Source organism: Thalassospira mesophila (assembly GCF_002115755.1).
Classification (GTDB): domain Bacteria; phylum Pseudomonadota; class Alphaproteobacteria; order Rhodospirillales; family Thalassospiraceae; genus Thalassospira; species Thalassospira mesophila.
Map to the genome: position 1 here is coordinate 1 of NZ_JFKA01000016.1, position 57,671 is coordinate 57,671.

Annotated in this window: 52 protein-coding genes and 1 riboswitch (1 of these 53 running past the window's edge); of the genes, 28 read left to right on the top strand and 24 right to left on the bottom strand. The window is 52.8% G+C overall.

The features are described 5' to 3' along the window. Positions 1-117: 117 nt before the first annotated feature. Both TMES_RS20435 and TMES_RS20440 read left to right on the top strand, forming a co-directional pair. Positions 118-438, top strand: coding sequence for a hypothetical protein (locus tag TMES_RS20435; RefSeq protein ID WP_085586061.1), 321 nt, complete (start codon positions 118-120; stop codon positions 436-438). Between the two features lie 235 nt (positions 439-673). Further along, positions 674-3,373: a bifunctional acetate--CoA ligase family protein/GNAT family N-acetyltransferase gene (locus TMES_RS20440; protein ID WP_085586063.1), complete on the top strand. Its 2,700-nt coding sequence runs from the start codon at positions 674-676 to the stop codon at positions 3,371-3,373. 85 nt (positions 3,374-3,458) lie between these two features. Here TMES_RS20440 and TMES_RS20445 read toward each other — a convergent pair whose 3' ends face one another. Continuing rightward, positions 3,459-3,899 (bottom strand): MerR family transcriptional regulator, encoded by a 441-nt coding sequence (locus TMES_RS20445; protein ID WP_085586064.1) that lies wholly within the window; start codon positions 3,897-3,899, stop codon positions 3,459-3,461. A gap of 122 nt (positions 3,900-4,021) precedes the next feature. After that, entirely contained in the window at positions 4,022-5,506 is a 1,485-nt protein-coding gene (locus TMES_RS20450; protein WP_245835530.1) for a right-handed parallel beta-helix repeat-containing protein, read from the bottom strand. Between the two features lie 335 nt (positions 5,507-5,841). Between TMES_RS20450 and TMES_RS20455 the strand changes: the two genes are divergently transcribed. The 6 genes from TMES_RS20455 (at position 5,842) to TMES_RS20480 (ending at position 10,511) form a co-directional block, all read left to right on the top strand. After that, a complete protein-coding gene (locus TMES_RS20455; protein WP_245835531.1) occupies positions 5,842-6,645 on the top strand; it encodes a DUF4198 domain-containing protein in 804 nt (267 codons plus the stop codon). Between the two features lie 155 nt (positions 6,646-6,800). Next, positions 6,801-6,989, top strand: a riboswitch (cobalamin riboswitch). Between the two features lie 168 nt (positions 6,990-7,157). Continuing rightward, positions 7,158-7,781: a cobalt transporter CbiM gene (gene cbiM / locus TMES_RS20460; protein WP_085586068.1), complete on the top strand. Its 624-nt coding sequence runs from the start codon at positions 7,158-7,160 to the stop codon at positions 7,779-7,781. Between the two features lie 3 nt (positions 7,782-7,784). Next, positions 7,785-8,513, top strand: a complete 729-nt coding sequence (locus TMES_RS20465; protein WP_085586070.1) for a hypothetical protein — start codon at positions 7,785-7,787, stop codon at positions 8,511-8,513. Next, positions 8,474-9,292 carry a cobalt ECF transporter T component CbiQ gene (gene cbiQ, locus TMES_RS20470; RefSeq protein WP_158091283.1) on the top strand — a complete coding sequence of 273 codons (819 nt, stop codon included), beginning with the start codon at positions 8,474-8,476 and terminating at the stop codon, positions 9,290-9,292. The genes TMES_RS20465 and cbiQ overlap by 40 nt, the downstream gene beginning before the upstream one ends. Beyond that, positions 9,274-9,972 (top strand): energy-coupling factor ABC transporter ATP-binding protein, encoded by a 699-nt coding sequence (locus tag TMES_RS20475; RefSeq protein WP_085586074.1) that lies wholly within the window; start codon positions 9,274-9,276, stop codon positions 9,970-9,972. Before cbiQ ends, TMES_RS20475 begins: the two co-directional genes overlap by 19 nt. Continuing rightward, positions 9,969-10,511 carry a DUF924 family protein gene (locus TMES_RS20480; RefSeq protein WP_085586076.1) on the top strand — a complete coding sequence of 181 codons (543 nt, stop codon included), beginning with the start codon at positions 9,969-9,971 and terminating at the stop codon, positions 10,509-10,511. The genes TMES_RS20475 and TMES_RS20480 overlap by 4 nt, the downstream gene beginning before the upstream one ends. Positions 10,512-10,588: 77 nt before the next feature. Here the strand turns inward: TMES_RS20480 and TMES_RS20485 are convergent, their stop codons facing one another. After that, entirely contained in the window at positions 10,589-11,653 is a 1,065-nt protein-coding gene (locus tag TMES_RS20485; protein WP_085586078.1) for a glycosyl transferase family protein, read from the bottom strand. Positions 11,654-11,701: 48 nt separating this feature from the next. Continuing rightward, positions 11,702-12,475 (bottom strand): peroxide stress protein YaaA, encoded by a 774-nt coding sequence (yaaA, locus tag TMES_RS20490; protein ID WP_085586080.1) that lies wholly within the window; start codon positions 12,473-12,475, stop codon positions 11,702-11,704. A 155-nt stretch (positions 12,476-12,630) separates the two neighbouring features. Between yaaA and TMES_RS20495 the strand changes: the two genes are divergently transcribed. Continuing rightward, entirely contained in the window at positions 12,631-12,951 is a 321-nt protein-coding gene (locus TMES_RS20495) for a peptidylprolyl isomerase (RefSeq protein ID WP_085586082.1), read from the top strand. A gap of 53 nt (positions 12,952-13,004) precedes the next feature. Here TMES_RS20495 and TMES_RS20500 read toward each other — a convergent pair whose 3' ends face one another. The 3 genes from TMES_RS20500 to TMES_RS20510 all read right to left on the bottom strand — a co-directional run bounded on the left by TMES_RS20500 (position 13,005) and on the right by TMES_RS20510 (position 14,780). Beyond that, positions 13,005-13,358, bottom strand: a complete 354-nt coding sequence (locus TMES_RS20500; protein ID WP_245835532.1) for a DUF1491 family protein — start codon at positions 13,356-13,358, stop codon at positions 13,005-13,007. A gap of 1 nt (position 13,359) precedes the next feature. Further along, entirely contained in the window at positions 13,360-14,181 is an 822-nt protein-coding gene (locus tag TMES_RS20505) for a peptidoglycan DD-metalloendopeptidase family protein (protein ID WP_245835533.1), read from the bottom strand. Positions 14,182-14,291: 110 nt separating this feature from the next. Then, a complete protein-coding gene (locus TMES_RS20510; RefSeq protein WP_085586083.1) occupies positions 14,292-14,780 on the bottom strand; it encodes a hypothetical protein in 489 nt (162 codons plus the stop codon). A gap of 211 nt (positions 14,781-14,991) precedes the next feature. Between TMES_RS20510 and TMES_RS20515 the strand changes: the two genes are divergently transcribed. Further along, a complete protein-coding gene (locus tag TMES_RS20515; RefSeq protein ID WP_085586085.1) occupies positions 14,992-15,669 on the top strand; it encodes a DUF599 domain-containing protein in 678 nt (225 codons plus the stop codon). A gap of 64 nt (positions 15,670-15,733) precedes the next feature. Here TMES_RS20515 and TMES_RS20520 read toward each other — a convergent pair whose 3' ends face one another. Beyond that, entirely contained in the window at positions 15,734-16,930 is a 1,197-nt protein-coding gene (locus tag TMES_RS20520; protein WP_085586087.1) for an MFS transporter, read from the bottom strand. Positions 16,931-17,285: 355 nt separating this feature from the next. Between TMES_RS20520 and thrS the strand changes: the two genes are divergently transcribed. From thrS to msrA, 5 genes are all read left to right on the top strand, one after another. Beyond that, positions 17,286-19,217: a threonine--tRNA ligase gene (gene thrS / locus TMES_RS20525; protein WP_085586089.1), complete on the top strand. Its 1,932-nt coding sequence runs from the start codon at positions 17,286-17,288 to the stop codon at positions 19,215-19,217. 210 nt (positions 19,218-19,427) lie between these two features. Continuing rightward, positions 19,428-19,892, top strand: coding sequence for a tetratricopeptide repeat protein (locus tag TMES_RS20530; protein ID WP_085586091.1), 465 nt, complete (start codon positions 19,428-19,430; stop codon positions 19,890-19,892). A gap of 289 nt (positions 19,893-20,181) precedes the next feature. Then, the gene (locus tag TMES_RS20535) at positions 20,182-20,505 is read left to right on the top strand and encodes a hypothetical protein (protein ID WP_245835534.1); all 324 of its coding nucleotides are present in this window, start codon (positions 20,182-20,184) and stop codon (positions 20,503-20,505) included. Between the two features lie 109 nt (positions 20,506-20,614). Beyond that, a complete protein-coding gene (locus tag TMES_RS20540; protein WP_158091284.1) occupies positions 20,615-22,045 on the top strand; it encodes an SPOR domain-containing protein in 1,431 nt (476 codons plus the stop codon). Positions 22,046-22,681: 636 nt separating this feature from the next. Continuing rightward, positions 22,682-23,326: a peptide-methionine (S)-S-oxide reductase MsrA gene (msrA, locus tag TMES_RS20550; RefSeq protein WP_085586098.1), complete on the top strand. Its 645-nt coding sequence runs from the start codon at positions 22,682-22,684 to the stop codon at positions 23,324-23,326. 91 nt (positions 23,327-23,417) lie between these two features. On the opposite strand, the gene TMES_RS20555 is transcribed toward msrA, so the two are convergent. The 6 genes from TMES_RS20555 to moaB form a co-directional block, all read right to left on the bottom strand. After that, on the bottom strand, positions 23,418-24,179 hold the full coding sequence (locus TMES_RS20555; RefSeq protein WP_085586100.1) for an IclR family transcriptional regulator: 762 nt from the start codon (positions 24,177-24,179) through the stop codon (positions 23,418-23,420). 84 nt (positions 24,180-24,263) lie between these two features. Beyond that, on the bottom strand, positions 24,264-25,079 hold the full coding sequence (locus TMES_RS20560; protein ID WP_085586102.1) for a hypothetical protein: 816 nt from the start codon (positions 25,077-25,079) through the stop codon (positions 24,264-24,266). 178 nt (positions 25,080-25,257) lie between these two features. Further along, complete coding sequence (locus tag TMES_RS20565) at positions 25,258-26,400, bottom strand: DNA alkylation repair protein (RefSeq protein WP_085586104.1); 1,143 nt, start codon at positions 26,398-26,400, stop codon at positions 25,258-25,260. Positions 26,401-26,627: 227 nt separating this feature from the next. After that, complete coding sequence (locus tag TMES_RS20570; protein WP_085586179.1) at positions 26,628-27,719, bottom strand: methyl-accepting chemotaxis protein; 1,092 nt, start codon at positions 27,717-27,719, stop codon at positions 26,628-26,630. Positions 27,720-28,334: 615 nt separating this feature from the next. After that, entirely contained in the window at positions 28,335-29,105 is a 771-nt protein-coding gene (locus tag TMES_RS20575) for a sulfite exporter TauE/SafE family protein (RefSeq protein ID WP_085586106.1), read from the bottom strand. Positions 29,106-29,344: 239 nt separating this feature from the next. Beyond that, a complete protein-coding gene (moaB, locus tag TMES_RS20580) occupies positions 29,345-29,878 on the bottom strand; it encodes a molybdenum cofactor biosynthesis protein B (RefSeq protein ID WP_085586108.1) in 534 nt (177 codons plus the stop codon). Between the two features lie 440 nt (positions 29,879-30,318). On the opposite strand from moaB, the gene TMES_RS20585 reads away from it, so the two are divergent. The 6 genes from TMES_RS20585 to TMES_RS20610 all read left to right on the top strand — a co-directional run bounded on the left by TMES_RS20585 (position 30,319) and on the right by TMES_RS20610 (position 38,020). After that, entirely contained in the window at positions 30,319-32,271 is a 1,953-nt protein-coding gene (locus TMES_RS20585) for an acetoacetate--CoA ligase (RefSeq protein ID WP_085586110.1), read from the top strand. Positions 32,272-32,807: 536 nt separating this feature from the next. After that, positions 32,808-33,827, top strand: coding sequence for an amino acid ABC transporter substrate-binding protein (locus TMES_RS20590; protein WP_085586112.1), 1,020 nt, complete (start codon positions 32,808-32,810; stop codon positions 33,825-33,827). 112 nt (positions 33,828-33,939) lie between these two features. Beyond that, positions 33,940-35,136: an amino acid ABC transporter permease gene (locus tag TMES_RS20595; protein WP_085586114.1), complete on the top strand. Its 1,197-nt coding sequence runs from the start codon at positions 33,940-33,942 to the stop codon at positions 35,134-35,136. Between the two features lies 1 nt (position 35,137). Then, on the top strand, positions 35,138-36,241 hold the full coding sequence (locus TMES_RS20600) for an amino acid ABC transporter permease (RefSeq protein ID WP_085586116.1): 1,104 nt from the start codon (positions 35,138-35,140) through the stop codon (positions 36,239-36,241). Between the two features lie 18 nt (positions 36,242-36,259). Further along, positions 36,260-37,042, top strand: coding sequence for an amino acid ABC transporter ATP-binding protein (locus tag TMES_RS20605; protein WP_085586118.1), 783 nt, complete (start codon positions 36,260-36,262; stop codon positions 37,040-37,042). Between the two features lie 138 nt (positions 37,043-37,180). Next, positions 37,181-38,020 carry an ABC transporter ATP-binding protein gene (locus tag TMES_RS20610; RefSeq protein WP_085586120.1) on the top strand — a complete coding sequence of 280 codons (840 nt, stop codon included), beginning with the start codon at positions 37,181-37,183 and terminating at the stop codon, positions 38,018-38,020. Positions 38,021-38,095: 75 nt separating this feature from the next. Here the strand turns inward: TMES_RS20610 and TMES_RS20615 are convergent, their stop codons facing one another. The 3 genes from TMES_RS20615 to TMES_RS20625 all read right to left on the bottom strand — a co-directional run bounded on the left by TMES_RS20615 (position 38,096) and on the right by TMES_RS20625 (position 41,592). Next, positions 38,096-38,860 (bottom strand): DeoR/GlpR family DNA-binding transcription regulator, encoded by a 765-nt coding sequence (locus tag TMES_RS20615; RefSeq protein ID WP_085586122.1) that lies wholly within the window; start codon positions 38,858-38,860, stop codon positions 38,096-38,098. Between the two features lie 102 nt (positions 38,861-38,962). Continuing rightward, complete coding sequence (locus TMES_RS20620; protein ID WP_085586124.1) at positions 38,963-40,564, bottom strand: SLC13 family permease; 1,602 nt, start codon at positions 40,562-40,564, stop codon at positions 38,963-38,965. 104 nt (positions 40,565-40,668) lie between these two features. Next, positions 40,669-41,592 carry a LysR family transcriptional regulator gene (locus TMES_RS20625; protein WP_085586126.1) on the bottom strand — a complete coding sequence of 308 codons (924 nt, stop codon included), beginning with the start codon at positions 41,590-41,592 and terminating at the stop codon, positions 40,669-40,671. Positions 41,593-41,920: 328 nt separating this feature from the next. Between TMES_RS20625 and TMES_RS20630 the strand changes: the two genes are divergently transcribed. The 6 genes from TMES_RS20630 to TMES_RS20655 are packed head-to-tail and all read left to right on the top strand — an operon-like array spanning position 41,921 to position 48,135. Further along, positions 41,921-43,129: an ABC transporter substrate-binding protein gene (locus TMES_RS20630; protein WP_085586128.1), complete on the top strand. Its 1,209-nt coding sequence runs from the start codon at positions 41,921-41,923 to the stop codon at positions 43,127-43,129. Between the two features lie 37 nt (positions 43,130-43,166). After that, positions 43,167-43,937 carry an ABC transporter ATP-binding protein gene (locus tag TMES_RS20635; protein WP_085586130.1) on the top strand — a complete coding sequence of 257 codons (771 nt, stop codon included), beginning with the start codon at positions 43,167-43,169 and terminating at the stop codon, positions 43,935-43,937. Beyond that, a complete protein-coding gene (locus TMES_RS20640; protein WP_085586132.1) occupies positions 43,930-44,640 on the top strand; it encodes an ABC transporter ATP-binding protein in 711 nt (236 codons plus the stop codon). Before TMES_RS20635 ends, TMES_RS20640 begins: the two co-directional genes overlap by 8 nt. Before the next feature lie 11 nt (positions 44,641-44,651). Then, a complete protein-coding gene (locus tag TMES_RS20645; RefSeq protein ID WP_425444068.1) occupies positions 44,652-45,533 on the top strand; it encodes a branched-chain amino acid ABC transporter permease in 882 nt (293 codons plus the stop codon). A gap of 1 nt (position 45,534) precedes the next feature. Next, positions 45,535-46,521: a branched-chain amino acid ABC transporter permease gene (locus TMES_RS20650; RefSeq protein WP_143589759.1), complete on the top strand. Its 987-nt coding sequence runs from the start codon at positions 45,535-45,537 to the stop codon at positions 46,519-46,521. 12 nt (positions 46,522-46,533) lie between these two features. Then, entirely contained in the window at positions 46,534-48,135 is a 1,602-nt protein-coding gene (locus tag TMES_RS20655) for a GMC family oxidoreductase (protein WP_085586137.1), read from the top strand. A gap of 76 nt (positions 48,136-48,211) precedes the next feature. Here TMES_RS20655 and deoA read toward each other — a convergent pair whose 3' ends face one another. The 7 genes from deoA to TMES_RS20690 all read right to left on the bottom strand — a co-directional run bounded on the left by deoA (position 48,212) and on the right by TMES_RS20690 (position 55,630). Next, positions 48,212-49,558, bottom strand: a complete 1,347-nt coding sequence (gene deoA, locus TMES_RS20660; protein ID WP_085586139.1) for a thymidine phosphorylase — start codon at positions 49,556-49,558, stop codon at positions 48,212-48,214. Between the two features lie 88 nt (positions 49,559-49,646). Continuing rightward, positions 49,647-50,453 (bottom strand): purine-nucleoside phosphorylase, encoded by an 807-nt coding sequence (locus TMES_RS20665; protein ID WP_085586141.1) that lies wholly within the window; start codon positions 50,451-50,453, stop codon positions 49,647-49,649. Further along, complete coding sequence (gene cdd, locus TMES_RS20670; protein WP_085586143.1) at positions 50,450-50,887, bottom strand: cytidine deaminase; 438 nt, start codon at positions 50,885-50,887, stop codon at positions 50,450-50,452. Before cdd ends, TMES_RS20665 begins: the two co-directional genes overlap by 4 nt. A 42-nt stretch (positions 50,888-50,929) precedes the next feature. Further along, the gene (locus TMES_RS20675) at positions 50,930-51,901 is read right to left on the bottom strand and encodes an ABC transporter permease (RefSeq protein WP_085586145.1); all 972 of its coding nucleotides are present in this window, start codon (positions 51,899-51,901) and stop codon (positions 50,930-50,932) included. Then, positions 51,901-53,019: an ABC transporter permease gene (locus TMES_RS20680; RefSeq protein WP_085586147.1), complete on the bottom strand. Its 1,119-nt coding sequence runs from the start codon at positions 53,017-53,019 to the stop codon at positions 51,901-51,903. Before TMES_RS20680 ends, TMES_RS20675 begins: the two co-directional genes overlap by 1 nt. Then, a complete protein-coding gene (locus tag TMES_RS20685) occupies positions 53,016-54,608 on the bottom strand; it encodes an ABC transporter ATP-binding protein (protein WP_245835535.1) in 1,593 nt (530 codons plus the stop codon). The genes TMES_RS20680 and TMES_RS20685 overlap by 4 nt, the downstream gene beginning before the upstream one ends. A 26-nt stretch (positions 54,609-54,634) precedes the next feature. Further along, positions 54,635-55,630, bottom strand: a complete 996-nt coding sequence (locus tag TMES_RS20690) for a BMP family lipoprotein (protein WP_085586149.1) — start codon at positions 55,628-55,630, stop codon at positions 54,635-54,637. A 641-nt stretch (positions 55,631-56,271) separates the two neighbouring features. Here TMES_RS20690 and TMES_RS20695 point away from each other — a divergent pair. After that, positions 56,272-57,671 carry the 5' portion of a bifunctional metallophosphatase/5'-nucleotidase gene (locus TMES_RS20695; RefSeq protein WP_085586151.1) on the top strand. Its footprint extends 196 nt past the window's final position, so only the first 1,400 of its 1,596 coding nucleotides appear in the window; it begins with the start codon at positions 56,272-56,274; its stop codon lies beyond the right edge, outside the window.

The window sequence follows — 57,671 nt, forward strand, 5'->3', positions numbered from 1 at the left end:
CAGGTTCGAGTCCTGCTGCCGGAGCCAATTAAAAAGGGACCGAACGTTTTGTTCGGTCCCTTTTTCTTTTTGCAAGCCTTCCCTATCATGCGTTGCGACCACCAAAAGGAAACACCAATGAAAATTGCAAAAATTGAATTGCGCAAAGTTCAACTGGGCACACTTGGCGGGTCAAGCGATGGCTGGCTGATTGTCGGTGACAACGACGTTATTCACGGCACGGTCCATCCGATCGATGGCGATCTTTTCACCATTGCCTCGACCACCGATGAAAGAATACAGGCATTTGGTTGGTGCCCGATGTTTGACAGCCTTGAACATGTTCATAACGACGTCGCCATTGCCCTTGCGATGGGCGGTGCAGCAGAAGTTGAACAATGGCTTGAAGAATCCGAACGCCATGACCTGGATCACGCCCCTGACGGGCATTTGCACTAAAGCTGTTTGCATTCCAGCCTGTGTTACTTCACCCTGCTAAAGAACAATTTTTGTTCCAGAAATGTGAAGCCTGTCGCGGTTTTGATTCAGAACAAGGCAAATTGACGCCAGACGACATATTTTCCGCACCTGCGAAATACAGTTATTCTGATCGGGTCATTCTGAACCGAAAACAGGTCACATAGCGCACAGATTGGCGCGGCGTCCATTCAGACAGCAAAGCGGGAATTCGGTTATGAGCACAGTCAACCTAGAGCACCTCTTCAAGCCGTCGTCAGTCGCCGTTATTGGCGCGTCCAACCGCCCGCATTCGGTTGGGCAGGTCATCATGCGCAATTTGCTGGCTGGCGGCTTTGACGGGCCGATCATGCCGGTTAACCCGCGCAGCCAATCCATCGGCGGGGTTTTGGCTTATCCCGATGTTGAAAACCTTCCCGTGGTGCCGGAACTTGCCGTGATTTGCGTGCCGCCAGCGGCCGTTATCCCGGTAATGGAATGTCTGGACCGCAAAGGCTGCAAGGCCGCCATTGTGCTAACAGCGGGCCTGGGCTCCACACCGCATGATGAAACCCGCAGCGTCAAACAAATGATGCTGGAAATTGCCACACGCAACAAAATGCGCCTGTTAGGGCCAAACTGCCTGGGGCTGATGGTCCCGCCGATTGGCCTGAATGCCAGCTTCAGCCATCAAAGTGCCAGCAAGGGTAAAATCGCCTTTGTCTCGCAATCAGGTGCGCTTTGCACAGCAGTTCTGGACTGGGCCGCCGCACGCGGGGTCGGGTTTTCGCATTTCGTGTCGCTGGGCGAATGCGATGATGTCGATTTTGGCGACGTAATTGACTATCTGGGGTCTGATCCCGATACTCGCGCGATTATGCTGTATATCGAATCGATCCACGAACGCCGCAGCTTTATTTCCGCCGCCCGTGCCGCGTCACGCAACAAACCCATCCTGTGCATTAAATCTGGCCGTTTTGCCGAGGGTGCCGCCGCCGCCGCATCGCATACCGGCGCGCTGGCCGGGGCGGATGATGTATTTGATGCCGCCATCAAACGCGCTGGCGTTTTGCGGGTCTATACCATCGCCGAAATGTTCTCGGCGGCTGAAACCCTGTCGCGCATGCGACCGTTTCGCGGCGACAAACTGGGTATTATCACCAATGGTGGCGGGATTGGCGTTTTGGCCGTCGATGCCCTGATCGAACGCCACGGCCATCTTGCCCATCTTGAACAATCGACCATCGATAACCTTAACAGTGTGCTGCCCGATACATGGTCCCACGCCAACCCGGTTGATATTATTGGCGATGCGCCGGGCGAACGTTATGCCAAATCCATCGATATGGTCTTGGCCGACCCCAATATTGACAGCCTGCTGGTCATGCATGCCCCAACCGCCATTACCGACCCGGTCGAGGTGGCCCGCGGGGTGATTGAACAGGTTAAGACCAGCAAAAAGAACATTCTGACCAACTGGGTGGGCGAAGCCACCGTTGCCCCAGCCCGCGTGTTGTTTAACGAAGCCGGCCTTCCGACCTATAACACGCCCGAACAGGCGGTTGCCGCCTTTCAGCACATGGTGAATTATCGCAAATTACAGGATTTGCTGATGGAAACACCACCATCAGTGCCCCAGGACTTCACCCCGGAAATCGACAAGGCGCGCGGCATTATTCATTTGGCCATCCATTCCGGCCGCACCATGCTGACCGAACCCGAAGCCAAGGCCGTTCTGGATTGTTACGGGATTAACACAGTTAAAACCCTGTCGGTTGAAACTACCGAAGAAGCGGTTGCCACTGCTGAAAAAATCGGCTTCCCGATTGCCCTTAAAATTCTGTCAGATGATATCAGCCATAAATCCGATGTGGGCGGCGTTGTTTTGAACCTTGAAAGCGGCGAAGAAGTTCATCGTGCCGCGACCAAGATGCTTAAAAACATTGGCAAGCAGTTCCCCGATGCCCGTTTGCGCGGCTTTACCGTGCAGGAAATGGTCAAACGCCAGAACGCCCGTGAACTGATTGTCGGCATGACCACCGACCCGATTTTCGGCCCGGTGATTTTGTTTGGCCACGGCGGTGTGGAAGTGGAAGTAGTGCGCGACCGCGCCATGGCATTGCCGCCCCTTAACATGAAGCTGGCCCGCGAACTGGTTGAAGGCACACGCATTTATAACCTGTTAAAGGGCTATCGCGATGTGCCGCCGGTAAACCTGGAAGAGCTTTATATGACGCTGGTGCGCCTGTCGCAGTTGGTGGTGCATCTGGGTGAAGTGGTCGAGCTCGACATGAACCCGCTGTTGATTGACCAGAAAGGCGTGATCGCCCTTGATGCCCGCATCAAGGTGACGCCGAAAGTCGTAAGCGACGACAAACGACTGGCCATTCACCCTTACCCGCGCCATTTAAAACAGGAAATTGTGCTTGAAGACGGCACAAAATACATGCTCCGCCCGATCAAACCTGAAGATGAACCGGCACACTATGCATTCATGTCCAAGCTGACCCCGGAAGACATTCATTTCCGGTTCTTTGGCTCAGTGCGGGAATTGCCGCATTCGGAAATGGCCCGCCAGACCCAGCTGGATTACGACCGCGCCATGGCCTTTGTTGCCACCGTTCCTAACGGCACCTCGCAGGGCGATATTCACGGCATTGTGCAGGTGGCAATTGACCCGAACAATGAACATGCCGAATACGCTGTCATGGTGCGATCCGACATCAAGGGGCGCGGCCTTGGCCGGATCCTGATGGAAAAAATGATCGAATTTTGCCGTGCCAAGGGTGTAGCCACCTTTATTGGTCAGGTATTGCCCAATAACCGGCGCATGCTCACGCTGTGTGAAAAACTGGGCTTTACCCGCAAATATCTGGAAGACGAAGAAGTCTTCGAGGTAACCTTGCCGCTGGATCAGCCGACCAAACCGCACGCGTAACACCAAACCATTTCAAACAAACAATCCCCCGCCAAACGAAAGTCTGGCGGGGGATTTTATGTCAGGCCAACTCTCACGCGGCAGTTCAGGCACCAGCTTTCACTGGCATTTTTTTGCTGATTTCACGCAGTGATTCTTCCGGGTCCAGGCCCCGCTTGCGCAAGGCATCGGCGGCTTCGGATTCTATTTTGCGAAGTTCGCCCAATGTTGTTTGTACGTCGTCAAGCTGCTGTTCCAGCTCGGTAATGCGTTTGCGCCCGACCAGCATCAAATGTGCCAATTGTTCCGCATGGCTGCGGTCGGCATCATAAAGGTCGATATATTCCTTGATATCTTCCAGTGTGAAGCCTAGTCGTTTGCCCCGCAAAACCAGAACCAGCCGTGCGCGATCACGATAATTATATACGCGCGTCGCCCCTGCCCGTTGCGGCGACAGCAACCCCTTGGTCTCGTAAAAACGGATAGCCCGGGGCGTGATTTCAAACTCGTCGGCAAGTTCTGTAATGCTGTAAAGCTTATCGTTCATCTGTTCTTCTTATGCTTAAGACACCCAATCACCAGCATCACCCCACACCAACGTCAAAGTCAATAAATTTACGCTAACGTTAGCAGCAAACCCGAAGGCATCGAATTGACGCGAATGCCGTCCTAGTCGTCACAATCGTCATTCTCCAAACACTGCCGAAGATATTCACGGTCAATCGGGCGATATTTGGGGCCGTCAAACAGGCCGTTCCCGTCGATTGCCCCTGGCATCAACCCGTTGGCCGAATGCCAAACCGTGCCATCGGGCATGCCAACGGCCAGCGGTTGGGCAAAGGGTTCAGCCTTGCCGGGCACCAGTGCAAGATCACCGCAAATGCCCGCCCGAAAAACCTCGCCGCTTACCGGTGTACCGCCCAGATAAACGCCGGGATAATTGTCAAATATTTCGGGGAATGTCGGGTGGTTGCAGATATCGCCGTCAAACGACACATTGTCAGCAGCCGATAAAACCAGATCTTCGCCCAGAAACGGTTGATCCGGCGTCATTAATCCCGGGGGCAATTGGCTGCTATCGGCATAACCAATGGCATTGCGACGGTGGCGCCAGTTTCGCGTGGTGCCCTTTTTTACATATTGCTGGCGCAGATAAAAACTGTTGTGAAAACATTCAAACGGTAATGTCGGCAAGGCATCGGGGTCTTTGCCAAATTTGAAAACAGCCCCGCCATTATTGTCGTCACCTTCGGGGCCCGGCCGCGAATCAAACCAGCCGCGATTGCCAAAATAATACCAGAATCCACCCTGCGCGCCATCTTGGGAAAACCATTTATGGCAGTTGTAAAGCTGGTTATAGGTCACCCACCAGTTCACGGCCACGGTTTCAGGTTCCACCGGGTTGTCGCGCACAAATGAAAACCGGTTATTGCTGATCACGACATTGCAATTGAACTGACCCAACGGTGCATCCTGATTTTCATCAGACAGGTCCAGCCGGATCGCATTGTAACAATGGCGAATATCGTTGCCGCGAATAACCACATCCCCGGCAATATTGTTGCTGCCAAAAAACGCACCATTCAAATAACGATAGGGTGCCTTTTCGCCCGGTACCAGTTCACCGTCATGGACCATCGCCCAGTTGATATAGCGCCACAGGCTGTCGTCTTGCACCCAGTCGCACCGAACAATGGTTAAATGCCGACAGGCAGGGCCATCCGCATAAAAGGCATAAGTTCCGCCCACAATCTGCATGTCCTTGAAGGTCAGATGGTGGCTGTTTTCCATGTAAACGGCACTGGGCCAGCATCGTTCTATCCGGATGTTATCCAGGCGGATATGGCACCGGTTCACCATGCGAAATGCGGCATAACGCGCCGCGCCGGGGCTGGTGGCCGAAACCTCCGGGTCTGGCGGGCGACGCCCGTCAATGATCGCGCCATGCTCCCCGCGAATAATGATTGGTTCGGCCGCGGTGCCGTCGCGCGGCATGTCGATGGCTTCGGGCAGGAAATAGTTCCCCGGCAACAAACGGATCAAATCGCCCGGCTGGCTGCCCTCGATGGCGGCGCGCAATGTTTTCGTATCGCGCCATTCGCTATCCACCCAGTGATGCCCGCCATCGGGCGTCACATAAATCATCCGCAACATTGTCGCTCCCCTGATCCCGTCAATTGCTGTTGGCAAATTTCATGCAGGCTTAACCGGTTTGAGTCAAAACACTCACCCGAATGCTACCCGACAACCTACCAAACCCTACCACCTGCGCCTCATGCGGGAAACCACAACAACATCTACCCGGCACCGATAAACGCCGCATTCAAAGGGTAAAATTTCGGCAACAATACAGTCAATTACATAGCGCGATAAAATTTCATACGATTTTTTATTTTTTATGATAAAAGTGATTTCAGTCACTTGACGAAACATTCTGATAAAATTAGCGTCTGCTGTCCACGCGATCTCCCCACATCAGAAAGGGTAAAATGATGCAATTCCTTAAACCGTCGGTATGCCTGACATTCGCAACCAGCGTTGCTGTTTTTTCCTGTCTGTCAGGGGCGGCGCAGGCCCATTTTCAGGAATTGATCCCCAACACCAATGTGGTGGATCAGAACACGGGCAAGGACGTGCATTTTGATATGGTTTTCACCCATCCCACAGATATGGGGCCAACAATGGAAATGGCGCAGCCGGTTCAATTTGGCATGCAGGTCAACGGTCAGAAAACCGACCTTCTGGACCAGTTGACCCGCAACGATGTCGCGGGCAAACAGGCCTATCAGGCGGATGTTATTTTACCACGACCCGCCGGGTATGTTTTTTACGTTGAACCCAAACCCTATTACGAACCGGCCGAAGGAAAATACATCGTCCAATACACCAAAACCGTGATTGATGCCTTCGGCGATGGCAGCGATTGGGACCAGATGGTCGGCTTTCCCGTCGAAATCGAACCTTTGTCGCGCCCCTATGGCCTGTGGGCCGGCAACAGCTTTCGCGGCATTGTCAAACATAACGGCGAACCGGTTCCCTTTGCCGAAATCGAAGTGGAATTTCGCAATGACGGCAGCGTTAAATTGCCCAATGGCAGCTTTTCCACCCAGATCATCAAGGCCGATGCCAATGGCACATTTTCCTACACCACGCCCTGGGCTGGCTGGTGGGTATTTGCAGCCCTGATCGAGGATGGCACCCTGCCCAGCCCCGATGGCAAAGTGAATGCACCGGTTGAACGCGGGGGTGTTTTGTGGATTAAAACCGATGATCCCATCGGCGCGAACAAATAAGCATCCCTTTTCATGCAATCAAAATTCATGACGCAATAATTGACGAATAAACCATTTAAAAACAATATATTGTCAGATTATCTTGCGTCATACATTTTTATAAAAAATATGAAAAACAGCGTGGTGGCGCTTGACTTTTACCGTCTTTCGCCGCTACGCTGTTGCTTGATCAAGGTGATCCGGGTTCGCCCGGATAAAAGGGAATACGGTGCCGTAATTTTACCCATGCCGTAGCTGCCCCCGCAACTGTAAGCGACCAGAATTTTCAATGGCCACTGGAGCATTCCGGGAAGGCGAAAATTGTTATCGCAAGCCAGGAAACCTGCCTTGATCGTCGAAGCTGTATCGGGCGGGGTGTACCGGTGGAACGGCGCGATTACGGCAGGGAACCAGTGTAACTCATCCTCGCCGTGTCGATCCTTTCCGCCGTTATGGCACCTTTCCCCCCGATATTTGCGCGATGATAAACCCGTCTGGTCATAATTGCGGCCAGCGCAGTAAAGGGCGACCCGATGCATATTGTGGATGGTGTTTTGTCAACCGAGGTCGTGGTTGCGGGTGCAGTCATTGCAGTGGCTGGCATTGCCTTTGGTTTACGACAGGTCTCCATCGAAAACATGCCGCGTATTGCATTGCTCAGTGCTGTTTTTTTCGTCGCTTCCCTCATTCATGTGCCCATCGGCCCCACCAGCATTCATCTGATCATGAACGGTTTGCTGGGGCTGATCCTGGGCTGGGCGGCGGTTCCGGCGGTGTTTATTGCCCTGCTGTTACAGGCTGTTTTCTTCGGGTTTGGCGGCATCACGGTTCTGGGGGTTAATACCGTCAATATGGCCCTGCCCGCGATTGTTGTGTGGCTGGTCTTTGGGCCAATACTTGCCCGCACAGAGGGCCGCACCATGATGATTACGGCGTTCCTTGCCGGGTCTTTCGCCATTATGCTCAGTGCGGTTATGGTTGGGGTGTCGCTAGCCCTGAGCGGGCAGGAATTTATCGCAACTGCACGGCTGGTTTTTGTCACCAATATTCCAATCATGGTTGTTGAAGGTTTCCTGACAGCAGCGGCCTTTGGCCTGATCAAAAAGGTTCGCCCGGCCCTTTTGCTCTCAATCCCGACCACCAGCATGGCGACCTGATTTATGACCGCGACATTCGCTGTGCATCCTCGCCGCCTGCAAACCCGCCTGCGCCAAAGCGCCCTTATGGCGCTGGTGCTTGCCGTGCTGACGATTGTCATGCTCGCCCTGCCCGGTGCCGCCAAGGCACACAGTTTTCATGTTTTTGCACTGGGGGATGGCAATATCATTGAAGGTTATGCCTATTTCGGCGGTGGCGCACGCCCGCAACATGCAAAGCTGTCGGTCGAAAACGGTGCTGGCAAAATGTTGCTGCAGGGCGAAACCAACGCCAATGGCGAATTTCGTTTTCAGGTGGATCATCTCGATGATTATGTCATTCGCGCCAATACCGGCGACGGCCATGCCGCATCTTATTTGCTTAAATCATCCGAGCTTTCGGACGCTTTGCCAAAGGCGTCCAGCAACGTGGCCGAAATTGTTGTTGCCCTTAACCCGGCTGACAGGTCTTCGGACACCGTAGCCTCCTTTTCTACGGCTCCCGACACGTCCGCATCCGGATCGGGTGAAAATGCGGCCTCACAACGCATTTCGATAACGCCAGAACAGCTTTCGCAGCTGGTAAGCCACGCCGTTGCCAAGCAGGTAAACCCGCTACGCGAACAGATTGTGGCTTATGAAGACAAGGTTCGTTTTTCCGATATCGTCGGCGGGCTTGGCATTATCATTGGTATTTTTGGCGTGATTGCCTGGTGGCAAGCGCGCCAGAAAATATCGAACAAGCCGCAATGAGCCGCCATATCGTCCTGTCACCCGCCAGCCAGAATACAGCAACCGGGATGATTGGCCCTGTCGACCCGCGTTTTCGCATTATCTGCACCATCATCTTCGCCGTTTTTGTTGTTTCCGCCGCAAGCTGGCAGGCCGTTGTGGCGACTATCGTTGCTGCCGCAGTCATGGTGGCACTGTCGCTGCCTGAATGGCGCAAAACACTGCGCCGGGTGCTGGCGATGGACGGGTTTATTTTTGCAACCCTGCTGTTGCTGCCCTTTACCTATCCCGGCGATACGGTTTTTACCCTGTGGGGCCACGCCGCATCACAACAAGGCATTAACCAGGCGATCATGATCGGCCTGAAGGCCAATGCCGTTATTTTCATGGTGATGGCATTTCTGGGGGCGCTGGGCAGTACAGATTTGGGGCGTGGCATGATGGGCCTGTATATGCCGACCAAGCTGACAACATTGCTGATGTTTACCGTGCGCTATATCGACGTGTTGCATCATGAATATTTACGTTTGCGCCAGGCAATGCGTGCCCGCGCCTTTCATTTGCGCAGCAACCGGCATAGCTGGAAAATGATGGGGTATCTGGTGGGAATGTTGCTGGTGCGTGCGCATGACCGGTCCGAACGCATTGTATGGGCGATGAAATGCCGCGGCTTTCACGGGCATTTTCATTTCACCCACCTGTCGCACCCGGTAAAAGCCGATTACATATTTTTGCTGGTTATGGCGGTGCTGCTGGCTGCCCTGATCACGCTGGAGGTTCTATGTCCGCCCCTGCTCTGATTGTGCTGCGCGACATCTGTTTTTCATTTTCGCCGACAAAGCCTGTGCTAAACCACGCCAGTTTCGTACTGGCACCGGGCGAAAAAATTGCCCTGACCGGACCAAACGGAGCCGGGAAAACCACGCTGCTTCATATCATGATGGGGTTACAAACCCCACAAACCGGTACCATCGAAATCTTGCAAAAAACCTGCAAAACCGAAAAGGATTTCAGTGCCATTCGCGGCAAGGTCGGCTTGCTGTTTCAGGATTCCGACGATCAGCTTTTCTGCCCCACCGTGATCGAGGATGTTGCTTTTGGCCCGTTAAATCTGGGCTATAACGATGCGCAAGCGCTTGAAATTTCGTATAAAACCTTGGCTGATCTTGGCTTGTCAGGTTTTGAAAACCGCATCACCCACCAGTTATCGGGTGGGGAAAAACGGCTGGTGGCGCTGGCAACGGTGCTGGCGATGGCACCCGATATCCTGTTGCTTGACGAGCCCACCAACGGACTGGACCAAACGGTTGAAAGCCGGTTGACCGACATTTTGCAAGCCCTGCCCCAGGCGATGGTGATTATTTCACATAACCGGTCGTTCCTTGATCAGGTTGCAACCCGCAAGGTGACGCTGCACAATGGCGACCTGATTTCCGGGGATGAAACAATCAAAAACACCATAGCAGGGAAAACATCATGACTCCGGACGCAATTTTAAATTTCTGGTTCACCGAACTGACCCCCAAACAGTGGTTCGAAAAAGATACCGCGCTGGACCACCACATTAACGAACGTTTTGCCGATTTTCATGCGGCAGCGCGGGTTGGCGAGCTTTTTCACTGGCGCGAAACAGCACGCGGGCGCTTGGCCGAAATCATCGTTCTCGACCAGTTTTCCCGCAATATGTTCCGCGACCGGGCCGAGGCCTTTGCCTGCGATACACTCGCGCTGGTTCTGGCACAGGAAGCTATCTTGCAAAAAGCGGATGAAGATTTGAAAACCGCATCAGAAAAGCTATTCCTGTATATGCCCTATATGCATTCGGAATCAGAAACCATCCATGACATCGCCCTGACATTGTTTGATCAACCGGGGCTGGAAAACAATCTGGATTTTGAAAAGCGTCACAAACAGATCATTGACCGTTTTGGCCGTTACCCGCATCGCAACGACATATTGGGACGGCCATCAACCCCGGAAGAAATTGTGTTTTTGCAACAACCGGGCTCGTCGTTTTAATAAAAAAGCAGGTGTGCGCGCAAAATCGCAACACCTGCTTTCATTTATCAGAATAACCGGGGGCGGGGCGCGCAGACTTAACGCTGACGTTTGATTTTGCGGTTTGCCCACCATCCTTCGACCAGACTTTCGGCTTCGTCGATATAATCGGCCCTGCCCGCCAGATAAGCCGCCATGGCAGCACTGCCCTTGATCTTGGCAATGGCATCTATATCTTCGATCTCGCCGCGCCACACGCCCATAAAATGCTCCATTTTCGCAGGGGGGGCATCATCTTCGGGCTTTTCGCTGCGCGCCAGTGCCGCAGGCCACCGCAAATCGCTGAGAACGCCATTATCAAGCAAACGTAAATCAACATGCTTGTACGGGGTGCGCTCTGCCTCGCCGCCGCCACCCTTAATCACGCCAATGCGCGGCAATGCCAGCAATTTGCCGGTTTCGCGGTGCACATCAAGAAAGGCCGGGTGAAACACCCCTAAAAACGCCGCCTTGGCCTGTAACGGGTTTAACAACCGCAACAGGGTATTCACCGGGCTGCGCAAGCCCAAAAGCGGGCGCAGGCCGATCAGCTCTTGCAATTTCGGGTGAATATGGCGCAGGGGCAAATAGGCAATCCCGTGTCTTTCAATATCTGATCGGGCTTCTTCGGCGGACATTGCGATGGGCAACTTTAATGCCTTGAACGCGGCTTCGGTGCCAACCCCTTTGATCAGATGCGAATTATAGCCATGCATCAGGACCGGCACCTTGTTTTGCGCCAGCAACAACGCCGATAGCACAAACCAGGGCAAGCCCCGTGTACGCCCCGCCGCATAAGACGGCCAGTCCAGCATCGGATGGCAGGCCGCAGGCACATCGCTTTCATCAGGCTCCAGACGCGCAATGGTGCGCACTGCCTCGATCATACCGGCCAGTTCGTCCGGGGTTTCCCCGCGATAGCGCAACATCAAAAGATACGCGCCCAACTGGATCGGATCGACCTCGTCGCGCAGAACCATGGAAAAGGCATCGAAGGCCTCGTCCCGTGTCAGGCTGCGAGAACGGCCCGGTCCGCGAAAAAACTGCCGCAAATAACCCGAAAACGGGTGGGCTTCGGGCATATGGTTTTCGTCGTCGGGCTGCTCTAGATGATCGTCGCTCATCTGGTCGCTCACTTCGTTTGTGGATGGAGTGTGAAAACGGGCACTACCCTATTCGTGGGTGCGCGTAAAGACCCAGTCATTTCCCTGCGTCAGATCGTCGCGGTAAACATACCCGTCCATATCAAAGGATTTCAGGTCTTCAGGGGCCTCGATACGATTTTTTATCATAAAGCGCGACATCATGCCACGGGCGCGCTTGGCCGAAAACCCGATAACCTTTGCCGTGTTGCCCTTGATCTCTTTAAACACCGGCGTAATGACCGGTCCTTCGATCAGCTTGGTCTTAACGGCCTTAAAATACTCGTTCGAGGCCAGATTGACCAATGTTCTGTTGTGATGGTTTTTGGTGATCTCGTTTATATGACGGGCAATTTTTTCGCCCCAGAATTCATACAAATTTTTGCCACGCTCGTTTTCAAGCCGACTGCCCATTTCCAGACGATAAGCCTGCATCAGATCGCGCGGCTTTAAAATGCCATACAGACCCGACAGCATGCGAAAATGGTTTTCTGCCCAGTCCAGATCATCCGATGTCAGGTTATCGGCATCGAGTCCGACATAGGTGTCGCCGCGAAAGGCATAAACAGCCGCTTTGGCGTTATCACGGGTGAAAGGTGTTGAAAAATGCGCGAAACGCTGCACGTTCAATTCCGCCAGGTCTTCGCTAATGTGCATCAAATTCATCAAGTCGCGGCGTGTTTTTTTCTGCGCAACCTGAACCAGTTCAACGGCATCATCGAGGAACACCGGCTGAGTAACAGGCATCTCCGGTGCCGGTGTTTCAAAATCCAGTTTCTTGGCCGGGGAAACAACAGCAAGCATTTGTGAGCCTCTTCTCTTTCATCACAGGTCATTTTGTCGTAACAAGCCACAAGGCTTATGGGAAAGTGTGATTTATAGCAATTCCCATATTTTCGAAATTTTGCAGATTTCCGGCCATTTGCACCAATATGGCGGCCGGATCGAAAGGAAAAATCATGAGTGAACAAGTTCGCGCTTCGCACATTTTGCTGATGTATGCCGGTTCGGCACGCTCGACCGCATCGCGCAGCAAAGAAGAAGCCCTGACCCAGATCCAGGATCTGAAAACCCAGGTCAATGACGGCGCCGATTTTGCCGAACTGGCCAAAGCCAATTCCGATTGCCCGTCCGGCCAGCAGGGCGGCGACCTTGGCACTTTCGGTCGTGGCATGATGGTTCCCGAATTTGACCAGGCCGCTTTCAACATGGAAGTTGGCACTGTATCGGACGTCGTCGAAACCGATTTCGGCTATCATATCTTGCAGCGCACCGCCTGATCTTGCGCGCTTAAAATCAAAGGCCTGCAATCACTTGCAGGCCTTTTTTATGTCTAAAACTCAACAATTGGCGCGTCAAGTTCATAAGCCGATTTGTGGTCTTCGATTTCCACCACCCAGACATCGCGGTCAAACGAAACCTGCTTGCGGCAATATTCATCGCACTGCATTTCGGTTTCGCGCCCGCCATCACCGCCACCGGCCACCTGCATCCAGCCCAGGTCACCGTCCATCGTCGTCACACGGGAATAAACAAAACAGCCATTGGCGAAATGGTTCAGCTTAACCAGAACAGCCCCGGCATCCTCGTTTCCCTTATGAACAACCATCGCTGTAATGCTCTGGGCCTGGCAAATCGCAATTTGCCCCCGCACCCAAATTCCTGCTTTCAGCCGTGGTTGCATCATTTCAAATACCGTCCCGGCTGGCAGTGACATCTTCGGGCATTTGCAAAATCAGATTGGCATTGGGGCAAATGGCTTCCCACACATCCCATTGCGAGGGTTTGGCGGCACCAAAATAATCGCCGCTTTTGCCCAGCAGATCAAAAATGATTTGAAAATGCAGATGCGGTATCCAGTCACCATTGATCGGATAATCGCCAAACCGGCACAGTTCGTCGCCTTTGGCAAACGCCTTGCCAACCACGAGGCCATCCAGCGAATCGCGGCTTAAATGGCCGTATAACGTCCAAAATGTAATTCCCGGCGCCGGGTTATGTTCCATGATGATGGTCGGGCCGTAATCCAGCGGTAAATTATTATCGGCAAAACTGTGAACCACGCCGTCAAGCGGCATAAAAACCGGGGTTCCGGCCGCCAAAAACAGATCAATGCCCAAATGCTGGCTTCGGGCTTCGCCACCGTTTTTAAATTGCGGCGACTGATAACAAATGCGGTCTTCGCGATAACGCCCAACCCCGACCGGCGCGTTGGCAGCAGCCATCTGGGCAAACATCAGGTCCGTTTGGCGGGCCGGGTCGCTGGTGCCGCCAATTACAACGTCGCCATTGCGGCTGAAATCATACACAATCTTGCGACATGTTTTCAGATCATGGTTCAGAACGGATGCGAAATCTGGCTGATGATCGATAATCCAGCGCATCAGGGCCGCGGCCTTGGGCATCGGATCCTCACCATTGGCATGGCGCGCCAGATACGTGGCAAGGCGCTGTTCACCCTGTGCCACATCGTCACCGTCCATGATGGAAACCGCAATATCAGGGGTCACAACAAAGCTCCGCAAAAGACAAAAGGCAGCATGCTGTTACATGCTGCCTTTGTGCGTAGTCAATTTATCGAAATTGCGCAAGCAACGGCTCAACGCCCACGAATGATCTTTTACCAGTCGGCGACTTCATATTCACACGAAACGTCATCATCGTCTGTGTCGGTCAGCGCAACGGTCAAACGGCGCATCTGCGGGTTAAAACGCTTGATAAAGTTCAGCAACAACAATGATTCTTCGCTCAGCTCGCCCGCGTCTTCATCATCGTCATCAAGTTCGCACAGCTCGACCAGTTCCAAAAACAAGGCCGCAAGCGCGCGTTTCACATCTTCGCCGCCTTTAAGTCCCCCGGTCAGTTCGCCAAGCGGGCGCAAATCAACATCAAGCTGACGCAGGGTCTTGCTCATCTGGTCGATTTCGTCTTCGTTAAGCACCATTTCGGCGGCAACCATATGTGTGCCAACTTCATTGATGTTCATATACCCAACGAATTCAAACACATCTTCTGTGCTACGACCCTCATCGATCAGGGTTTCGGTCTGGGCTTCAAACTCGGCCAATTCGAGATCGTCACCGTCAAGGTCGTTATCATGGTCGCTCATGGGACTTTAACTCCGTTAAATTTGCGCCGCTGATACTCTTAATCTGGCCAGAAAACAACCCATCGGCCAATTATTTCACCAAATCTTCGTCGCAAGGGCAATGCCAATAATATAAATGGAACCGCACATTACCGCGAGTAGAAACACCGCAGCCATTGCGGCGAAGCAATGCTATAAATACTGCGCAAAAATCAGGGGATCATAAATAACAATGGCAACGACAACATTGCATGACGGACTGGCCCTGATCTGGGCGCTGTGCTGGTGGATTGGCTATACATTTTATGCCGATAGCAGTGCCCGGCGACGTAAAAGCATTTCAGCCCTGATGGCCCGCAACCGTCATCGCTGGATGGAACAAATGTTGCAGCGAAACCTGCGCATGATTGATACCGCCATTGCCGGAAATCTTATCACGGCGATCAGCTTCTTCTCATCGACCACTATTTTGGTGCTGGTCGGTCTGGGGGCGTTGCTGGGCTACAGCAAAGAAGGCATCGAACTGATTTCCGCCCTGCCCTATGCCGCCGCATCGTCAGTTTTGCTGTGGAATTGCAAAGTTGTTTTTCTGATGCTGATTTTTGTCTATGCCTTTTTTAAATTCACCTGGGCCTTTCGCCTGTCGAACTATTGTTCGATCCTGATCGGCGCCACCCCCGACCCGTCGCACAGCAAAGGTGCCAACGTTGCCGCCCAGGCCGCCCGGATGAGCATGATGTCGGCCCATAACTTTAACCGGGGCATTCGGGCCTATTTTTTCGCCCTGTCGGCCCTGGCGTGGTTTTATCACCCGGTTGCGTTCATCATTGCGTCAAGCTGGGTCACGATTGTTTTGTACAATCGCGAATTTCGGTCGCATGCACTGGAAATTTTATCTGGCCGACCATAACCGGCAATTCGGGTTACCAGCACAGAAAACAGACCGCCATATTAGCAATATGACGGCCTTTATCTTAGGCGACCTTCTGCTTGGCTTTGCGCTTGTACAACCCGTAAGTGGCGACAATCAAAATCACCAGCCCCACCGGCAATGCCGCCGACATCAGCAAAACAGACCAGCCCGCCCCGGCATAAATCGACCCGGCCGACAGCGACGCAACCGCGACCGTACCAAACACCACAAATTCATTGATTGCCTGAATACGCGCCTGTTCCGATGGACGATAGTTTTCGGTTAACAACGATGTCGCCCCGACAAACATGAAGTTCCAGCCGATACCAAGCAAAATCAGCGCTGGCCAGAAATTCGTAATCAGATCAATGCCGGAAAGCCCGACCACCAAACAAACCAGCGTAATCACCGCACCAACCTGAATAATGGCCAACGTGCCAAATCGACGAATAAGATTACCGGTCACAAAGCCCGGCGCATACATGCCGACCACATGCCACTGAATGATAAAGGCGGCATCCCCAAAGGCGTAATTGCAATCCAGAATGGCCAAGGGCGTTGCCGTCATCACAAAGCTCATGACGGCATAGCCAAGGGCCGCCCCAATGATCGCAACGACAACACCAGGGACCCGCAAAATTTCGCCAAGGGGGCGTGCCGGTTCGGCGTGGACTTTTTTGTGGGTTTCGGGCAGGCGCAACTGCGAAATTGCCAGCATCAACAACAGTTGCAAGCCAAACAGGGCCGCAAAAGTGCCCATGAACGGAACCGTGTCGATCCAGTTACGGGCATGACTGGCGAGGTTGGGCCCAATAAACGCCGCCAACACCCCGCCCAGCATTGTTAGTGAAATGGCGCGGGAGCGAAATTCAGGCGGGGCGGCCTCGGCCGCAGCAAACCGGTATTGCATGGCAATGGCATTGGCCGAGCCTATAAACGCCCCCGCCCCGCACATCAGCCAGAAATTACCCCAATAAACCGCGCCAATACCGCAAAAAGCCCCGCACATGCCAATCATGCAGCCCACAGAAAAACCAATACGGCGACCGTATTTTTTCATCATAAAGGCAGATGGTGCTGTTGTGATCAGCATCGCAATCATGGTTGCCGATACAGGAAGGGTCGACAGCGATTTATCGGGTGCCAATGAATAACCAATCACCGCGGCAACCGTAAAAAGAAGCGACATTGCGCTGGCCGAAAGGGCAACGCACAGGCTTAGAACAATGACATTGCGTCTGACTTCGGGGCTGGTCATGGTGGCAGTTCCCTGATTGGCGTGGTGGCGCCTTGTGATTATTATTGGATGAATTGTTGATATTTCGGCCAGTTCCGGGTTGCCCGCAGGCAATTGCCTGTTATATTTGACCCGCAACAAACGGGAAAGCATCAATGCACGGCATGGCCGACAAAAAATTGATGACAATAGAAATGCCTGCGCGCCAAAATGGCGATGCAGCGTTTTTTGCTGCCCCGAAAGTCGCTTTTTTAAAAGAGCGAACTTGACCCCATCCCAAAATTCGTTTTCTTGTGCAGACTTCCCGTTATAACAGCGGGTATAAGGTGTGCGCCTTGATTATTTCGCCCGCATAATAAGCAGAGTTGAGCAGAACATGATTGCCCTTACGCTTCCGGACGGCGCCGTACGTGAATTTGACGGTCCTGTTTCGGGTTTCGATGTTGCAAAAAGCATCAGCAGTTCCCTGGCAAAGAAATCCTTTGCCATTATCGTTAACGGTGAAGTCCGCGACCTTGGCCGCGTGATCGATACTGATGCAACCATCGAGATCGTCACCAAGGGGCATGATGAAGTTTTGCCGCTGATCCGTCATGACTGCGCCCATGTGATGGCCGAAGCCGTGCAGGAACTTTATCCTGACACGCAGGTCACGATCGGGCCGTCGATTGAAAACGGTTTCTATTACGACTTTGCCCGCAAAACGCCCTTCACGCCCGATGATCTGGTCAAGATCGAAAAGCGGATGAAGGAAATTGTCGATCGTAATGAAAAGATCGAACGCGAAGTTTGGGATCGTAACGACGCTATCAAGTTTTTCCTTGATAAAGGCGAAGATTACAAAGCCGAAATCATTCGCGATTTGCCGGAAACCGAAACCATCACCTGCTATCGCCAGGGCAATTTCATTGACCTGTGCCGGGGGCCGCACGCGCCGTCAACCGGCAAAATCGGCAAAGCATTTAAACTGATGAAACTTGCCGGTGCCTATTGGCGCGGTAATTCAGACAATGAAATGCTGCAACGCATTTACGGCACCTGCTGGGAAACGCAGGAACAGCTTGATGCCTATCTTCACATGCTTGAAGAAGCCGAAAAGCGCGACCATCGCCGCCTTGGCCGCGAAATGGACCTGTTCCATATGCAGGAAGAAGCCCAAGGGTCGGTTTTCTGGCATGACAAGGGCTGGAAACTGTATCGCAAGGTGGAAAACTACATTCGCGGACGCCTTGATAATGCCGGGTATCAGGAAGTGCGCACGCCGCAGCTGGTAGACCGGGTATTATGGGAAAAATCGGGTCACTGGGAAAAGTTTCGTGAAAACATGTTCACGACGGCCCCCGATAGCGACGAAAAGGTTCTGGCCCTTAAACCCATGAATTGCCCCTGCCATGTGCAGATTTTCCGCATGGGCAGCAAGTCTTACCGCGATCTGCCGTTGCGCATGGCTGAATTTGGCTGTTGTCACCGCAACGAACCTTCGGGCGGGTTGCACGGCATTATGCGGGTCCGCCAGTTCATTCAGGATGACGCGCATATTTTCTGCACCGAAGACCAGATCGTTTCTGAAACCAAGATTTTCTGCGACCTTCTGAAATCGGTTTACAAGGATTTCGGCTTTACCGATATCGTTGTCAAATTCTCGGACCGCCCGGAAGTGCGTGCCGGATCAGACGAAATCTGGGACAAGGCGGAAAATGCGCTGCGCGAAGCATCGGAAGAAGCGGGCCTGAAACTGGAAATCAATCCCGGTGAAGGGGCATTTTATGGCCCGAAACTGGAATTTGTTTTGCGCGATGCCATTGGCCGTGACTGGCAGTGTGGCACGCTTCAGGCCGACTTTGTTTTGCCCGAACGCCTTGATGCCTCCTACATGGGTGAAGACGGCGAAAAATACCGTCCTGTCATGTTGCACCGGGCCATTCTGGGGTCGCTCGAACGCTTTATCGGCATCCTGATTGAAAACTATGCTGGTCGCCTGCCGCTGTGGCTGTCACCGGTTCATGCGGTTATTTGCACCATTACCAATGAAGCAGATGATTACGCACATGAAGTTAAAAAAGCCCTTGCAGCCAAGGGATTGACTGTTGATCTTGATCTTCGCAATGAAAAGATCAGCTATAAGGTTCGCGAACATAGCCACGCCAAAATCCCGCTGATTTTAGCCCTTGGTAAACGCGAAGCCGAAGAAAAAACCGCCTCGGTCCGTCGTCTTGGTTTCCAACACCAAAAAACGGTGCCAATTGATGAACTGGTTGAAAACATGGTGCGTGAAATTCAGGACCGTGTGATCGAAGCTGATTTTTAAGGCCATTGCCAGATCATTAGAAAAGTGAAGACAGGCTCGCCATCATCCGGCGGGCCTTTCTTTTGTTCTGCCTTCACTGTATTCTCACATACACGTTACATCTGGTGTACGAGCTGTGACACACCGGTTGCAGGACAACGGCTATATTGGATACGGAAGTTGCCTTTCGCCCCCTTGTAAGCCCTCCCCCTTTTAAAAAACGAGCTCCCGATGAACAGTCAGTCACTTGCCAAACTTGCAAAAATCACTGCCATTGCCGGTGCCATTTGCCTCTACAGCAATGCCGGTTTTGCCGCCGGCTTTTTCAGCAGTTCAAACGACGATGCCGCGACCGATTTGCCCGCCGTGGTCGAACTTATTGATGCCGGTAAATATTCCGATGCCATCGACAGTCTGCAAAAAATGAAAAAAGCCGATCCCGAAAACGCTGATGTTTTGAATTATCTGGCCTATAGCCAACGCAAGTCGGGTGACTTGAAAGCGGCTGAAAGCAACTATGACAAAGCCTTGAAAATCAATCCCGACCATCCCGGTGCGCTGGAATATCAGGGTGAGCTTTACATTCAAACTGGCCGGGTTGAACTGGCAAAGCAAAATCTGGCCCATCTCAAAGATGTATGCGGCACAGATTGCGAACAATATGAAGATTTGAATAAAGCCCTTGCCGGAATGTGATTTCGTGCCGATATAACATTAGCAACAGAACAGCCTTGTCACCCTTCCGCAACCACCGGATTGCGGAAGGGTTGCTTTGCCAAATAGGTCGATCATGGGCCGAACAAATGACAACAATCCCGAATTGTTGTAAATTCAGCCTTGTATATATACATTGGTATAGATATACTTTTACTTAAGGACGGGTCATTTTAGGATCTGTTTCTATTTGAATTAGTGAGTATCGATGTCTGGTAGCCCGCTGCGTAAAACATATACTGTTATGGTTACCCGAACGACTGGCGTTCAGATGGAACTGGAAACAGCCACCGAATATGCCGCCGCAATCGCAGCAGCCAAAAATGCCTTGGCAAACAGCAATAATGTCGAGGCACGCGTGGTGGAAAACAAATACGACGATACAACACGCCGCGAGAAAAAGCAGGTTATTAAAATCCTGAACCAAAGCAACCTTGCTTCTTCGGCAGGCGGCGCGCGTGCATCGGGAAGCGGGCAAACGGTCATTCCACCCGAAGTTGTCTCACGAACAACGCGGGCAGTCGTTAATATTTGTCTGGCGGTTACTGTCCTGATTTTACTGGGCGGTGTCGCCTTTCAGCTTATTAACAGATAGTCACATTTCCACGCCTGATCCTGCAACTCAACCTTGACAGTTCCCCTCTCTACGACATGATATACGCTGGGAAAAGATTTAAACAACAATCCAGCAAATGTGGGGAATCATGGCGAAATTCAGCTTTTCATTGAGGAACGCAACCTTTCGCCCTGCGATGCGTGCGGCACTGATAACCCTGCCCGCCCTGGCCCTTTTGTCGGGCTGCGCAACAGACAAACAAACCACCCCGCTCGCCCAGCCTGAAGCCACGGTCAACATCCCCGAAAGTCCTGATCAGCCCACAGCCTTTGCAAATTTCAGTACGGATCAGCAAATGGCGGCCTGCGCGCTGTTTATTGACCCAGCAACCAAAGTCCCCGGTCATGCGACAAACACGGCGATCACGCCATCGGCCACCAACATTGCCATTGGGCCCGACCCGGAAACCGACCTTCGGCGGGCCGTGGAACTGGAACTGGCAGGCCATCCGGCGCAGGCCCGCAAGCTTTATTTGTGGTTAACGGCGGCAAACCCCGGCAGCACCTTCACCATGCCGTGCGGCAATGGAATTAATCTTTCCAGTAAAATTTCGCGCCTTGCCCAGCAACGGCTGGCAGCGATCGACAATTTAAACCCCGACCTTGCCCAGTCCCGCGAAATTGACGAGAAAGTTGAGCTGGCAAAGGTTGCCCCGGGGCCGACCTTGCCCAACCCGCCCAAGGTTAAACGCAATACCGACTTTTACCTGACGGCAGGACCGGTTGATGTCGCACCGGAAGATGCCACCCCGCCCGGCCCGGCCTTTGCCATTGAAGTCAGCCCGAACACAGAAGCCCTGGCGCGGGTAACACCGCCCAAACAGCCCGTCAGCCTTGATCGTGAAAAAGCGGTAGATATTACCGCCGTCACCACGACACGACCGGTCGATATGGACACGGATACAGATATCATCGAATTAACCGGGGGCATTGGTGCGGCCAGTGTGCGCAATTCGGCCTTGCAAACCACCAGCACCCCGACCGAAGAGGGTGATCTGCAATCGATGCCGCCTGCCCCCCACAAAAGCAATAGCGGCTCGAACGACGACACCGCATCTGTCGCAATCAATGCCGAAAAACAAACCGCAAAAATAGCCCAAAAGGCCCGTATGGCAACGGCGGATGCGCAGGCCCCGACCAAGACGCGCCCCGTGCCAGTGGAACAACCCTTATCGACCACTATGGTGCAAACAGGTAACCGTCAGGGGCCGCCAATGACAGCGGCACCCGCTTCGGGGAATCCCGGTGTTCAACCCTATTACGCCCTGCAACTGGCGGCCTATCGCAGCCGGGAAATGGCCGAAACAAGCTGGATCAAAATCCGGAAAAAATCAAACGGCCTGCTTGATGGTATTGCCCACGAGGTGCGCCCCTTTGCAATCAAGGATAACGGGCTTTATTTTCGTCTGTTGACCGGGCACTTTGATGAAAAGGCAATCGCCAACAAGGTTTGCGCCGGTTTCAAGGAAAACCACCTTGACTGCATTGTCCGTCATGTTGATCCCGCTGTGGATAAATAAACGACCATAATCAATACCTGCACTATGTGCAGACACACCAAAACCTGGCCCTGCCGATTGTGAAAATTGGCGGGGCCAGCTTTTTAAGTGGCGCGAAGCAGAATTATAAAAGCAGTGATCGGGTATTTTTTTGTCGCATACGACGGATAATCGGCCCGGGATCGGTTTTGCGCAAATAGATTGAAATCCATCGTGGTGTGAGGCGTAACGCCCTTTCCAGATATTGGCTGCGCTGTAAAAATTTCCATCTGCCATGCTGTATAAGCCGCCGGGCCCGTTTGGACCCACTGGCCAGCATCGGGATGGCGATGGCAATAAAAACCATGCCGAAAAACGGGGGCGGCAAGGGCAAGAACACCACACCGATCAGCAGCGAGACAAGGCCCCCGCCAACCAACCAGAACGACCGTAAAAACCGCATCATTGTGTCTTTCAGGGATGTGCAACCAGGCGGACAACCGATCCTTCATCGTTGAAAAAGACGATGGCAGCAACCTGCGCCGTGGCGGCATTATGTCGCCTTGATCGCCGCGATTAAAAAGAAACTATCAAGACAATTTGATGGATCACTGATTGCAACAGTTCAAAACATAGCTACATTGCGGGTAACAATTTTTATCAATCTTGCAGGTTGCCATGTTTACTTCTGTTCCCCCTGAGAAAAGCCGCCTTCCTGACCGTGCAAACGCCCTGCCGGGCCGGGCCGAAGCATTGCCGGTTCCCGATATTCACGCGGTTAACGGCAACCCGCTAAAGGCCCCGTTCCCGGAACATCTCGAAACCGCAATATTTGGTATGGGATGTTTTTGGGGTGCTGAACGTTTGTTCTGGCAGCATCCTGGCATTTACAGCACGGCGGCTGGTTATGCCGGTGGTCTCACGCCAAACCCGACCTATCGCGAAGTTTGCAGCGGCATGACCGGCCACGCAGAAGTTGTTCTGGTGGTGTTTGATCCGGCAATTGTCTCGTATGAAAACCTGCTTAAACTGTTTTGGGAAAGCCATAATCCGACCCAGGGCATGCGCCAGGGCAATGATATTGGCACCCAGTATCGCTCGGTGATTTATACCACATCGGAAAGTCAGCAAGAGGCAGCCCTTCTTTCTCGCGACGACTATCTCGCCGCCTTAAAAGATGCCGGAATGGCCGCGATCACCACCGAAATCGATACCGCACCGACCTTTTATTATGCCGAAGATTTCCACCAGCAATATCTTTATAAAAACCCCGATGGATATTGCGGACTGGGCGGCACCGGCGTTACCTGTCCTGGACGTTAAACCCGGCCCTTTTGTCACATAAACCGGCCAAACGGCCCGCCAGAACCAGCGGGCCGTCTTCACATCAAAAGGCTGAAATCAGGCGACAGTTTCAAACCGGCTTACCGCCATATTCGCGGCTTAAATCAGCACAAACACGGCGAACCAGGGCGCCGAACACGGCAATTCGTTCCTGGGGAATACGCGCCGCCGGCCCCGACAACGAAAGTGCCGCGATCGGAATACCACTTTCATCGCGAACAACCCCGGCAACGCAGCGCAAACCAACCGCGTGCTCTTCATCATCAAGAACCCAGCCTTGCTTGCGCGCCCCATCAAGGTCGAGCTTCAAACTTTTCGCTGTTGTGCGGGTATGTTCTGTCATCTGGGGTAAGCCATGTTGCGCGATAACAGCGTCAACATCCTTGGCGGGCAAAAAGGCCAATAAAGCCTTCCCCACCCCGGAGCAATGCATCAGCGCGCGGCGCCCCGGTGTGACCAGCGCACGCATCATTTTGCGGCATTCCACCTGCGAGAGAAAAATCACCTCGCCACCATCGGCCACTGCCAGATTAACCGTTTCCCCGCTTTCTTCCATCAGGGCGCGCATATAAGGCCGGGCAATCTGGTTTAGATTACGATTTTTGGTAAAGGAATTACCGACACTGAATGCCTGCACCCCGATTGACCACAGGGTTCGTTCCCCGTCAAAGGTGACATAGCGCTCGTGCTGCATCGTTGTTAACAAACGATGGGCCGTCGACGGGGGCAATTTCACACGCTGGGATATTTCGGTCAGGGTCATGCCGTCATCGCTGTCGGCAAGGGTGTTTAGAATACTAAGCGCCCGCACCAGCGACTGAACCTGCTGCATTTTGGTGTTCCTCCCGAACTGTCTGTGCGTTCTTGTATCTGGCCACACCAGCAAAACAACACATTCGGGAAATCTGTATATTTATCAGCCGCCCGCGCGCGCAATTGCCTTGCTGCGCCACCAAACGACGCTGGAATAACCCGCAAGATAAAGCGTTGCTGCCGCAAAAGCGAGAAGCGTTCCCACCCCGACCCCAAATAACGGGTAGGTATAGCTGACGGAAACAATATAAATCAGCAATGCGCCCATGCCGCGCGGAAAATTGCGAATAACGGTGTGAACCGGCCCGATGCCATAAGAACAATGCAAAATCAGAATCATCGGAAACAAGGTTACCGGAAAACCGGCAAACAGGCCGGACCAGCGCGGCCCGATAACAGCGGCTGCCCCGCTGATGGCAACCACGATCAGGGCGGCGGTCGCTGCCCGCACAGCAACAATTTTACGGGTTATTCGCAAGCGCTGGGAAATGCCAACATTCTCGATCGAGCGAAACAGAAAAATCGCCACAACCATGGCAACAATCAAGGCCAGACTGGCACTTAACACTGTAAAGCTGACCATCTGGCTAAGCCACGAGACGAACACAAACACCAAAAAAGATGCCAATGAGGATAGCGGCACTTGAATGACAAGCGCTTGGCGGCACAGCAACCGGGACACAACATAGTATGCATATAAAAATGCCAGCGTCGCAATCAGTCCCGGCAAGGCATAAACCGCACTTTCACCGGCAAAATGAACGCCCTGCTCTATCGCAATGAAAAACAGCAAAATTGCCGTTCCCAACGGATAACCCGACAAAACCCCGGCAACACGCGGCCCGGCCCGTTCTGCCAGCATCGACAGCCCCAACACGACAATAATTGAAACCGCCAGTTTGGCAAAAAACAGCCCCATACCCACCTGCCCGATACGACACACCACAACAACAAAACAAATCGTTGTCGAATTGTTGCAATTTTATCAATATCACGCCAGTTCTTTTTTAGAACGACTTGCATATTGCATGACGCTTTACCAAGCCTGCCTAACCATTTGAAAAATCCTGGCACAAATTGTTATGTCGAAATGCCGTTCAGATATGTAAATCAAAGGCACCTTGGGCAACCGGGCGTCCATTGATCATAATTTCAATGCCATGTATGCCCGCATAATACTGTCGGGTGGTGATGGCACGAACCGGGTGTCGACGCGACAGGACAAGCGCCTCGCCTTTTTTCAAACGTAGCTTTTTCCATTTGAAGACCTTGGGCGACTGCGTGCCGTTGGCTTTGCGATGATGGATCACGTAATCGATCACCAAATCGCGCGCTGATGGTTCCTGGCTGGTGATTTGCACGGAAAAATCTACAAACCCGCCCAGCGACACCACAGAATTTTCCACCGACAATTCCGATGCCGTCACATTGACCGGCCCAAAACCCAATGCCGCCAAGGTTGGGCTGTGTCCCTGTTTGATCAGGCTGCGGCACGCATGTTGAATAATGCGCTTGCGCGTGGCGATATCATCTTGCAACCAGTCCTGCGCAATGCTGGCGACCAGATCAGGATGATCCTTGGAAATATCGTTAAGGTTATTGGCAACAGATCGCCGCACATATTCAGCCCGATCATCACGCAGTGCGGTTAATAATGGCACCACAGGTGACGGATCGCGCACAAAACCGGGCAGACGCATCCCCCATGGCAACCGCGGGCGTGTTCCCTCCGATACCAGACGTCGCACATGCACATTGGGGTCGCTCACCCAGCCCTGCAAAATATCCATGACCTGATCACAATGGTTAATTAAAAACGGCCGAATGGCAAATTCCGCTGTAAACCGTTGCGTCATCTCATAAAGACAAGCCATTGATATTTCGACATGGTGCTGGCCGTGACGGGCAACATAATCAGCCATCGGCATAATCGCCCACCCGCGAATGCCCGGCCCGGAGGCACCCTGTTTTTCATCGGTAATATCATTGATACCGCCGTCTAACGCCGGGGCCAAACTTGCTGTCATAATTGCTTCCGCGTCGGAAAAACTGTTGGGCAGACATAACGACAGGGCATCACAAACCTGATTGCTGCGCTGTTTAAGCTCAAGCCGGTCCAGGTTGTGACAAGCCGCTGCAATAAACTTCTCACGCTCAAATTTCGGGTAATGCAGGGCGATATCGTTAGCCATTTGTGCCACCAGACCGGGCGTAAACAGATCTTTCAACGGTGTTCCCATGCAGGCCCCCTGGCAATGCGGTGATATGAATGCTGTTCATACCCGCCTTTGCCCGCAATCGCCAATGGCCGATGGCCCGCCTCCTGACACTACCTGACAGCAGATAGCGGGCGGTACTGCGTTATCTTTGAAAACACAGGGTAATTAAAATAGCAAACCCCGGCCCGGCAACGCACAAATGCTTGCCCGGTCGGGGTTCCTAAACAATCAGGTTGATAATATTGCGCTTATCCTGCCAGCGTCTCCAAACGCTGCTCTCGCGATCCGGTGCGAACTTTGGCGATCTGGCCTTGAACCGGTCTTAGGGCGTTTCGCGGTTTTTGTACAATCACGCCGCGCCACCCCAGTCCTTCATATGTTTCATAACCAGGTGTTAAGGCAAAACTGACAATGCTGCCATCTTCAAGCAGGTACGAATCTTTGTCTTTGCTGCCCAGTTGCAACGCAAAGCGTTCCGTCCGGTTTGAAACCCCGTCCGACGAGGCAATGACATTATAATTGCGATCCACAATCATAACGCGGGTGCGCGGGGCTTCTTCTTCGGCAAAGCCAATCGAATTGATAACGGAATCTGACTGACTTTCCCAATCAAAGAAAATGCCCATCGCCCCAATTATTTTGCCATCGGCCTCGCCATCTGCCCGTACAGCTGTGGCGTATGTTGCCGTTGCTCGCCCGCCCAGATGCTCGTTTCGCTCGATATCGGCAACGGCATATTCGGTGCCATCGCCAGTCGCCATTGCCTGGCGAAACCAGGCCTCCCCGCTAACATCCAGGCCCCGAACACGGTATTTATCCGGGCGACCATTGGCAATGACACGGCCGGAACAATCCGCCACCCATAAATCAAGATAAACCGTATAGGAATCCAGAATAACGCCCAGCCGTTTCGATGCCCAACGCCCTGCTTTTTCATCATCGGGGTCGGCACAACCATCAACAACGGCACTATCGGTTGCCCACCAGCGCACATCACATGATCGCTCATACAGATTTCGATCAATCAGTTCGATGACATATAATGCCAGATCCGACAGCCGCGCCCCGCGCACCATTTGTGCTGTACTGCGCAAATCGCGGGCTTCGCTTGCAAACAGGTTTTGCAATTCGTTGGCAATCGATGTGACCTGCTGCGATATGATATTAACTTCATTGGCCACCACGGCGAACCCTCGTCCGGCTTCGCCTGCACGCGATGCTTCAATCAACGCGTTCAAGGCCAGTATCTTTGCCGCCTTGGTCACGTTTTGAATTTCGTTAACTTTCGCCGTTGTCAGTTCCGACATTTTTGTGGCCGCATTCAAAATTCTCTCAGGCATGTTATCCCCCATTTTTTTTGAAGTTCCTGATAAGGGAATGCTGAGCCGACCTTGTTGTGCGCACACGCAATATTTTTGGCTGCATGGCACAACCTCTCCAAAAATATTCAACCTTTACAGCTCGTTAGTCAGCTGTTGCTAAGGACACAAAAACTTGTGCCAAAATGTCACAGACAAAACACCGAAACTACGTAATACCAATTACAGCACATTATTATACAAAAATCGATACATCTATATACTAACGTATCCATATACATTCACAAATTGAATTTGATATTCGAAAATATACAACATAGTTTTTTAGTATTTATCAGAGTCGCATCGCCAATCAGGCGATAGATTTTAGATGTTTATGCTAAATTTTGGTATTTTTAAGCAGTAAATGCTAAACAACCCTAGGGAACCACGTTTATCGCAACAATATTGCGAATAACCAGCAGAACCTGCCGTTCCCATAGCGTACAAAGTGGTATTATTCTGCAATAAATTCGAAACATAACATTTGTGAAACACACCGCGCCAAATCGAAGAACAGCACACAAAAAAAACCTGCACGATTGTCACATCTGTGCAGGGTTAAGCCTTTGAAAGATATCTCTGAAATGCCGCCGCCTAAACCACACCGTAGTGGCTCAGCCCGTCGAAAAGCAGTTTCAGCCCGGTGACAAACAAAAGCACGTAGCACACCCGATAAAATAGCGCCTGATCAACCTTGTCATGTGCCCACAGCCCCAACCATGTGCCGGCAATGGCGACGGGGGCCATAACCAGTGCGGTTTCCAGATTGGCCCCGTTAAACTGGCCAAGCAGGGTATAGGGGATCAATTTCACATAGTTCACGACAATAAAAAACATCACCGTCGTGCCGACATAAACCGTTTTATCCAACCGTTGCGGCAACAAAAAAACCGAAACGGGCGGACCGCCAGAATGGGCAACGAAACTGGTAAACCCCGAAATCGTGCCCCAGAAAGTCCCCGGAAGCCAGCGCGCGGGCTTTGGCTGCCCGCCGGAATTCTTGCGGCGGAACCAGCGGTCCATGGTGAAACCGATTGCAATTATTGCGATCAACAGCTTCACCGCCTCCTCGCTTAGATAATTGAACGACAGCGACCCCGCCAGTATGCCCAGCAAGGCAGCCGGGATCAGGATCAGCATATTGCGTCGGTCCCAGTTTTTGCGATAGGCCCAGACACTGGCCAGATCCATCAGGCATAAAATCGGCAGCATAATGGCCGCTGCGGCCTGGGGCGACACGGCCAGCGCCATCAAAGGCACCGAAATAATTCCAAGTCCGCCGCCAAAGCCGCTTTTCGATACCCCGGCAATTAAAACCGCCGGGACCGCCACAAGATAGAAAAAAGGATCGCTAATTATTTCCATTAAACATTTCCGATAACAGTAGCCCACAGCACGGCTTTAAGCCGCCACCCGTTGCCTTTGCCCCGCGCGTGACAGGCCAGAAACCAGCGAACGCAAAAGGTTACGTCCCCTGCCCGTGCCGATACGATATTCAGCACTTACCGCGCAGCGTGCAAAACCACAGTCTGTAACATGGAATATGCGGGCGGCATGTGAACGGCCCCGGCGCAATGACCGATACGACCATGCTCAAAAGCGGGTTATTTTTCCAGAAGACGTGGCATCAGTTCGACAAAATTGCAGGGCCGGTGGCGAAAATCGAGCTGATACAGCAAGATATCGTCCCATGCGTCTTTGCAGGCCCCGTTCGATCCGGGCAACGCAAACATATATGTGCCCTGCGCAACCCCGGCCACAGCCCGTGACTGAACCGTCGATGTGCCAATTTTGGCATAAGACAGCCAGCGAAACAGTTCGCCGAAACCGGGAATTTCTTTTTCGTAAACCGCCTGATGCGCCTCGGTCGTGACGTCGCGGCCTGTCACACCGGTGCCCCCGGTTGAGATAACAACGTCAATATCTGGATCATTGCACCATGCACGCAACTGCGTAATCAGATCGGGTAAATCATCCCGCAAAATCAGGCGATCAACCACTTTATGACCGGCGTCTTGCGCCCGTTTAACCAGAATGTCGCCCGATGTATCATTTTCAAGACTGCGGGTGTCACTCACCGTTAGAATAGCAATATTAACCGGCTTGAACGGCAGGGAAGGATCAATTTTTCCAGGCATTGTCAGTCTCCGAAACCCGTTTTAATTTGCGACAGATTACCGCGCCCGGCCTGCTGTGCAAGCTATTCATCGATAAAGATTTTCACACGATGCGTTCGCGATACTTCGACAGCATTTCGTTTTCAGCCGGCTTTGCGCACATGCTCTGACAATCAGGCCTGGGCCATGCCGGTTTTGCCTATGATAATTTAGCAAAATTATCTGATTTTACCGAATACTATCAACATAATAACCAGAATACATCCTCCAGAACATGGGTTCTGAAATGTGGCAAAAGCAATAAACAACGGCGCTGCAATGTCAGTTTTCTTGCCGCGCAACATATTTCGACGTAAAAAGTGGTAGGGAGGTACCGATTTAACGAACCACAATGATCAAATAACGGCATCCCCAAAGCCATAACAATAGTGACGCAAGAACAGGAAACAGAGGTATCGACGATGACGGACATCCTATGGCAACCCGGCCCGGAACGCGTAAAAAACGCCAATGTTACCCGTTTTCGCGAATGGATAAATGGCCGCAACAACTTGCAGCTAAACGACTTCGTCGAACTGTACGACTGGTCGGTGCGCGAGATGGAAAAATTTTGGCCCGAACTGATTGAATATGCCGGGCTAAAGGCCGAAAGCTGGGGCGATGTTGTTCTGGAAAATCCGCATCAGATGCCAGGCGCGCAGTTTTTTCCCAAGGCACGGCTGAACTTTGCCCAAAACCTGCTGCGCCGGGATGATCAGGGCGACGCGCTGGTTTTCTGGGGCGAAGACAAGGTCAAAACACGCATGTCATGGTGCGACCTTAATATTGCGGTATCACGTTTTTCACAGGCATTGCGCGCACAGGGCATTAAAAAAGGCGATCGCGTTTGTGGCTATATGCCCAACATGCCCGAAACCATCGTCGCCATGCTTGCCACGGCCGCAATCGGGGCAACATGGTCATCAGCCTCGCCCGATTTTGGCGTTCAGGGGGTTGAAGACCGGTTTGGCCAGATCGAACCGAAAGTCATGATCACGGTCGATGGCTATTATTATAATGGCAAAAGCCACGATATCCGCGCCAAGGTAAAGGATGTCGTTGATCGCATCCCCAGCCTTGAAGCCGTGGTTATTGTGACCTATGCCTTTGATGGCGAAAACAACACCGGTATTCGCAATGCGGTATCTTATGGTGAATTCACAGGGCGGTATGATGCCGAAAAAATCGAATTCGAACAGGTCGAATTTAACCACCCGCTTTATGTGATGTTTTCGTCGGGCACGACAGGCAAACCCAAATGCATCATCCACGGGACCGGCGGTACCTTGTTAAAGCAGGTGTCCGAACATTTGATGCATTGCGATGTTTTACCCGGTGATCGCGTATTTTACTTTACGACCTGCGGCTGGATGATGTGGAACTGGCTGGTCGGTGGCCTTGCGGCCGAGGCAACCTTGCTGCTTTATGATGGCTCGCCGTTCTATCCCAATGGCAACATCCTGTTTGATTATGCCGATGCCGAGGGCATGACCCTGTTTGGGACGTCGGCCAAATATATCGACGCCCTTGCCAAGGCCGAGCTTAAACCGATCCAGACCCATAATCTGTCAAGTGTGCGTGCAATGACATCGACCGGGTCGCCGCTTGCCCCGGAAAGCTTTGACTATGTCTATAAGGACATCAAACACGACATTCATCTGGCATCCATTTCGGGCGGCACAGACATCATGGGATGTTTTGTGCTGGCATCGCCCGTACTGCCGGTAAAACGCGGTGTCATTCAAACCCGCGCGCTTGGCGTTGCGGTCAATGTCTATGATGACAATGCCAAACCGGTCCTTAACCAGAAGGGTGAACTGGTTTGTACCGCCCCCTTCCCGTCCATGCCGGTTGGCTTCTGGAACGACCCCGACGGCAGCCGCTACCACGACGCCTATTTCGACCGCTTTCCTAATATCTGGTGCCATGGCGATTATGTCGAACTTGATGACGATGGCGGCATGATCATTTATGGCCGGTCGGATGCCACCTTAAACCCCGGCGGGGTTCGCATCGGTACGGCAGAAATTTATCGCCAGGTCGAGCTTTTACCCGAAATACAAGAATCAATTGTCATTGGTCAGGAATGGGACAATGACGTTCGCGTGGTTCTGTTTGTTGTGCTCAAGCCTGGCAATAGTCTGGACGACGCCTTGTGTGATCGCATTCGCCAGCAGATCCGCAACAATTGCACGCCCCGGCATGTCCCGGCCAAAATCGTTGCGGTAGATGACATCCCCCGTACCAAGTCGGGGAAAATTACCGAACTTGCCGTGCGCGATGTTGTCCATGGTCGTAAGGTAAAGAATCAGGAAGCACTGGCAAACCCCGAAGCACTGGACCTCTATGCCGATCTGGACATGCTAAAAAACTAATTCTCGCAGCGCAGCAAATTAGATCCATTCCCCCGGCATTCATATTGCATGCCGGGGTTTTCTTTTTGCTAAATCCTTGTCATCGGGCACATCAGGTGGCCCGTGTTTCAATGATCAGGGCAACGTTCCGATTCCGCATCGCAGCGTCGGTTATTTTTTAATCAGAGGCCGTTTTTGCCATTTATTTACTCAGATCGTCGGCGTCTTAAAAAAAAATGGCGCGAAAATGGCAAGCGAACCTGTCCAAAAAGACAGGAATTCAATCCTTTGATATAAAACGGTTTTATTTCGAAACCTTATGATTTTTCATTTTTGAAAACTAATAAGATTGCGCAAATATCACATTTTCATCCCGAAAATTTCACACTGATTTTGCCGGGAAATATTTTTCATACTTGACATATACGGCCCTAAAATCCCTTAATTTGGCTGTCCTCCACAAAAGGACAGAACAGATATGTCGTTTTGGCATATCTGGGGTGGCATAGAAGTTACCAAAGCCATTAAGAATGCTTTGCTAATGAGGGAGCTAATAAATGAAAATGAAAACGATCCTGGCCGCTGGCGCAATGTCTGTTGCTGCCATTGCCGCAAACAACGCCCATGCGGGCGCTGCACTTGACGGCATCAAGGCCAAAGGTTTCGTTCAGTGTGGCGTGAATACCGGCTTGCCGGGTTTCTCTGCCGCAAATGCGGAAGGCAAATGGGAAGGCCTTGACGTTGATGTTTGCCGCGCCGTGGCAGCAGCACTTCTGGGTGATGCCGAAAAAGTTCAGTACACCCCGATGACCGCAGCGCAGCGTTTCACCGCTCTGCAGTCGGGTGAAATCGACATTCTGTCGCGTAACACCACCTGGACGCTGACCCGCGATGCAAAGCTGGGCCTGACGTTTGGCGGTGTTAACTATTATGACGGTCAGGGTTTCCTGGTCCCCAAAGCCCTTGGCGTTTCGCATGCCACCGAGCTTGACGGCGCAACGGTTTGCGTTGAACCGGGCACCACCACCGAACTTAACCTGGCCGATTACTTCCGCGCCAAGGGCATGAGCTTCGAGCCGGTTGTTATTGAAAACATCAACGAAACCACTGCTGCTTTCTTTGCAGGTCGTTGCGATGTTTACACCACCGATGCTTCGGGTCTTGCATCTGTTCGCCAGACCATGGCACCGAACCCGGATGATTACGTGATCCTTCCGGAAATCATTTCCAAAGAACCGCTTGGGCCGGCTGTCGCACAGGGCGACGATCAGTGGGCTGATCTGGTTCGCTGGTCATTGATGGCGATGGTTGAAGCCGAAGAACTCGGTGTCAACAGCGGCAATGTTGACGATATGAAAAAGAGCGAAAACCCTGCAATCCAGCGTCTGCTGGGTGTGTCTCCGGGCATGGGTGAAGCCCTTGGTGTTGACGAAGAATGGGCATACCGCATCATCAAACAGGTTGGTAACTATGGCGAAAGCTATAAGTCCAACGTAACTGCAAAGCTGGGCCTCGAACGTGGTCTGAACGCTTTGTGGACTGACGGTGGTCTGCAGTACGCTATTCCGGTCCGTTAATCGTTCCGGCCTTCGTAAACGAAATTAGCTCCGCCCACTGGCCGTTCTTGCCGGGGCGGAGCTTTTCGTTACAGCATCTGCATATTGGATACAATCTACACCTGAGGGACAGATGAGTAAGACTCAAAAGGCCCCGGGGGGTGTCCGTTCCAAAGGCCTGACCGATTACCTGAATGACGAAAACGTCCGCGCCGTAATTTATCAGATCGTCGCGATTGCCCTCGTCATATTGGCAGGCTGGTACCTGGTTTCCAACACACTGGCAAACCTGGAACGGCAAAACATCTCAACCGGTTATGGCTTCCTTAATCTGGAAGCATCGTTCGGGATCAGCGAAAGCATGATCGACTATACGCCTCAAAGCAATTATGCAACGGCGCTGATGGTTGGCTTTCTCAACACCGTCAAGGTGGCATTTCTCGGCATCATTTTATGCACCATCATTGGCACGATCTTTGGTGTTGCACGTCTTTCCTCGAACTGGATTGTCCGCAAACTTGCGACCGTCTATGTCGAGACCTTCCGGAACATTCCGGTCCTGTTGCAGCTTTTCTTCTGGTACGCAATTATTCCCAACGCCTTTCCGGCCGCCCGAAATGCGTTTCAGCCCCTGCCCGACGTCCTGCTGACAAATCGCGGGATGTATATCCCCGTTCCTGTCGCCGATAATGCTTATGACTTTATGGGTATTGCCGCCATCATCGCGTTCATCGTGATCTATTTTATCAATAAATGGGCCACCAAACGTCTTGATGCGACCGGCCAGCCTTTTCCGATTGTGTGGGCCAGCCTGGGCATTTTCTTTGGCCTTGTCCTGATCGCCTATCTGATTGGCGGCGCACCGACAGCCATGGATATCCCGGCACTTAAAGGCTTTAACATTCAGGGCGGCTATAATATTTCGCCCGAATTTATGTCGGTTCTGATCGGGCTGACAATTTACACGTCAACCTATGTTGCCGAAGTTGTCCGTTCCGGTATTCAGGCTGTCCCCACCGGGCAGTGGGAAGCCGCCGAAAGCCTTGGGCTCAAGCGCTCTATTGCCTTGCGGAAAATCATTTTGCCGCAGTCAATGCGTGTTGCGATCCCGCCGCTGACCAACCAGTATCTGAACCTGACCAAAAACAGCTCGCTTGCTGTCGCGGTTGGTTATCCCGATCTGGTGTCGGTTTCAAATACCACCATGAACCAGACCGGTCAGGCGATCGAGGCGATCTCGATCTATATGGCAGTCTATCTGGGGCTTAGCTTGACAACATCGCTGTTCATGAACTGGTTCAACAAAAAAATGGCATTGGTGGAGAGGTAAGATGGCAAACAGTCTCAAACTACCACCGGGCCCGGTTGGTTCCGTTGGCCAGCGCTCCGTCATCTGGGTTCGCAAGAACCTGTTTAACAGCTGGCTCAACTCGATTTTGACATTGCTCGCGATTGCCTTTGTTCTGTGGATTGTTCCGCCGATCATTGAGTGGGCCTTTGTCAACTCGACCTTCACACCGACCATCGAGGCCTGCCGTGCTGTCTCTGGCGCATGCTGGGGCTTTGTAAACGCCAACTTGCGCCTGATCCTGTTCGGGGTTTATCCGTTCGATCAGCAATGGCGCCCGCTTCTGGCCATGATCGTTCTGGGCGGCATTATTGTTGCCAGCCTTGCCGGGGTTAAATATCCCCGGATGCAGAAACTGATCATTCCGATGTGGGTAATTGGCATTCCCGTGATCGCCATTCTGATGTGGGGCGGCGTCCTTGGCCTTACCTATGTTCAAAACAGCGCATGGGGCGGTCTGCCGCTAACCCTTATCCTGTCGACAATCGGCATTGTCTTTGCCTTTCCGCTTGGTCTTTTGCTGGCCCTTGGCCGTCAGTCGAACATGCCGGCAATCAAGACATTATCGGTGGTCTATATCGAAGTCATTCGTGGCGTCCCGCTAATTACAGTGTTGTTCATGGCGTCTGTCATGTTCCCGCTGTTTTTGCCCGATGGCGTTTCAATCGACAAATTGTTGCGGGCCCAAATCGGCATCATCCTGTTTACGGCGGCTTATCTGGCCGAAGTTTTCCGGGGTGGTTTGCAAGCAGTACCGCGCGGACAATTTGAAGCTGGTGACTCGCTTGGTCTGTCCTACTGGCAGTCGATGCGCCTGATTATTTTGCCGCAAGCCTTGCGGCTGGTAATTCCGCCAACGGTCAACAGCTTTATTTCGATGTTCAAGGATACGACACTGGTTGTGATTATCGGCCTGTTCGATCTTTTGGGTGCCGTAAAGCTGGCCCTGCGCAGTGACCCTGCCTGGACCCGTTATTATGTCGAAGGTTACGTTTTCGCGGCCGCGATTTTCTTCCTGATCTGTTACTCGATGGGCCGTTATTCCGCATATCTTGAAAAAGAATTGCGCAAGGGCGAGCGCCGGTGAGGAGAGAGGAAAAACAAAATGACTGCTATTAACAGCGCTAATAAAGTTGCGCCATCACCGTCTGATGAAGATGTGATCACCATCAGCAAGGCGAACAAGTGGTATGGTAACTTTCATGTTCTCAAGGACATCGATCTTACGGTTCGCAAAGGTGAACGTATCGTCATTTGCGGTCCGTCAGGTTCGGGTAAATCAACCCTGATCCGCTGTCTGAACCGGCTCGAAGCCTATCAGTCGGGCGAAATCACGGTTGACGGCATTTTGCTGGGCGATGATGTTAAAAACATCGAAGCCGTGCGCCGCGAGGTTTGCATGGTGTTCCAGCATTTCAACCTGTTCCCGCACATGACGGTTCTGGAAAACCTGACACTGGCACCGATCTGGGTTCGCAAGACACCCAAGAAAGAAGCCATTGCACTGGCCATGCATTATCTGGAGCGCGTTCGCATTGCCGAACAGGCTCACAAATATCCGGGCCAGCTTTCAGGTGGTCAGCAACAGCGTGTGGCCATCGCCCGTTCGCTCTGCATGCAGCCAAAAATCATGCTGTTTGACGAACCGACCTCGGCACTTGACCCGGAAATGGTCAAGGAAGTGCTCGACGTGATGGTCGAATTGGCAAAAGAAGGCATGACCATGCTGTGCGTCACGCACGAAATGGGCTTTGCCAAAGAAGTTGCCGACCGCGTTGTGTTTATGGATGCCGGCGAAATTGTCGAAATGGGCGAGCCCCACGACTTTTTCGACAATCCCAAAAGCGACCGTACCAAACTGTTCCTTAGCCAGATTTTGTCGCACTAAACGACAATTCCGGTTTGAACCTGCGAACGGCCCCGATATTTTCGGGGCCGTTTTGCGTTTGACACATTTCATCCTTGCACCCTGCCCGCCAAGCAGCGAGTATCCCAACCTTATTGTCCGCATAACATTGATTGACCCATGACATTGCCCAACGACACTGCCAACATCGCCGAAACCGCAACCCCGGATGCTTCAGCCTTTTTGCGTCTTGAAAAAACGGGTAAAAATTTCGGCCAAAACATTGTACTCGATAATGTCAGCCTGTCGCTTGACCGCGGGCAGACCATGGCCATCATTGGCCCGTCGGCTGCGGGTAAAAGCGTGTTGTTAAAATGCCTTGCCGGTGTTTATGAGATTGATCGCGGCGAAATCCTGATTGCCGGAAAAAACGTTGCCGACAAAGCCGATGGAAATCAGGGTCACTGGACCGATAAAATCGGTATGTTGTTTCAACAAAACGCCCTGTTTGACAGCTTGCCTGTCTGGCAAAATGTTTGTTTTCAGCTAATTGAAAACGGGTCCCTAAAAGGCAAACAGGCCCGCGACAAAGCCGTTGAATTGTTAGGGCTGGTCGGGCTTGATGCCGATAGCAGCATATTGCGGCCATCGGATTTATCGGGCGGCATGCAAAAACGTGTTGGCATTGCGCGCGCCATTGCCAATGACCCGGAAATTCTGCTGCTTGATAATCCGACAGCCGGACTTGACCCTGTTTTGTCCAACCATATTGAAAACATGATCGAAACCATCGCTAAAAAGCGCATGACCACGGTTATTACCGTTACCAACGATATGACCATTGCGCGAACCCGTTATGATTTTTTAACCATGATGCATGAAGGCCGCGTCTATTGGTCCGGCCCGCGTGACCAGATAGACCACGCGAAAAACCCCCATTTGGCCCAAATGCTAAGCGGATCATCGCAAGGGCCGATTTCGATGCGCACCCAAAACCGGGGCCAGCATCTGGTCGCTTAACATCTAATGACATCCTGGCGGGGCACATGCGCCACCTGCCCCACATACCCGGCCAGTTGTTGGTCCCGCCTGGTCTTAATCGGCGCAATAAACCGATAAATCAGCTTGCTCAAGAATGTCGTCCCACGCTTTTCCCGGTGCAATATCGGTAAACAGGGCATCGACCTCGGACAAATGCCCCAGCCGCACCATTGCCCGGCGGCCGAATTTGGAAATGTCGGTGCATAAAAATGTTTGCCGGGAATTGGAAATAATCGCCCGGGCAACCCGCACTTCGCGATAATCAAAATCCATCAGACTGCCATCTTCATCAACACCCGAAATGCCGATAATGGCATAATCAACCTTGAACTGGCTGATAAAGTCGATGGTGGCTTCGCCAATAATGCCAAAATCGCGCTGGCGCACCACGCCCCCGGCAATAATCACCTCGAACCCCGGATTGGCCGCGCAAATTTCGGCGACATGCAAATTATTGGTAATAATTTTCAGGTTTTTATGGTCAGACAGCGCCCGGGCAACTTCTTCGGTCGTCGTCCCGATATTGATAAATAACGAGGCCCCTTCGGGAATGTGCTGAGCAACCAGACGGGCAATTTTGCGTTTGGCATCCAGATTGAGAACCTGACGGTCGGTATAGGCGGTGTTTTCGGTCGTCGACTGGCTGGCAGCACCGCCGTGATACCGGGCGATCAGGCCTTCTTCGGCCATTTCATTGATATCGCGCCGGATTGTTTGCGGGGTAACATCGAAATGCGTCGCCAGGGCATCAATTGTCATAAAGCCGCTTGCCGCGACCTTTTCCAGAATTTCGCGGCGGCGCCTGTCTAATTTACCCATTTTTTCTCCGATCCGGCGAATATGATTTTATAAGGGGTTATTGTCTTTCGCTGGTTCTAAAATGCGGGGATCGGGCGAAAGATGCAAGACCATAGGCCAAAATCAAAACACAATCGGTACCAGCACGATGGCCAGTATCACCAGCAATACCAGTGCGCAAATATTCAACAGCAATCCGGCCCGCACCATATCGTCTATTTTTAAATAGCCGCTGCCAAAAACAATGGCATTGGGGGGTGTCGCAACTGGCAACATAAAGGCGCAACTTGCTGCCAGCGTCACCGGCACCACCATAATCATGGGATCGATCCCCTTGCCGATCGCGTAGGTCGCCAGCAGGGGCATAAAGGTCGCCGCAGTTGCCGTGTTGGATGTTAAGTGGCTAACCAGAATGATGACTGTGGCAATCAGAAATATTTGCAGCATTAGCGGCATTTCGGGCATTGCCTGCATGTTAATCGCAATAACCCTGGCAAGGCCGGTGTCGCTGATCAAGGCACCAAGGGAAAGCCCGCCCCCCACCAGCAACAATATCCCCCATGGCAAGCGCAATGTTGCCTTCCAGTCCAGCACATACAGGTTTTTCCGGGCGCGCACCGGCAAGGCAAATAAACAAATGGCGGCAAAAACCGCAATTGCGGCGTCGCTCAGCGCAATTTGCGGAAAAATCTGGCCGAGTAACGGGCGAAATAACCACAACAACGCCGTTGCCACAAATACAATGGCAACACGTTTTTCGCCCCGCCCCATCGGCCCCAATCGGTCAATCCGTTCTTGCAACGCTATTTCAACAGATTCAGGCAAATGATCACTTAACGGATAAATCACCCGGCACAACAAATACCAGCAAATCACCAGCAGGATTGCGGCAAAGGGCACACCGATCAGCATCCATTGCCCAAACCCGATTGTGATGCCGTAAGTTTGCGCCATATACCCGGCCAGCAAGGCATTGGGCGGCGTGCCAATCAGGGTACCCACCCCGCCAATACCCGCCCCATAGGCAATGGCAAGCAACAAACAGCGAGCGAGATTATGTGTCGCCGGGCTTAACCCGCGATCAAGCAGCGTTTCATCGGTGTTTTCGTCTGTTTTTACCGGGTCGTCTGGCGGGCCATTCTGTTCGGCACGTTCCTGATTTTGGGCGCGATCAAAATTGCTAAACAGCGTAATCAACGAAACAGCAACCGGCAGCATCATGGTTGCCGTGGCGGTGTTGCTGACCCACATCGATAAAAATGCCGTTGCCGCCATAAACCCGGCCACCAACGCCGAGGGATGAAACCCGACCTTGCCAATGATCATAAGCGCGATCCGCAAATGTAAATTCCATCGCTCCATCGCCAATGCAATGACAAACCCGCCGAAAAACATAAAGATCAGCGGGTTGGCGTAATTGGTGCTGATGTCGGCTGTTGTCCCAATGCTCAGAACCGCACCAAGAGCCAACGGCAGCAGCGCCGTTGCCGCCAGTGGAATGGCCTCGCTAAGCCACCATATCGCCATCAAACTGGCAAGGCCGGCGGCATGCCACGCCGCAACCGGCACATCGCCCGGCGACGAAAACACCAGAAAACCGGCAAAGGCCAACGGCCCCGCCACCAGCCCGGTTATGCGCCGCATACTGCCCGGTCGCCGGGGCGATTCCGGGTTTGCCGCCGTGCCCGAAATTGGCAATCGATCGATTAATGGAAAACGGATCATTGCCGCCCCTTTGCCCACATTTATTAAAACGGCACATACCACTGGCAATGTTTAGCTACGGGCTAATTTCTGGCAATTGAAACCGCGCCAAAGGTTGAATGGTTCTAAAATTCCACGGCAGCAGGCATGTGGGCCGCCGTTAATAAATCCCTGGCGGCGAGGGTTTCTTCGCGGATAAAATCGGCCAGCAATCGAATCCGCGCCACATTGATCATGTCGCTATGGCAGACCATCCAGTAATCGCGCATGATTTTAACCGTTGCTGGCAGGACGGGCACCAGATCATCAAATTCAACCGCCATAAAATAGGGCAAAATACACAAGCCAAAACCAGCCCGTGTTGCCTTTAACTGGGCAAAGACGCTGGAACTTTGATACCCCGCCCGCAACCCTGGCAATAATTCACCCAGATAGTTCAATTCCTGAGTGAAAATCATGTCTTCAATATAGCCAACAAAGGGATGCGTGGCCAATTGTGCCCGTTCGGTTATGGCCTCATGCTCGGCCAGATATTGCCGGGATCCATAAACGTATAGCGCGTAACTTGATATTTTTTCACGGTGATAAGACCCGGTTTTGGGGGTGTTTAACGCCACCGAAATATCGGCCTCGCGCCGCGAAAGCGAAACGATTTGCTGAATATTGACCATTTCAATCGCCAGGCTGGGGTGGCGTTTGGCAAATAACGGCAATTTTTCACCAATAAAAAAATTACCGAATCCTTCCGGCACACTAAACCGCACCACACCACTAAGCGCAAATGACCCGGTTCCGACTTCCCCTAAAAGCTTGTCGGCTTCCTGCGCCATCATTTCGGCGGGGCCCATTAACCGTGTACCAAGGGGGGTTAAAACATACCCACGCGGGTTACGCTCAAACAGCTTTGCGCCCAAACGCTGCTCTAACCGGTCTATTCTGCGGGCAACCGTAACATGGCTGGTGCGCAAACGGCGTGCTGCGGCCGATAGCTGACCATCGCGGGCAACCGCCAAAAAATACTGTAAATCGTCCCACGAAAAATTATGCATCCGCACCTTCTGTTCATTTTTGTACAGATAATGTCCAAAATTATATATTTGTTGACGTTTTCGTCAATGTTAGCGTTCATATCGAACAACAAAACAATAAGTTCGCTTGCCGGTGGCACCGCGCAGGAGGACAGTATCAGGGCATCGAAACTTTCCGGTGCGTTACAAAAACAAAAAAGTACACAGCACAGTGTATTTCTATCCGTCACCTGTGTTCCGTCGCTGTCTTTTGGCACACGGTTAAAACAGATTTCGGGAAACAGGAACGTCACCCGCCAGTCAACATGATTGGCGGTAACAATATGGTTCAGTTAGGGAGGAACCTCAGATGAAGAAACTCGCGATGGCATCCGTTGCCGTCATGGCGGCCGCTGCTGCATTTCCGGCATATGCGGCTGGCATTTCCGACGATATCGTTAAAATCGGCATTCTCAACGACCAGTCCGGCGTCTATGCCGACTTTGGCGGCAAATGGTCTTATGAAGCGGCCAAAATGGCTGTCGAAGATTTTGGTGGTACGGTTCTCGATAAAAAGATCGAAGTCATCACGGCTGATCATCAGAACAAGCCTGATGTTGCCGCCAACATTGCCCGTCAATGGTATGACGAAGACAAGGTTGACGCCATCATGGAACTGACCACGTCGTCAGTTGCACTGGCGGTTCAGGGTATTTCCAAGGAAAAGAAAAAGATCGACATCGTTACCGGTGCGGCAACAACCGCCCTTACCGGTGATCAATGCTCGCCTTACGGTTTTCATTGGGCCTATGACACCCACGCTCTGGCCGTTGGTACCGGCGGTGCGCTGGTCGAAAACGGCGGCGACACCTGGTACTTCCTGACCGCCGATTATGCCTTTGGCTATTCGCTGGAAGAACAGACCTCGAAATTTGTCACCGACAATGGCGGCAAGGTTCTGGGGTCGGTGCGTCATCCGCTTTCGAGCACCGACTTCTCGTCTTTCCTGCTTCAGGCGCAGGCTTCAGGTGCCAAGGTCATCGGTTTGGCTGACGCCGGGCTTGATACCGCCAATGCCATCAAACAGGCATCGGAATTTGGCATCGTTCAGGGCGGTCAACGCCTTGCTGCCTTGTTGTTTACCCTGTCCGAAGTTCATGGTCTGGGTGCCGAAGCTGCACAGGGGCTGTCGCTGACCGAAGGGTTCTATTGGGACCGCAACGACGAATCACGTGAATTTGGCAAGCGCTTCCATGACCGTACCGGTCGTATGCCCAACATGATTCAGGCTGGCACCTATTCGGCTGTGTTGCAGTACCTCAAAGCAATCAAGAAAGTCGGCACCGACGAAACCGAAGCCGTTTCCAAGGCCCTGCATGAAATGCCGGTTAATGACGTTTTTGCCCATAACGGCAAAGTCGGCGCCAATGGCCGCATGATTTACGACATGTATCTGATGGAAGTGAAAAAGCCGTCCGAAATGAAGGGCGACTGGGATTATTACAACGTTCTTGCCACCGTTCCGGGTGACAAAGCGTTTATCAAACCATCCGAAAGCGGCTGCGCGCTGGCGCAGTAAAAACATGATGGCAACCGGAGAACGTCAAAATCCCGGTATGTCGCAAAACGCGAACGAGGCACGAGTGGTTCTTTCCGCTCGTGACCTCCGCCGCGATTTTGGTGGCTTTACCGCGGTCAACAATGTCAACCTTGACGTACATCACGCCAAGGTGCATGCGCTGATCGGCCCGAATGGCGCAGGCAAAACCACTGTTTTCAACCTGTTAACAAAGTTTCTTCAACCCACCAGCGGCACGATTACGCTGTTGGGCCAGGATATTACCAAAACGTCCCCTGCCCGTGTCGCACGTATGGGGCTTGTGCGGTCGTTTCAGATTTCGGCTGTTTTTCCCCATCTGACGGTTCTGGAAAATGTGCGTGTTGCCTTGCAACGGCCGGGCGGGCTGGCCGTTCAGTTCTGGCGCTCGATGAATACTCTGGACCGCTTGAACGACCGGGCGATTGAACTTTTGAAATCTGTCGGGCTGGAAAAAGACATCGACAGTTACGCCGCCGATTTGTCCTATGGGCGCAAACGTGTGCTGGAAATTGCGACCACCCTGTCGCTTGACCCCAAGGTATTGCTGCTTGACGAACCGATGGCGGGCATGGGGCAGGAAGATGTCGGCCGTGTCGCCGAAATCATTCGCGAAGTCGCACGAACCCGTGCCGTCCTGATGGTGGAACATAACCTTACGGTGGTGGCCGATCTGTGTGATCACATTACCGTTCTTCAGCGCGGTGAAATACTGGCCGAAGGCAATTATGACACGGTTAGCACCGATGAACGCGTAAGAATTGCCTATATGGGGACGGATGATGACTGACAAAGATATCCTTCTGTCCGTCAAGGATCTTAATGCATGGTACGACGAAAGCCATGTTTTGCACGGCGTTAACCTTAATGTCCGGCGCGGCGAAACCGTAACCATTTTAGGACGCAACGGGGTGGGCAAAACCACGACCCTGCGTTCGATCGTCGGCATATTGCGCAAGCGCACTGGCGAAATTGAATTTAACGGTCATAACCTGATGCGCCTGCCCTTGCACAAAACCGCAAAAACAGGCCTGGGGTTTGTGCCCGAGGAACGGGGTATATTTTCAACCCTCAGCGTTGAAGAAAACCTGATGCTGCCGCCCAAAGTATCTGATAGCGGCATGAGCATCGAGGAAATATACGACCTGTTTCCCAATCTTTATGAGCGTAAAACCAGTTCGGGCACCAAACTTTCGGGCGGGGAACAACAGATGCTGGCCATGGCGCGCATGTTGCGCATTGGCGTTGACATGCTGTTGCTTGATGAACCCACCGAAGGGCTGGCCCCGGTTATTATCCAGCGCATTGGCGAAGTTTTACAGACCCTTAAACAGCGCGGCATGACCATTTTGCTGATCGAACAGAATTTTCGTTTCGCCAGCAAGATCGCCGACCGGTTCTATCTGATGGAACATGGTCTGGTATCGGCTGGTTTTGACGCCAGCGAACTGCCCGACCGCATGGATATGCTGCACGAGGTTCTAGGAGTTTAAACGCCGTGATCATGATATTTGGAATTCCCATTCAGGCGTTTCTGGGACAATTGCTGATCGGGCTGATCAATGGCTCGTTCTATGCAATGCTCAGCCTTGGCCTGGCGATTATTTTCGGTTTGCTGCGCGTCATCAATTTTGCCCATGGTGCCCAATATATGATGGGTGCTTTTGCCGGCATGTTGTTGCTGACCTGGTTTGGCGTCAATTACTGGCTTGCCCTTATTCTCGCCCCTGTCGTTGTCGGTATCACCGGCATCATCGTCGAACGTTTTGCCCTGCGCCGCCTGTATGAACTCGACCATCTTTATGGTCTGCTATTTACCTTTGGTCTGGCGCTGGTGATTGAAGGAACGTTCCGGTATTTTTACGGCTCGTCCGGGCAACCCTATGCCACCCCCAAGCTGCTCAGCGGCGGGGTAAATCTTGGTTTCATGTATTTGCCGATCTATCGGGGCTGGGTTGTTATCGCATCGATGATTGTGTGTATCGGTACGTGGCTTCTTATCGAGAAAACCCGTCTTGGTGCCTATTTGCGTGCCGCCACCGAAAACCCGATCCTGGTGCAGTCTTTTGGCATCAATGTCCCGCTTTTGCTAACCCTTACATACGGTTTGGGCTCGGGCCTTGCGGCCCTGGCCGGAATCATGGCCGCCCCGATCTATCAGGTTAGTCCGCTTATGGGCTCCAATCTGATCATTGTGGTGTTTGCCATTGTCGTGGTTGGCGGCATGGGGTCGATCATGGGGGCAATTGTCACCGGCTATGCCTTGGGCATCATCGAAGGCCTAACCAAGGTCTTTTACCCCGAAGCCTCAAATATCGTGATCTTTGTCATCATGGCACTGGTTCTTCTGGTCCGGCCTGCCGGTCTTTTTGGTCGGGATGCGTGATATGAAAACATCTTCCATGACATCCACTGCAACCACCAGCACCGGTACCCGTATTCAGCTAATCTTGCTGGTTCTGGCTTTGCTCGGGTTAATCATTGCGCCCTTCACCTTCTATCCTATTTTTCTGATGAAGGTTCTGTGCTTTGCCCTGTTTGCCTGCGCCTTTAACCTGTTGCTGGGCTATACCGGTCTCTTGTCATTCGGCCATGCCGCATTTTTTGGCGGGGCTTCCTATTTCACGGCTTACGCCGTCAAGGAATGGGGCGTTCCGCCCGAAATTGGCATTCTGCTGGGGGTGATTGGCGCGGCCTTTCTTGGGCTGATCATGGGCATTTTCGCCATTCGCCGACAGGGCATCTATTTCGCCATGGTCACACTGGCACTGGCACAGATGTTTTATTTCTTCTGCCTGCAAGCCGAATTTACCCATGGTGAAGACGGGCTGCAAGGTGTGCCCCGTGGCCATTTACTGGGCTTTATCGACCTGAACCAACCGCTAAACATGTATTTCTTTGTGCTGGCGATTTTCCTCATTGGCATTTTTGCCATCTGGCGCATCGTGCATTCGCCCTTTGGCATGATCCTTAAATCCATCCGCGAAAACGAAGACCGGGCCATTTCCCTTGGCTATTCGGTGAGCCGTTACAAACTGGGGGCCTTTGTCATGTCAGCCGCCCTTGCCGGCTTGGCGGGTGGGACCAAAACCCTGGTGTTTCAGTTTGCCACGCTGACCGACGTTGCCTGGCAAATGTCGGGGGAAGTGATCCTGATGACGCTTCTGGGCGGCATTGGCACCATTTTTGGTCCTATTTTTGGTGCCGGATTTGTTGTGACACTGCAAAACTATCTGGCAGCATCGGCGTTTCCGGTAACGGTCCTGACCGGGTTGATCTTTATGATCTGCGTGCTGGTATTTCGTCGCGGCATCATTGGCGAGTTTAACGCATCACGTCTGGGTGCCCGCCTTGGTTTGCGGACAAAGCAGTAAGGTCGCCGGTTCATGAGTGAAGAAACATTCGACTATATCGTCGTCGGCGCAGGTTCGGCGGGCTGTACGCTCGCCAACCGCCTGTCCGAAATTGGCAGTGCCAGCACCTTGCTGTTAGAAGCCGGTGGCAAGGACCGCCATCCGTGGATCCACATCCCGGTGGGCTATCTTTACTGTATTGGCAACCCCAAGGTTGACTGGTGCTTTAAAACCGAAAACGAGGCCGGTTTAAACGGGCGGTCGCTTTCGTACCCGCGCGGCAAGGTTTTGGGCGGCTGTTCGTCGATCAATGGCATGATTTACATGCGCGGTCAGGCCACAGATTATGACCAGTGGCGTCAGGCCGGGTGCCAGGGCTGGGGCTGGAATGACGTGTTACCCCTGTTTAAAAAGTCGGAAGACTATTATCAGGGCAAGGACGACATGCACGGCGCAGGCGGTGAATGGCGCGTCGAAGAAGCCCGCCTGCACTGGGATATTCTTGATGCCTTTCAGGATGCCGCCGCACAGGCCGGATTTGCCAAGATTGATGATTTCAACCGCGGCAATAACGAGGGATCGAGCTATTTCAAGGTTAACCAGCGCCGCGGCATTCGCTGGAACACCGCCAAGGCCTTTCTGCGCCCTGCCCTTGACCGGCCCAATTTGCACCTGCAAACTCATGCGCAGGTTCGTCGGCTGATTATCGAAGACGGCCGCGCGGTTGGGGTGGAATTTGATCATCACGGCACCATCCGCACCGTGCGGGCGCGGCGTGAAATCATATTATCTGCCGGGTCAGTCGGATCCCCCCATATTCTGGAACTGTCAGGCATTGGCCGGGGCGATGTTTTACAAAAAGCAGGCATCGCCGTTACCCATGAAAACAAATCGGTCGGTGAAAACCTGCAAGACCATTTGCAATTGCGCTGTGCCTATAAGGTCGAAAACATCAAAACCCTGAACGAACAGGCAAATTCCCTGTTTGGCAAGGCATCCATCGCGCTGGAATATCTGGTCAAACAATCCGGCCCGATGTCGATGGCACCCAGCCAGCTTGGCATGTTTACCCGGTCGTCAACGGCCTATGACATGCCCAATTTGCAATATCATGTGCAACCGCTTTCACTTGATAAATTTGGCGACAGCGTTCACCCCTTCCCGGCCTTTACTGCCAGTGTGTGCAACCTGCGCCCCGAAAGCCGCGGTTCCATTCATTTGACCAACCCGGATTTCAAAAAACAACCCGCCATCGCGCCCAATTACCTGAGTGCGGAAGCCGATCGCCAGGTTGCGGTTGATGCCATTCGCCAAACCCGGCGGATCGCATCACAAAAGGCACTTCAGCCCTATAACCCGCAGGAATTCAAACCCGGACCGGTTTATGAAACCGAGGATGATTTAATCCGTGCGGCGGGCGACATTGGCACCACCATTTTCCATCCGGTGGGCACCTGCCGCATGGGGATTGACCACGATGCCGTGGTTGACCCGGCATTGAAGTTCAATGGCATTGCCGGGCTGCGTGTGGCCGATGCGTCGATCATGCCAACCATTGTGTCGGGCAATACCAATTCCCCAACCATCATGATTGCCGAAAAGGCTGCACAGCTGATCAAGGCTGACGCGGCCTGAATAAACGGTGATATCAAAACCAAGGGCCGGACAAATTTTGTCCGGCCCTTTTGTTTTGTCGATCCGTATTTCAGGATTAATCGGCGTTGCGCTTGGCAACAATGCGTTCGCGTACAGCACCGGCAGTACCAGTTTGGGCAACCTCGCCCTCGCCAATCACAATGGCCTCACGCAGCATTTTTTCGGCCACGCGCAACTGGTTTTCATCGCGGGTATACGCCACACATAACGGCGATGCGGCCGATACCGTTTGCCCAACCCGAACAAAGTCGGTGAACCCAACCGCATGATCAATTTCCTGATCGGCCCGGGTCCGCCCGCCTTTAAGGGCGACCAGCGCCAAACCAACCTTGCGCGCATCCATCGACAAAATACGCCCGGTTTTTGTCGCCGAAATTTCAGCAACCATCGGTGCCGCTTCCTGATATTTGCCAATATTTTCGACAAAATCGCCCGGCCCGCCAAGGGCCCCGACCATGCGCGAAAACACCTCGGCCGCGCGGCCCGATGACAGGGCGGCCGATGCCTTTTGCAAGCCATCGCCCACGTCATCGGCAATGCCGGTTAACCCCAGCATTTCGGCCGCCAGCGCCAGTGTCACATCATAAACACGCTGTTCCTGATTTTTACCGGTCAGAAAATCGACTGCTTCTTTCATCTCCAGCGCATTGCCAACCGTTTCACCCAGCACCTGGTCCATGTCGGTCAAAAGGGCTGTGGTTGGCACGCCATTGCGCGTTGCCACCTCGGTGATGCTTTCGGCCAGTTCACGGGCGCGGTCATATTCATTCATGAATGCGCCAGAGCCAAATTTGACATCCATCACCAGCGCATCAAGCCCCGCCGCCAGTTTTTTTGACAAGATTGACGCCGTAATAAGCGGGATGGATTCCACCGTCGCCGTAACATCGCGAATGCCATAAAACCTTTTGTCCGCCGGGGCCAAATCGGCGGTCTGGCCAATAATCGCGCAGCCAACCTCGCGCGTGACCTTGGCAAATTCAGCCAGGTCCGGTGCCGTGCGATAACCCGGTATCGAATCAAATTTATCAAGCGTCCCGCCGGTATGGCCCAACCCCCGGCCCGAAATCATCGGAACATACGCGCCGCAGGCGGCCACAATCGGGCCAAGCATCAGGCTGACCTTGTCGCCAACACCACCAGTCGAATGTTTATCGACCACGGGCCCGTTTTCCAGCCCCAGTTTTTTCCAGTCCAGCACCGTGCCGGAATCGCGCATATTGCGCGTCAATGCGGCACGTTCGTCCATTGTCATGCCCTGAAAAAACACAGCCATGGCAAAGGCGGCAACCTGCCCTTCGCTAATAGAAAAATCAGCGATCCCGTTGACAAAAAAGGCAATTTCATCTTCGCTTAAAACGTCACCCTGACGTTTGCGACGAATAATTTCCTGCGGCAGCATTTTTTTCCCCTGCTCGGCAGTTGATTAAAAAGTCAAGGCGGACACCTAAATGCTGCCCGCCCCAAAACCCGGTTATAGCAGGCTGTTGTTACTGGCTTTGGGCAAAGTAACGCAGCAAAATGCGGATCAGATTTGCCGATCCTTCTTTCGCCATTTCCAGTGTTTGTTCGTGGCTAAGGGCTGTTGCACTCATACCGGCGGCCAGATTGGTAATGTTGGAAACAGCGGCAACCCGGAAACCAAGACGCCGTGCTAAAATATTTTCCGGCACGGTTGACATACCAACCGCGTCGGCCCCCATCACCCGCAATGCCCGAATTTCGGCAGGCGTTTCAAAGCTGGGGCCGGTACACCAGACGTATGTTCCTTCAAACAGGGCAATGCCCAGCTCTGCCGCGGTATGATGCAGCCCTGCCCCTATTTCCGGGTCATAGGGCGCGTTCATATCCACAAAGCGATCTGCACCGTGATAACCAATCAACGGATTGGGGCCAAACAGGCTGATATGATCGGTTATCAGCATCAGGTTGCCAGGGCCTGCTTCGGCGACCAAAGAACCCGCCGCATTGGTTAAAATCAGGCGATCAGCACCCAGCTTGCGTAAAACTTCCAACGGTTCCGCCATCAGGTCTGACCGGCCATGTTCGTAATAATGCGCGCGGCCCTGCATTACCGCAACCGATACAGCCCCAATACGGCCCAGCACCAGTTGCCCGCCATGCCCGACCACAGTTGGTTTGGGAAAACCCGGCAAATCGGCATAGTCAATGGTAATGGCATCGCTGACCGCATCAACAACACCGCCCAGCCCGCTGCCCAGAACCAGCGCGACATCAACGCTAAAACCGGGGGCTTTTTGGGCGATAACAGCAAGGGCAGCATCGATATTGCTCATGACAGGTTCTCCGGCCCGAAGGAATGCGGGATAAGCTCTTCGCGGGTTAATGTCAGCAGGGTTTTTCCGGCTTCGTTAATCACAAAAATGTTGCCATCCGGGCCGGTAAATTCGCGAATTTTCTGGCGGCAGCCACCACACGGCGTACAGGCAACATCGCCACTGCCCACCACCACAATCTCGCTAATCTTGCGTTCACCAGCCAAAACCATCGCCGAAATGGCCCCGCCTTCGGCACAAACGCCTTCAGGATAGGCCGCATTTTCAACGTTGCAGCCCGCAATAATCACGCCATTTTCGGTGCGCAATGCCGCACCGACCAGAAATTTGGAATAAGGCGCATAGGCATTTTTGCGCGCCGCTTGCGCCGCAACAACCAGATCATGGGGTGCCATCAATTTTTCAGCACTCTGAACCGCGCTATTTTCAGTCATTCATTCATCCAATCGGGGCATATCCCCGCCAACTTGAAAATTTTAACGTTCCTTGACGTAAGGACGCCCCAATGATTTAGGCGCAACTGCACGGCCAATAAAGCCCGCCAGCAAAATCACCGTCAGGATATAGGGCAGCGCCTGCACCAGTTGTACCGGAACCTCGCCAATACCGGGCAAGATAACGCCCTGAAGACGGGTCGCCGCCGCATCGAGAAAGCCAAACAAAATGCAGGCAAACATGGCGGGAAACGGCCGCCACTTGCCAAACACCATGGCGGCAAGCGCGATATAACCCTTGCCCGCTGTCATGTCGGACAAAAACGAAGCCCCCTGTGCGGTCGAAAGATAAGCCCCGGAAATACCAACAAGGAAACCACTGCACAAAACCGATTTATATCGCATGCCAACCACGCTGATACCGGCTGTATCAACCGCACCGGGGTTTTCCCCCACAGCACGTAACCGCAAACCAAACCGGGTACGATACAAAACCCACCACGATGCCGGAACCGCCAGAAACGCCACATAAACCAGAATATTATGGCCACTGATCAATTCGGAATAAAGCGAACCTAATATCGGCACATTGGCAACGGCATCAGCGCCAGGCAAGGTGATGGGTTGAAACCGGGCCGAATGGTCCAGCGCCGGGGTTTTGCCACCCTGTGCAAATAACGCAATCCCGACCAAAGCAGTTAAGCCTGACATCAGAATATTAATCGCCATGCCCGACACAACCTGATTGCCCTTATGGGTGATACAGGCAAAACCATGCAGCAACGACAGGCCCATCGTGGTTAGAACAGCGGCACCAAGGCCCAACCAGTGACTGTTGGTGTAATAGGCGACACAGGCCGCCGAAAACGCCCCACCCAGCATCATGCCTTCAAGGGCCAGGTTAATGGTCCCCGCCCGTTCGGAAAACATCCCGGCAAGGGCGGCAAGAATAAGCGGCGTGGAGGTCCGCATTGTTGCATCAAGCAACAAAACGATCATTTGAAAATTATCCATCACGCGGCCTCCTGCGTTTTCTGGCGTAAACGCCATGCCGTGTAGATTTTGGTCACACGCGGGCGGAACATGTGTTCCAGCGCCCCGGTACACAAAATAACCAACCCCTGAATAACCACGACCATATCGTTGGTGATGGTTGGAATTTCAAACGAAAGCTCCGCCCCGCCCTGATACAGCATCCCAAACAGCAAGGCCGAGAGGAAAATGCCAAACGGGTGATTGCGCCCCATCAGGGCCACCGCAATGCCGACAAAGCCGTATCCGGCAGTAAAGTCGATCAAAAGGCGATGCTGAACGCCCATGACTTCATTCAGCGCCATAAAGCCCGACAGCGCCCCGGAAATCATCATCGCCATGATGATATAACGGCCCGGTTCGATCCCGGCGAAGGTCGCGGCTGCCGCATTGGCCCCGACGGTGCGAATGGCATAGCCCCAGCGCGTATGCCAGATAAACAGCCACACCAGAACGCAACACACCAGCGCATAGACAAATGACAGGTTTAACGGGCTGCTGGCCATGTCAATGCCAAACCACGCCGCCATATTGTGAATATAGGGAAGTGTCAGATTTTCATCGATGGCGGCACTTTCGGGCGTCATCGAGCCTTGCGGGCGCAACACATTAACCAGCAAATACACCATCAAGGACGATGCAATAAAGTTGAACATGATGGTGGTGATCACCACATGCGAACCGCGCCGTGCCTGCAAATATGCCGGAATATAGGCCCATGCGGCCCCGAACAGGGCAGCAGCAAGAATGGCAACCACCAGCATCACCGGAAACGGCAACCAGTTCAGATACAGGGCTGCAAGTGTGACCCCCAACCCGCCCACATAGGCTTGGCCTTCAACACCAATGTTAAAAAGCCCGGCATGAAACGCCACAGCAAAGGCCAGCCCGGTAAAGATGAAGTTGGTGGTGTAATAAAGGGTATAGCCCACCGCCTCTTCATAGCCGAACGCGCCATACAGCATAATCCGAACCACTTCGGTCGGGTTTTCGCCAATGGCCATCACGACCAGCCCGGAAATCAGAAAGGCCAGCACCAAATTCATCAAGGGCAAAACGCCAACATCGATCCAGCGCGGAAGTTGAATGCTATCACTCATTTACCGACCTCCGCCTCTGCCTGTTTCGGGTCCACACCCGCCATCATCAGGCCCAGAACCCGTTCGTTTGCATCTGCGGCATTCACTTCACCCACTATAAAGCCATCGCACATCACCAAAATACGATCCGACAGTGACATGATTTCATCAAGTTCGACCGATACCAGCAATACAGCCTTGCCAGCGTCGCGCATGGCAACAATGCGTTTATGAATAAACTCGATCGCGCCAATATCGACACCGCGTGTGGGTTGCCCCACCAGCAGCAAATCCGGGTCGCGCATCATTTCACGCGCCAAAATCAGTTTTTGCTGGTTCCCGCCCGAAAAATTGGCCGCCTTTAAATGCGGGTCTGCCGGGCGCACATCAAATTCTTCCATCATGTGGCGGGTGGCATCGGCCACCTTGCCCCAGTCCAGCAACAGCCCGTTCTGATAGGCCTTGTCATCCTGATAGCCCAGAATGGCGGCTTCTTCGGCAGAAAAATTCGTTACCATTGCCATGCGATGGCGATCTTCGGGGACATGGGCAACACCGCGCTGGCGCAGCTCTGCCGGGCCAACACCGCGGCCCGGTGTCACATCCTGACCATTCAATATAACCTGGCCTTCCGATACCGCACGGATCCCGCCCAAGGCTTCCAAAAGTTCGCTTTGGCCATTGCCCGAAACACCGGCAATGCCGACAATTTCGCCTGCCCGCACGGTAAAGCTGGCATTTTTAACCTTGCGTACACCGGTGCTGGTATCAACGCACAAGTTATCGACCTGCAAAACCGTTGAGTGCGGATTAGCCACACCTTTTTCCAGTCGCAACAACACCTTGCGGCCAACCATTAATTCAGAAAGTTCTTCCGGGCTGGTTTGCGCCGTATGCCGGTGCGCCACCATTTCACCCTGCCGCATCACCGAAACATTGTCGGTCGCGGCCATAATTTCACGCAATTTATGCGTAATCAGCACCACGGTTTTACCCTGCTGTTTCAAGGTGCCCAGAATACGGAACAAATGGTCCGCTTCCTGTGGTGTTAAAACGCCAGTGGGTTCATCAAGGATAAGAATTTCGGCCCCGCGATACAGGGCCTTCAAAATTTCAACGCGCTGCTGCAACCCGACCGACAATTCGCCGACAATGGCGTCGGGGTCGATATCAAGGGAGTATTCACGTTCCAGACGGCGCAATTCTTCGCGGGCCTTGTCCACGCCTTCGCGCAACACAGCACCGCCTTCAACGCCCAGTATCACGTTTTCCAGCACACTAAACGGTTCAACCAGCATGAAATGCTGATGCACCATGCCGATGCCCACGGCAATGGCGTCTTCCGACCCGTTAATGTTGCAAAGCTTCCCGTCAACGTGAATGGTGCCTGAATCGGCCTGATAAAAACCGTACAGGATGCTCATCAACGTTGATTTGCCAGCACCGTTTTCCCCGACAATGCCGTGGATGGTGCCTTTTTCTACTTTCAAATCAATTGAATTATTGGCGTGAACCGCACCAAACCGCTTATCAATTCCACGCAGTTCAATGGCGGGCGGCACGGTACCGGTTGCCCCGGTACCGTGCGCTGTATGTATCGTATCCGACACGTCAAATCCCCGATTGTCTTAACGACTTACATCGGGCAGGCGCTGTCAGTCATGTAATCATGAACCTTCAGCGAGCCGTCGATGATTTCTGCTTTCGCCTTGGCAACGGCGGCTTTCATGTCGTCGGTGATCAGCTTCTCGTTATTTTCATCGAGAGCCCAGGCAACGCCATCTTCCTTCAGGCCCAAAATGCTGGTGCCCGAATGCCACTTGCCGTTCGCGGCATCGGAAAATGCCTGATAAACGGCAACGTCAACACGCTTGAGCATTGAAGTTAAAACCGATCCCGGATGCAATGCATTCTGGTTTGAATCCACACCAATACCAAGTTTACCTGCATCAGCAGCCGCCTGCAGCACACCAACGCCAGTGCCACCAGCAGCATGGTAAATAACGTCTGCGCCCCGGTCGAACTGCGACTTGGCCAACTCACCGCCCTTAACCGGGTCATTCCAGGCTGCACCGGTGGTGCCGGTCATGTTCTGGAATACTTCGGTGTCGCTATTGGCATATTTAACGCCCTGGGCGTACCCGCAGGAAAATTTGTGGATCAGCGGAATATCCATGCCACCAACAAAACCGACCTTGTGGGTCTTGGATGCCATTGCTGCTAACACACCAACCAGGAACGATCCTTCCTGTTCCTTGAACAGGATCGACTGGACGTTCGGCAGATCAACAACCGAGTCAACAATCGCAAAATTGGTATCAGGAAATTCAGCCGCAACTTTTTCAAGGGCGCTTGCCTGCGAGAAACCGATAACAACAATCGGGTTCATGCCGCGGCGCGCAAAGTTACGCATAGCCTGTTCACGCTGGGAATCGTTCTGGATTTCAAAGTCGCGATACGCGGTGCCGGTATCTTCTTTGTATTTCTCAGCACCCATATGGGCACTCTGGTTAAATGAACGGTCAAATTTGCCGCCCATATCGTAAACAACCGCCGGCTTGATTTCGGCAGCCGAAGCTACCGTAGCATAGCATGCGACAGCCGCGACCATTGTGGTCAGAAGCTTTTTCATTCCGAAGCCCTTCTGTTGCTTGATTGTCTTATTTTAATTCCCGCCAGTGCCCTTGACGGCGGAACTCCCTCATCGAAAAACTTTGCCCGCCTCTTTACGATTTATCCGGTGCAAATTGTGCTTTTCCCCATTTAAACCCGATACGAACAACATATGGTAACTACAAAATATAGCCCTGTGTAAATAGGCGAGGAACATTATCAGGTATTAAAGCTGTCCGTTTGGTCAGAGAGCGCCCGAAAAGATGTTCGCTTTGCCCTGCCCTATCAGTGATTTCCCTTACATTGCCCCCTTTAACGAGCAGCAAAATAAAATTCAAGAAATTTAGCTAGACTTTGGCTGACACCGCTTCAATGCCACCACGAAATATGCACGCGCGCTGCAACCCTTATTGTTCAGCCCCCTGTCGATTCCTTTTTGGCAACGTCAAAAGCCCTGTTTGTTGCTCAATGCCAACATCATACCACCCCAGTCATGCCTTTCATAACCGCAAGTTTCCACGCCGTTTGTGTCATCAAACCTGCCCCCGCAAGTCTTAACCATAGTTTCGTTCGACATTCGGGCATGCGCGATTACGATATCGGACTTGATATTTAAAAACCTTCACCGAAGTTTTTATGCAATTTGACCGGAGCAAACACATGAAACGGATAACGTTGGGCCTGCTCGCCGCCTGTTCAATGCTAACCCTTGGCACCGCGCCCGCGCTTGCTGATTATCAATTGCGCATTTTGCATACCAACGACGTTCACGACCGGGTCGAATCCGTTACCAAATATAACAACAGCTGCGATACCAAGGGCGAAGCCGACGGCAAATGTTTTGGCGGCTATGCCCGCCTGACAACGGCGGTGCGCGATGCGCGCGCGCAGGGTGGTAACGTTGTGTTGCTTGATGGCGGCGACCAGTTTCAGGGATCGCTGTTTTACACAACCTATAAAGGCGATTTCACCGCCGAACTGATGGCTATGGCGGGCTATGACGCCATGGCGATTGGCAACCATGAATTTGACGATGGCCCGCAAAACCTGGTCCGTTTCATTGAAAATAACAAAATACCGGTTTTATCCGCCAACCTGATGGCCGGTCCCGGTTCCCCGCTGCATGACAAGGTTAAGGCCTATACCGTACTCAATGTTGGCGGCCAAAAAATTGGCGTTATCGGGCTTACGACCGAGGAAACACCGGAAATAAGCTCAATCGGGCCGGATGTCAGCTTTATGAAATCCGAAGAGGCGCTGCGCATTGCCGTTGCCAAACTGAAACTTGAAGGTATCAACAAAATCATCGTTGTCGGCCATGACGGGTCCTATCGCGATTTTGAAATTGCCCGAAAGGTTGATGGCATTGACGTGATTGTCGGTGGTCATGACCATTTGCTGTTTTCCAACACCGACAAACATGCCGCCTATCCCTATCCGGTTGTTGAACACAGCCCGAACGGCGACCCGGTCCTGATTGTGCAGGCCTATGCCTATAGCCGCTATCTTGGCGATTTGCAGGTGACCTTTGATGACGATGGCACACCCGTTAAATGGGCAGGAGATCCGATCATGCTTGATAGCAGCATCAAACCGGCACCCGATGTATTGGCCGCTATTGATGCCAAAAGGGCCCCCGTTGATGCCATTCGCAGCCAAATTGTTGGTGAATTTAACACCCCCGCAGACGGGTCACACGAAAGTTGCCGGGCAAAGGAATGTGCCATGGGCGACCTTGTTGCCGATGCCATGCTGGTCAAGGCAGGGGCTGATTACCAGATCGCCATTCAAAATGGCGGTGGTATTCGTGCCAGCATCGACGAAGGCCAGGTTGATATGGGCGAAGTGATGACGGTTTTGCCGTTTCAGAACACGCTGGCAACCTTTAAACTTTCCGGCAAAGACATTGTTGCCGCGCTCGAACATGGTGTTTCCGGGGTGGCCGAAGGCAAAGGGCAGTTTCCGCAAGTGGCGGGTTTGCGGTTCGACCTTGACCTTGCGGCGGGTGACGGTGCACGGGTGTCAAACGTGATGGTTCTAGAAAACGGCAGTTACAGCGC

Excerpts from the sequence above, each read along its gene's own strand:
- TMES_RS20435 (WP_085586061.1), top strand. The coding sequence starts at position 118 with ATGAAAATTGCAAAAATTGAATTGCGCAAAGTTCAACTGGGCACACTT.
- TMES_RS20440 (WP_085586063.1), top strand. The coding sequence starts at position 674 with ATGAGCACAGTCAACCTAGAGCACCTCTTCAAGCCGTCGTCAGTCGCC.
- TMES_RS20445 (WP_085586064.1), bottom strand. The coding sequence starts at position 3,899 with ATGAACGATAAGCTTTACAGCATTACAGAACTTGCCGACGAGTTTGAA.
- TMES_RS20450 (WP_245835530.1), bottom strand. The coding sequence starts at position 5,506 with ATGTTGCGGATGATTTATGTGACGCCCGATGGCGGGCATCACTGGGTG.
- TMES_RS20455 (WP_245835531.1), top strand. The coding sequence starts at position 5,842 with ATGATGCAATTCCTTAAACCGTCGGTATGCCTGACATTCGCAACCAGC.
- cbiM (WP_085586068.1), top strand. The coding sequence starts at position 7,158 with ATGCATATTGTGGATGGTGTTTTGTCAACCGAGGTCGTGGTTGCGGGT.
- TMES_RS20465 (WP_085586070.1), top strand. The coding sequence starts at position 7,785 with ATGACCGCGACATTCGCTGTGCATCCTCGCCGCCTGCAAACCCGCCTG.
- TMES_RS20475 (WP_085586074.1), top strand. The coding sequence starts at position 9,274 with ATGTCCGCCCCTGCTCTGATTGTGCTGCGCGACATCTGTTTTTCATTT.
- TMES_RS20480 (WP_085586076.1), top strand. The coding sequence starts at position 9,969 with ATGACTCCGGACGCAATTTTAAATTTCTGGTTCACCGAACTGACCCCC.
- TMES_RS20485 (WP_085586078.1), bottom strand. The coding sequence starts at position 11,653 with ATGAGCGACGATCATCTAGAGCAGCCCGACGACGAAAACCATATGCCC.
- yaaA (WP_085586080.1), bottom strand. The coding sequence starts at position 12,475 with ATGCTTGCTGTTGTTTCCCCGGCCAAGAAACTGGATTTTGAAACACCG.
- TMES_RS20495 (WP_085586082.1), top strand. The coding sequence starts at position 12,631 with ATGAGTGAACAAGTTCGCGCTTCGCACATTTTGCTGATGTATGCCGGT.
- TMES_RS20500 (WP_245835532.1), bottom strand. The coding sequence starts at position 13,358 with ATGATGCAACCACGGCTGAAAGCAGGAATTTGGGTGCGGGGGCAAATT.
- TMES_RS20510 (WP_085586083.1), bottom strand. The coding sequence starts at position 14,780 with ATGAGCGACCATGATAACGACCTTGACGGTGACGATCTCGAATTGGCC.
- TMES_RS20515 (WP_085586085.1), top strand. The coding sequence starts at position 14,992 with ATGGCAACGACAACATTGCATGACGGACTGGCCCTGATCTGGGCGCTG.
- TMES_RS20520 (WP_085586087.1), bottom strand. The coding sequence starts at position 16,930 with ATGACCAGCCCCGAAGTCAGACGCAATGTCATTGTTCTAAGCCTGTGC.
- thrS (WP_085586089.1), top strand. The coding sequence starts at position 17,286 with ATGATTGCCCTTACGCTTCCGGACGGCGCCGTACGTGAATTTGACGGT.
- TMES_RS20530 (WP_085586091.1), top strand. The coding sequence starts at position 19,428 with ATGAACAGTCAGTCACTTGCCAAACTTGCAAAAATCACTGCCATTGCC.
- TMES_RS20535 (WP_245835534.1), top strand. The coding sequence starts at position 20,182 with ATGGAACTGGAAACAGCCACCGAATATGCCGCCGCAATCGCAGCAGCC.
- TMES_RS20540 (WP_158091284.1), top strand. The coding sequence starts at position 20,615 with ATGGCGAAATTCAGCTTTTCATTGAGGAACGCAACCTTTCGCCCTGCG.
- msrA (WP_085586098.1), top strand. The coding sequence starts at position 22,682 with ATGTTTACTTCTGTTCCCCCTGAGAAAAGCCGCCTTCCTGACCGTGCA.
- TMES_RS20555 (WP_085586100.1), bottom strand. The coding sequence starts at position 24,179 with ATGCAGCAGGTTCAGTCGCTGGTGCGGGCGCTTAGTATTCTAAACACC.
- TMES_RS20560 (WP_085586102.1), bottom strand. The coding sequence starts at position 25,079 with ATGGGGCTGTTTTTTGCCAAACTGGCGGTTTCAATTATTGTCGTGTTG.
- TMES_RS20565 (WP_085586104.1), bottom strand. The coding sequence starts at position 26,400 with ATGGGAACACCGTTGAAAGATCTGTTTACGCCCGGTCTGGTGGCACAA.
- TMES_RS20570 (WP_085586179.1), bottom strand. The coding sequence starts at position 27,719 with ATGCCTGAGAGAATTTTGAATGCGGCCACAAAAATGTCGGAACTGACA.
- TMES_RS20575 (WP_085586106.1), bottom strand. The coding sequence starts at position 29,105 with ATGGAAATAATTAGCGATCCTTTTTTCTATCTTGTGGCGGTCCCGGCG.
- moaB (WP_085586108.1), bottom strand. The coding sequence starts at position 29,878 with ATGCCTGGAAAAATTGATCCTTCCCTGCCGTTCAAGCCGGTTAATATT.
- TMES_RS20585 (WP_085586110.1), top strand. The coding sequence starts at position 30,319 with ATGACGGACATCCTATGGCAACCCGGCCCGGAACGCGTAAAAAACGCC.
- TMES_RS20590 (WP_085586112.1), top strand. The coding sequence starts at position 32,808 with ATGAAAATGAAAACGATCCTGGCCGCTGGCGCAATGTCTGTTGCTGCC.
- TMES_RS20595 (WP_085586114.1), top strand. The coding sequence starts at position 33,940 with ATGAGTAAGACTCAAAAGGCCCCGGGGGGTGTCCGTTCCAAAGGCCTG.
- TMES_RS20600 (WP_085586116.1), top strand. The coding sequence starts at position 35,138 with ATGGCAAACAGTCTCAAACTACCACCGGGCCCGGTTGGTTCCGTTGGC.
- TMES_RS20605 (WP_085586118.1), top strand. The coding sequence starts at position 36,260 with ATGACTGCTATTAACAGCGCTAATAAAGTTGCGCCATCACCGTCTGAT.
- TMES_RS20610 (WP_085586120.1), top strand. The coding sequence starts at position 37,181 with ATGACATTGCCCAACGACACTGCCAACATCGCCGAAACCGCAACCCCG.
- TMES_RS20615 (WP_085586122.1), bottom strand. The coding sequence starts at position 38,860 with ATGGGTAAATTAGACAGGCGCCGCCGCGAAATTCTGGAAAAGGTCGCG.
- TMES_RS20620 (WP_085586124.1), bottom strand. The coding sequence starts at position 40,564 with ATGATCCGTTTTCCATTAATCGATCGATTGCCAATTTCGGGCACGGCG.
- TMES_RS20625 (WP_085586126.1), bottom strand. The coding sequence starts at position 41,592 with ATGCATAATTTTTCGTGGGACGATTTACAGTATTTTTTGGCGGTTGCC.
- TMES_RS20630 (WP_085586128.1), top strand. The coding sequence starts at position 41,921 with ATGAAGAAACTCGCGATGGCATCCGTTGCCGTCATGGCGGCCGCTGCT.
- TMES_RS20635 (WP_085586130.1), top strand. The coding sequence starts at position 43,167 with ATGTCGCAAAACGCGAACGAGGCACGAGTGGTTCTTTCCGCTCGTGAC.
- TMES_RS20640 (WP_085586132.1), top strand. The coding sequence starts at position 43,930 with ATGACTGACAAAGATATCCTTCTGTCCGTCAAGGATCTTAATGCATGG.
- TMES_RS20645 (WP_425444068.1), top strand. The coding sequence starts at position 44,652 with ATGATATTTGGAATTCCCATTCAGGCGTTTCTGGGACAATTGCTGATC.
- TMES_RS20650 (WP_143589759.1), top strand. The coding sequence starts at position 45,535 with ATGAAAACATCTTCCATGACATCCACTGCAACCACCAGCACCGGTACC.
- TMES_RS20655 (WP_085586137.1), top strand. The coding sequence starts at position 46,534 with ATGAGTGAAGAAACATTCGACTATATCGTCGTCGGCGCAGGTTCGGCG.
- deoA (WP_085586139.1), bottom strand. The coding sequence starts at position 49,558 with ATGCTGCCGCAGGAAATTATTCGTCGCAAACGTCAGGGTGACGTTTTA.
- TMES_RS20665 (WP_085586141.1), bottom strand. The coding sequence starts at position 50,453 with ATGAGCAATATCGATGCTGCCCTTGCTGTTATCGCCCAAAAAGCCCCC.
- cdd (WP_085586143.1), bottom strand. The coding sequence starts at position 50,887 with ATGACTGAAAATAGCGCGGTTCAGAGTGCTGAAAAATTGATGGCACCC.
- TMES_RS20675 (WP_085586145.1), bottom strand. The coding sequence starts at position 51,901 with ATGGATAATTTTCAAATGATCGTTTTGTTGCTTGATGCAACAATGCGG.
- TMES_RS20680 (WP_085586147.1), bottom strand. The coding sequence starts at position 53,019 with ATGAGTGATAGCATTCAACTTCCGCGCTGGATCGATGTTGGCGTTTTG.
- TMES_RS20690 (WP_085586149.1), bottom strand. The coding sequence starts at position 55,630 with ATGAAAAAGCTTCTGACCACAATGGTCGCGGCTGTCGCATGCTATGCT.